The organism is Achromobacter sp. D7-1, from assembly GCF_059760445.1.
Genome location: NZ_JCBAMT010000024.1, coordinates 1 through 57,671 on the forward strand (window position 1 = coordinate 1; position 57,671 = coordinate 57,671).

46 protein-coding genes (1 of these 46 running past the window's edge) are annotated in these 57,671 nt (G+C 66.8%); 24 read left to right on the top strand and 22 right to left on the bottom strand.

Annotated elements, in window-relative coordinates; translation table 11 throughout:
* The 12 genes from AC6LKD_RS12845 to AC6LKD_RS12900 all read left to right on the top strand — a co-directional run.
* Positions 1–1,162, top strand: a 1,162-nt coding sequence (locus AC6LKD_RS12845; protein ID WP_498116453.1) for an AAA family ATPase, incomplete at its 5' end; no start/stop codon positions are given.
* Between the two features lie 14 nt (positions 1,163–1,176).
* Entirely contained in the window at positions 1,177–3,879 is a 2,703-nt protein-coding gene (locus tag AC6LKD_RS12850; RefSeq protein ID WP_498116454.1) for a type VI secretion system Vgr family protein, read from the top strand.
* Positions 3,880–3,896: 17 nt separating this feature from the next.
* Complete coding sequence (locus AC6LKD_RS12855) at positions 3,897–4,742, top strand: DUF4123 domain-containing protein (protein ID WP_492274248.1); 846 nt, start codon at positions 3,897–3,899, stop codon at positions 4,740–4,742.
* Positions 4,732–7,368: a T6SS effector BTH_I2691 family protein gene (locus AC6LKD_RS12860; RefSeq protein ID WP_454696447.1), complete on the top strand. Its 2,637-nt coding sequence runs from the start codon at positions 4,732–4,734 to the stop codon at positions 7,366–7,368. Before AC6LKD_RS12855 ends, AC6LKD_RS12860 begins: the two co-directional genes overlap by 11 nt.
* A 17-nt stretch (positions 7,369–7,385) precedes the next feature.
* Positions 7,386–8,297 carry a DUF6708 domain-containing protein gene (locus AC6LKD_RS12865; RefSeq protein WP_498116455.1) on the top strand — a complete coding sequence of 304 codons (912 nt, stop codon included), beginning with the start codon at positions 7,386–7,388 and terminating at the stop codon, positions 8,295–8,297.
* A 99-nt stretch (positions 8,298–8,396) separates the two neighbouring features.
* Positions 8,397–9,095: a glutathione S-transferase N-terminal domain-containing protein gene (locus tag AC6LKD_RS12870; protein ID WP_498116457.1), complete on the top strand. Its 699-nt coding sequence runs from the start codon at positions 8,397–8,399 to the stop codon at positions 9,093–9,095.
* 184 nt (positions 9,096–9,279) lie between these two features.
* Positions 9,280–10,626: a c-type cytochrome gene (locus tag AC6LKD_RS12875; protein ID WP_498116459.1), complete on the top strand. Its 1,347-nt coding sequence runs from the start codon at positions 9,280–9,282 to the stop codon at positions 10,624–10,626.
* Complete coding sequence (locus AC6LKD_RS12880; RefSeq protein WP_498116461.1) at positions 10,619–11,527, top strand: c-type cytochrome; 909 nt, start codon at positions 10,619–10,621, stop codon at positions 11,525–11,527. Before AC6LKD_RS12875 ends, AC6LKD_RS12880 begins: the two co-directional genes overlap by 8 nt.
* Positions 11,528–11,589: 62 nt before the next feature.
* Positions 11,590–12,516: a LysR family transcriptional regulator gene (locus AC6LKD_RS12885; protein ID WP_013396277.1), complete on the top strand. Its 927-nt coding sequence runs from the start codon at positions 11,590–11,592 to the stop codon at positions 12,514–12,516.
* Between the two features lie 77 nt (positions 12,517–12,593).
* Complete coding sequence (gene tcuA, locus AC6LKD_RS12890) at positions 12,594–14,009, top strand: FAD-dependent tricarballylate dehydrogenase TcuA (protein ID WP_498116463.1); 1,416 nt, start codon at positions 12,594–12,596, stop codon at positions 14,007–14,009.
* Positions 13,996–15,225, top strand: coding sequence for a tricarballylate utilization 4Fe-4S protein TcuB (gene tcuB / locus AC6LKD_RS12895; protein WP_498116465.1), 1,230 nt, complete (start codon positions 13,996–13,998; stop codon positions 15,223–15,225). Before tcuA ends, tcuB begins: the two co-directional genes overlap by 14 nt.
* Before the next feature lie 74 nt (positions 15,226–15,299).
* Positions 15,300–16,277, top strand: a complete 978-nt coding sequence (locus tag AC6LKD_RS12900) for a Bug family tripartite tricarboxylate transporter substrate binding protein (protein WP_498116467.1) — start codon at positions 15,300–15,302, stop codon at positions 16,275–16,277.
* Here the strand turns inward: AC6LKD_RS12900 and AC6LKD_RS12905 are convergent.
* The 10 genes from AC6LKD_RS12905 to AC6LKD_RS12950 all read right to left on the bottom strand — a co-directional run bounded on the left by AC6LKD_RS12905 (position 16,274) and on the right by AC6LKD_RS12950 (position 27,026).
* Positions 16,274–18,718 (bottom strand): TonB-dependent siderophore receptor, encoded by a 2,445-nt coding sequence (locus AC6LKD_RS12905; protein WP_498116469.1) that lies wholly within the window; start codon positions 18,716–18,718, stop codon positions 16,274–16,276. The two genes, AC6LKD_RS12900 and AC6LKD_RS12905, sit on opposite strands and share 4 nt — an antisense overlap.
* Positions 18,719–18,824: 106 nt before the next feature.
* Positions 18,825–19,802 (bottom strand): DUF4880 domain-containing protein, encoded by a 978-nt coding sequence (locus tag AC6LKD_RS12910; protein ID WP_498116470.1) that lies wholly within the window; start codon positions 19,800–19,802, stop codon positions 18,825–18,827.
* A gap of 5 nt (positions 19,803–19,807) precedes the next feature.
* Complete coding sequence (locus AC6LKD_RS12915) at positions 19,808–20,320, bottom strand: sigma-70 family RNA polymerase sigma factor (RefSeq protein ID WP_207472438.1); 513 nt, start codon at positions 20,318–20,320, stop codon at positions 19,808–19,810.
* Positions 20,321–20,399: 79 nt separating this feature from the next.
* On the bottom strand, positions 20,400–21,809 hold the full coding sequence (locus tag AC6LKD_RS12920; protein ID WP_013396270.1) for an aminotransferase-like domain-containing protein: 1,410 nt from the start codon (positions 21,807–21,809) through the stop codon (positions 20,400–20,402).
* 27 nt (positions 21,810–21,836) lie between these two features.
* Positions 21,837–21,980 (bottom strand): DUF2474 domain-containing protein, encoded by a 144-nt coding sequence (locus tag AC6LKD_RS12925; protein WP_013396269.1) that lies wholly within the window; start codon positions 21,978–21,980, stop codon positions 21,837–21,839.
* The gene (cydB, locus tag AC6LKD_RS12930) at positions 21,980–22,987 is read right to left on the bottom strand and encodes a cytochrome d ubiquinol oxidase subunit II (RefSeq protein WP_013396268.1); all 1,008 of its coding nucleotides are present in this window, start codon (positions 22,985–22,987) and stop codon (positions 21,980–21,982) included. Before cydB ends, AC6LKD_RS12925 begins: the two co-directional genes overlap by 1 nt.
* A 4-nt stretch (positions 22,988–22,991) precedes the next feature.
* Positions 22,992–24,428: a cytochrome ubiquinol oxidase subunit I gene (locus tag AC6LKD_RS12935; RefSeq protein ID WP_498116471.1), complete on the bottom strand. Its 1,437-nt coding sequence runs from the start codon at positions 24,426–24,428 to the stop codon at positions 22,992–22,994.
* Between the two features lie 306 nt (positions 24,429–24,734).
* Complete coding sequence (locus AC6LKD_RS12940; protein ID WP_498116472.1) at positions 24,735–25,430, bottom strand: alpha/beta hydrolase; 696 nt, start codon at positions 25,428–25,430, stop codon at positions 24,735–24,737.
* Positions 25,431–25,511: 81 nt separating this feature from the next.
* Entirely contained in the window at positions 25,512–26,390 is an 879-nt protein-coding gene (locus AC6LKD_RS12945; protein WP_498116473.1) for an EamA family transporter, read from the bottom strand.
* Between the two features lie 18 nt (positions 26,391–26,408).
* Complete coding sequence (locus tag AC6LKD_RS12950) at positions 26,409–27,026, bottom strand: nitroreductase family protein (protein ID WP_498116474.1); 618 nt, start codon at positions 27,024–27,026, stop codon at positions 26,409–26,411.
* A gap of 138 nt (positions 27,027–27,164) precedes the next feature.
* Here AC6LKD_RS12950 and AC6LKD_RS12955 point away from each other — a divergent pair, with 138 nt between their 5' ends.
* Positions 27,165–28,061, top strand: coding sequence for a LysR family transcriptional regulator (locus AC6LKD_RS12955; protein ID WP_498116475.1), 897 nt, complete (start codon positions 27,165–27,167; stop codon positions 28,059–28,061).
* Positions 28,062–28,083: 22 nt separating this feature from the next.
* On the opposite strand, the gene phbB is transcribed toward AC6LKD_RS12955, so the two are convergent.
* Genes phbB through AC6LKD_RS12985 form a run of 6 tightly spaced genes read right to left on the bottom strand, consistent with a single transcriptional unit; the run spans position 28,084 to position 35,778 of the window.
* The gene (gene phbB / locus AC6LKD_RS12960) at positions 28,084–28,830 is read right to left on the bottom strand and encodes an acetoacetyl-CoA reductase (protein WP_492274258.1); all 747 of its coding nucleotides are present in this window, start codon (positions 28,828–28,830) and stop codon (positions 28,084–28,086) included.
* Entirely contained in the window at positions 28,820–29,287 is a 468-nt protein-coding gene (locus AC6LKD_RS12965; RefSeq protein WP_498116476.1) for a hypothetical protein, read from the bottom strand. Before AC6LKD_RS12965 ends, phbB begins: the two co-directional genes overlap by 11 nt.
* A gap of 47 nt (positions 29,288–29,334) precedes the next feature.
* A complete protein-coding gene (locus AC6LKD_RS12970) occupies positions 29,335–30,459 on the bottom strand; it encodes an ABC transporter permease (RefSeq protein ID WP_498116477.1) in 1,125 nt (374 codons plus the stop codon).
* Between the two features lies 1 nt (position 30,460).
* On the bottom strand, positions 30,461–33,205 hold the full coding sequence (gene rbbA, locus AC6LKD_RS12975) for a ribosome-associated ATPase/putative transporter RbbA (protein WP_498116478.1): 2,745 nt from the start codon (positions 33,203–33,205) through the stop codon (positions 30,461–30,463).
* Positions 33,205–34,272 (bottom strand): HlyD family secretion protein, encoded by a 1,068-nt coding sequence (locus AC6LKD_RS12980; RefSeq protein ID WP_498116479.1) that lies wholly within the window; start codon positions 34,270–34,272, stop codon positions 33,205–33,207. The genes rbbA and AC6LKD_RS12980 overlap by 1 nt, the downstream gene beginning before the upstream one ends.
* Before the next feature lie 21 nt (positions 34,273–34,293).
* Positions 34,294–35,778, bottom strand: a complete 1,485-nt coding sequence (locus AC6LKD_RS12985; protein WP_498116480.1) for an efflux transporter outer membrane subunit — start codon at positions 35,776–35,778, stop codon at positions 34,294–34,296.
* A gap of 198 nt (positions 35,779–35,976) precedes the next feature.
* Between AC6LKD_RS12985 and AC6LKD_RS12990 the strand changes: the two genes are divergently transcribed.
* A complete protein-coding gene (locus AC6LKD_RS12990) occupies positions 35,977–36,594 on the top strand; it encodes a TetR/AcrR family transcriptional regulator (RefSeq protein WP_498116481.1) in 618 nt (205 codons plus the stop codon).
* Between the two features lie 96 nt (positions 36,595–36,690).
* Positions 36,691–38,274, top strand: a complete 1,584-nt coding sequence (locus AC6LKD_RS12995; RefSeq protein WP_498116482.1) for an EAL domain-containing protein — start codon at positions 36,691–36,693, stop codon at positions 38,272–38,274.
* A gap of 3 nt (positions 38,275–38,277) precedes the next feature.
* Here AC6LKD_RS12995 and kch read toward each other — a convergent pair whose 3' ends face one another.
* Together kch and AC6LKD_RS13005 are read right to left on the bottom strand one after the other, a co-directional pair.
* Complete coding sequence (gene kch / locus AC6LKD_RS13000) at positions 38,278–39,489, bottom strand: voltage-gated potassium channel protein (protein WP_041654366.1); 1,212 nt, start codon at positions 39,487–39,489, stop codon at positions 38,278–38,280.
* A gap of 432 nt (positions 39,490–39,921) precedes the next feature.
* Positions 39,922–40,737 (bottom strand): winged helix-turn-helix domain-containing protein, encoded by an 816-nt coding sequence (locus AC6LKD_RS13005; protein ID WP_498116483.1) that lies wholly within the window; start codon positions 40,735–40,737, stop codon positions 39,922–39,924.
* Positions 40,738–41,387: 650 nt separating this feature from the next.
* Between AC6LKD_RS13005 and AC6LKD_RS13010 the strand changes: the two genes are divergently transcribed.
* The gene (locus AC6LKD_RS13010) at positions 41,388–41,783 is read left to right on the top strand and encodes a helix-turn-helix domain-containing protein (protein ID WP_080551105.1); all 396 of its coding nucleotides are present in this window, start codon (positions 41,388–41,390) and stop codon (positions 41,781–41,783) included.
* On the opposite strand, the gene AC6LKD_RS13015 is transcribed toward AC6LKD_RS13010, so the two are convergent.
* Positions 41,764–42,894 (bottom strand): acyltransferase family protein, encoded by a 1,131-nt coding sequence (locus AC6LKD_RS13015; RefSeq protein ID WP_498116484.1) that lies wholly within the window; start codon positions 42,892–42,894, stop codon positions 41,764–41,766. The two genes, AC6LKD_RS13010 and AC6LKD_RS13015, sit on opposite strands and share 20 nt — an antisense overlap.
* Positions 42,895–43,218: 324 nt before the next feature.
* On the opposite strand from AC6LKD_RS13015, the gene AC6LKD_RS13020 reads away from it, so the two are divergent.
* The 3 genes from AC6LKD_RS13020 (at position 43,219) to AC6LKD_RS13030 (ending at position 45,500) form a co-directional block, all read left to right on the top strand.
* Entirely contained in the window at positions 43,219–43,749 is a 531-nt protein-coding gene (locus tag AC6LKD_RS13020; protein WP_013396251.1) for an META domain-containing protein, read from the top strand.
* A gap of 130 nt (positions 43,750–43,879) precedes the next feature.
* On the top strand, positions 43,880–44,677 hold the full coding sequence (locus AC6LKD_RS13025; RefSeq protein WP_492274265.1) for an META and DUF4377 domain-containing protein: 798 nt from the start codon (positions 43,880–43,882) through the stop codon (positions 44,675–44,677).
* A gap of 85 nt (positions 44,678–44,762) precedes the next feature.
* Positions 44,763–45,500 (top strand): sulfurtransferase, encoded by a 738-nt coding sequence (locus AC6LKD_RS13030; protein ID WP_013396249.1) that lies wholly within the window; start codon positions 44,763–44,765, stop codon positions 45,498–45,500.
* A 67-nt stretch (positions 45,501–45,567) separates the two neighbouring features.
* On the opposite strand, the gene metG is transcribed toward AC6LKD_RS13030, so the two are convergent.
* Together metG and AC6LKD_RS13040 are read right to left on the bottom strand one after the other, a co-directional pair.
* Complete coding sequence (gene metG / locus AC6LKD_RS13035; protein WP_013396248.1) at positions 45,568–47,634, bottom strand: methionine--tRNA ligase; 2,067 nt, start codon at positions 47,632–47,634, stop codon at positions 45,568–45,570.
* A 262-nt stretch (positions 47,635–47,896) separates the two neighbouring features.
* Positions 47,897–48,172 carry a hypothetical protein gene (locus tag AC6LKD_RS13040; protein ID WP_006226181.1) on the bottom strand — a complete coding sequence of 92 codons (276 nt, stop codon included), beginning with the start codon at positions 48,170–48,172 and terminating at the stop codon, positions 47,897–47,899.
* Positions 48,173–48,273: 101 nt separating this feature from the next.
* On the opposite strand from AC6LKD_RS13040, the gene apbC reads away from it, so the two are divergent.
* From apbC to dcd, 4 genes are all read left to right on the top strand, one after another.
* The gene (gene apbC / locus AC6LKD_RS13045) at positions 48,274–49,362 is read left to right on the top strand and encodes an iron-sulfur cluster carrier protein ApbC (RefSeq protein ID WP_013396246.1); all 1,089 of its coding nucleotides are present in this window, start codon (positions 48,274–48,276) and stop codon (positions 49,360–49,362) included.
* Between the two features lie 3 nt (positions 49,363–49,365).
* A complete protein-coding gene (locus AC6LKD_RS13050; protein WP_041654364.1) occupies positions 49,366–51,258 on the top strand; it encodes an autotransporter assembly complex protein TamA in 1,893 nt (630 codons plus the stop codon).
* Positions 51,255–54,983: a translocation/assembly module TamB domain-containing protein gene (locus tag AC6LKD_RS13055; RefSeq protein WP_498116485.1), complete on the top strand. Its 3,729-nt coding sequence runs from the start codon at positions 51,255–51,257 to the stop codon at positions 54,981–54,983. The genes AC6LKD_RS13050 and AC6LKD_RS13055 overlap by 4 nt, the downstream gene beginning before the upstream one ends.
* A 101-nt stretch (positions 54,984–55,084) precedes the next feature.
* Positions 55,085–55,648, top strand: coding sequence for a dCTP deaminase (gene dcd, locus AC6LKD_RS13060; RefSeq protein ID WP_041654363.1), 564 nt, complete (start codon positions 55,085–55,087; stop codon positions 55,646–55,648).
* 4 nt (positions 55,649–55,652) lie between these two features.
* On the opposite strand, the gene AC6LKD_RS13065 is transcribed toward dcd, so the two are convergent.
* Positions 55,653–56,504 (bottom strand): GNAT family N-acetyltransferase, encoded by an 852-nt coding sequence (locus AC6LKD_RS13065; protein WP_498116486.1) that lies wholly within the window; start codon positions 56,502–56,504, stop codon positions 55,653–55,655.
* A gap of 166 nt (positions 56,505–56,670) precedes the next feature.
* On the opposite strand from AC6LKD_RS13065, the gene AC6LKD_RS13070 reads away from it, so the two are divergent.
* Positions 56,671–57,671 carry the 5' portion of a GGDEF domain-containing protein gene (locus tag AC6LKD_RS13070; protein WP_498116487.1) on the top strand. It continues 241 nt past the right edge of the window, so the window shows 1,001 of its 1,242 coding nt (coding positions 1–1,001); the start codon lies at positions 56,671–56,673; the stop codon falls past the right edge of the window.

The window sequence follows — 57,671 nt, forward strand, 5'->3', positions numbered from 1 at the left end:
GGGCGCGGACGCCGCGCCAGAGCCCGCCGGCAAGCGCCGCTCGGGCAAGGCGGCCGAACCCGCCGCCACGCCCGGCCAGGCGCAACTGGCCGAATTGCAGCAGCAGCTGCGCGCCTTGCAGGGCGAGGCGCCGCTGGTGCCCGCCTTCGTGGACGCACAGGTCATCGCCGAGATCGTGTCGGCCTGGACCGGCATCCCGCTGGGGCGCATGGTCAACGACGAAATCCGCACGGTGCTGGAACTGCAGCCCCTGCTGGCCGAGCGCGTCATCGGCCAGGACCATGCACTGCACGCCATCGCCCAGCGCGTGCGCACCGCGCGCGCCGGCCTGGAAGATCCCAACAAGCCCAAGGGCGTGTTCCTCTTCATCGGCCCCTCGGGCGTGGGCAAGACCGAAACCGCGCTGGCCGTGGCGGATGTGCTGTACGGCGGCGAACGCAAGCTGGTCACCATCAACATGAGCGAGTACCAGGAGGCCCATAGCGTATCGGGCCTGAAGGGCTCGCCGCCGGGCTACGTGGGCTACGGCGAGGGTGGCGTGCTGACCGAGGCGGTGCGCCGCCAGCCCTACAGCGTGGTGCTGCTGGACGAGATCGAGAAGGCCCATCCGGACGTGCTGGAGTTGTTCTTCCAGGTGTTCGACAAGGGCGTGATGGATGACGCCGAAGGGCGCGAGATCGATTTCCGCAACACGCTCATCATCCTGACGTCCAACGTCGGCTCGTCGGCCATCATGCAGGCTTGCCTGAACAAGAGCGTCGAAGAGCGGCCCGACCCCGAGGCCTTGCAGGAACTGTTGACGCCGCAGTTGTACAAGGCCTTCAAGCCCGCGTTCCTGGGCCGCATGAAGACCATCGCCTATTACCCGGTGGATGACGACGCGCTGGCCCGCATCATCGGGCTGAAGCTCGGACGTATCGCGCAGCGGGTCCAGGCCAACCACCGCGCCCTGTTCGAATGGGACGAGGCGCTGGTGGAGGCCGTGCTGGCGCGTTGCACCGAGGTGGATACCGGCGCGCGCAATGTCGACCACATCCTGAACGGCACGCTGTTGCCGCAGATCGCCGAGCAGGTGCTGGGCCGCATGGCGCAAGGCGAGGCCATCGCCCGCATCCGCGTGACTGCCGGCAAGAACGGCGATTTCCGCTATCGCCTTGCCTGACGCCGGAGCCTGACATGCCTTTGGACAACACCGGCCTTTCCCGAATGTCGATCGCGTCGGTCGATCAGGCCAATCGCCTGCTCGATTTGCGTACGCCGTTGGGTGCGAACCGGCTCGTGGCGGAAACGCTATCCGCCACGGAAACCCTGTCGGACGGCGCGTTCCGGCTCGAACTGACCGCCCTGTCCGACGATGCCGGCATTCCCTTGTCCGAACTGCTGGGCAAGCCGGCGACCCTGCGCCTGCAGACCGCGTTGGGCCGCGAACAGCCGCGCGTCTGGAACGGCTACATCACGGCGGCGCAGTTCCAGGGCGCCAACGGTGGCATGGCGCGCTACGGGCTGACGCTGGAGCCCTGGATCGCTTTTCTGCGCGCGCGCCGCGACAGCTTTGCCTATCAGGACAAGACGGTCTTTGAGATCGTCGACAGCATCTTTGGCGACTATAAGGACCAAGGAGGCCTCGCGCCGCAGTGGCGCTGGGTGGTGAAGGACCGCGCCGCGTACGCCAAGCGCAGCCTGACTGTGCAGTACCGCGAGACCGACCATGCCTTCGTCGAGCGTCTGCTGGCCGAAGAGGGCCTGTTCTATTGGGTGGAGCACGAGGCCGGCGAAGGTGAGGGCAGCCACACGCTGATCATCGCCGACCATAACGGCGCGTTTCAGCCCGGCCCGCAGGCCAGCGTGCGTTTCGCGCGCGCCGATGTCACGGAGACCGAGGACAGCATCCAGCAGTGGAGCCGGCGCGCGCGCTGGCAGACCAACGCGGTGCGCATGGCCAGCTGGGATTACCGCAGCGCTCAGGCCAGGCCGGTGGCGGCGCAGGTCGATGGCGGCGCCTCGAAGGGCGCGATGGATCTGGTCGTCAACGACTATCCCGGCCAGTACGCCTACGAGGACAGCGCGCAGGGCGAACGCCTGGCGCATATTGCGCTGGCCGCGCTGCGCGTGGGCCAGGACAGCTGCGAGGGTGCGGGCACCGTGCGCACGCTGGCGCCAGGCCAGCGCTTCGAACTGACCGGGCACTACCAGCAGGGCGGGTCCGACTACGTGGCGATCGCCGTGCGGCACGAGGCCCGCAACAATTTCGACGAGGACCTGGGCCGCGCCGTGCGCGAGGCGCTGGGCGAGAGCGGTCCGGAAGCGGCCGAGGCCGACTTCTACCGCAACACCTTTACCTGCATCGGCATCGATACTGAATTCCGCAAGGCCACGCGCGACGGACATGGCGAGCGCCTGCATCCCCGGCCCACCGTGTACGGCGCGCAGACCGCGCTGGTGGTGGGCGCGGAAGCGCCGGTGCATACCGATCGCGATCATCGCGTCAAAGTGCAGTTCCATTGGCAGCGTGGCAAGGCCTCCAGCAGCCGCCTGGAACATCCCTCGGGCGACGAGAACGCGCCCGCCAAGGATGAGCTGGGCACCTGGGTGCGCGTCGCGGAGCCCGTGGCGGGCGGCGACTGGGGCGGCAACTTCGTGCCGCGCGTCGGGCAGGAAGTGCTGGTCGAGTTCCTGCACGGCGACATCGACCGTCCCGTGGTGGTTGGCGCGCTCTACAACGGCGCGGGCGCCGAGGACGCGTCGCACAACCAGGTGCAGGGCGGCGCCGCCAACGCTACCGGCAACGCGCCCGCCTGGTTCGCCGGCGGCGCCGACGGCCATGCGCACAACGTGGTGATGTCCGGCTTCAAGACGCAGGCGCTCGCCAGCAGCGGGCAAGGCACCGGCGGCTACAACCAGCTGGTGCACGACGACACGCCGGGACAGGCGCGCCTGACGGCTTCGACCACGCAGGCCGAGAGCCGCCTGAACCTGGGACACATCAAGCAGCAGCGCGACAACGAAAGACTGCAGGACCTGGGCCACGGCGCGGAACTGTCGACCCGCGAGGCGGTGGCGCTGCGCGGCGGCGCGGGGCTGCTGATCAGCGCGGACGCGCGCAAGAACGCCAAGGGCGCGCTGCTGGATAGCGAGGAGGCGGGCCTGCAGATCGAGAACGCGATGCGCGCGGCCGAGGAACTGGCGCAGGCGGCAACGCGGCAGAAGGCCGTGCTGGAAGGCGATCCGGAAACGCTGCCGGCGCAGGACGCGCTGAAGCACGTGCTGGAGGTGATCGATGCGAAACAGGACGCGCCCGAAGGCGAGCCCGTCGCGGCCTATAGCGAACCGCAGCTCCAGGTGAGCGCGCCCAGCGGCATTGGGCAGTACACGCCGGCCGACGCATTTCTCGTGGCCGGCGCGACCTTGGCGCAGGTGGCGCCGGACGTGAACTGGGTCGGCAGCGCCAACCTTGCGATGGGCGTGGCGGGCGGCGCGGTGCTGTTCACTCTGGGACGCAAGGCTCCTGGCGGCAGCCCGGTGCAGGGCCAGGGACTGCTGCTGCATGCGGCCGGCGGCAAGCTGCGCCTGCACAGCCAGGACGCCAAGATGACGCTGTCCGCCGAAAAGGCAGTGACCTTCGCCTCGGCGCAGGCCGGTGTGACCGTGCAGGCCGCCAAGCGCGTGCTGGCAACGGCGGGCGGCGCCTACATGCGGGTGGAAGGCGGCGGCATTCAGCTGCATGCGCCGGGCAAGGTCGAGTTGAAGGCCGGCGTGCACAACTGGGTCGGCCCGGAAAGCAGCCAGGCGAATCTGGCCTTCAACGAAGCCAGTCCCTTGTGCGAAGCCCGGGTGCGCGGCGCGGCCCAGCGGGGCGGCGCCGTGGTGCCGCTGGGCTGAGGCGGGAGGACGGCGGCATGCTCGATTACCAGGCCTTCAACGCCTATGGCTTTGGCCTCATCCAGGATGAACGGACGCCCGGCGTGCCGGCCTGCGTCCAGGCCGAAGCCCTGGTGCCGCCGGCGCTGCGGAAAATGCCGGGCCTCATGCCCCGCTTGGTGGATCTGTCCGCCATGCCAGCGGCGGACAAGGCGCAGGCGCTGGCCAGCCTGAATCAGGCTCTGCTCGATGGCGCGGATCTCTGGCTCGGGCTGTTGCTTCACTCCGATCAGCCCGCCGATGCCGTTGCCGCGCATCTGCGGTCGCGGATGATCGTCGACATCGCGGGCCAGGGGCCGTGCTTCTTCCGTTTTTTCGACCCGCGCGTGTTGGTCCAGCTGCCATGGATGCTGGACCCGGCGCAGCTGGCCTGGCTTTGCGGGCCGGTGCAGCGCTTCGTGTTTCATCTGGACGGCGCATGGTGCGCCGTGGCGCGCCCCGACGCCGAGGCGGCGGCGCGCCCGAAGTTGGGCGTGGAGCAATCCTTTGCCTTGACCCAGATGCAGGCCCTGAATGAAGTGCTGTCAGATCTGGACACGCTGGAGCCCGACGGGCGCGTCGCCCTGGGCCAGGCAGTGATGGCGCATTTCCGCACGGCCCGGGAGCTGGGCCTGGCGACGGCGCAGGAACGCAAGGCGTTTGCACGGCATGGCCTGGACGTGCACCCCGCCTTCCACCGCCACGAGCGGGTACGCGCCTGCCTGGCAGCAATGCGGCCCGAAGATGATTACCCCTACCTTGCTGCGGTCCAGGATCTGTCTGATGAAGATTGGTCCAGCGTGCGCGCGGATATGGAACGAACTGGAGAGCCCGATGGCCGATGATGCAAAGAACTGCGGGAAGAAGCGCTCGTCGCTGGATTGCGGGGAGGATTGCCCGTTTCACCGGATCGGCCTGCCCATCATGCCGCTGCGCTACGCGGTGCTGAAGAACGACGGCGCCTTTCCGGCGCTGGACGGCGACCTGAACATGCCGCAGCTCGCCGAGAGGCCCCTGGGCGACAGCGCGCGCTATGGCGTGCGCCTGCTGCGCCCGGGCTATCTGTACGTCTATGACGAAGCGCGCTCTGAACTGAAGGGTTACTACGTCAACGAAAACGCCACCCTGTACAACTTCGATCTCGACAAGCCGGTGCAAGACTGCGACCGGACCTTTACTTGCACGATGGACCACGAAGCCAAGGCTTCGCTGCTGACCATTCCGAACGCCAAAAAGGCGACCTATGTCTGGCTGGCATATTCGGACGTGCAGTGGACCAAGGATGTGTGCAAGGCGCACAAGGGCAAGAAGGGCGCCGACATGCGCGAGCGGCACATGTTCAAGTTCGATGTGCAGGCTTGGCTCAGCAGCGGCAAGCATGCGAATGCCAAGAGCATCAAGACTCTGAAGGACACAGCCGCCGACTACCAGGTGCATCGCAAGCGCGATCTGGATCAACATCAGAAGCAGCAGTTCCTGGGTTGGAGCACCGTCGGCTATTACGACGTGAAGGGCTGGATGGGGGAAATGATCGAGAACGCCGCAGAGGCGTTCCTGCCCGGCAAGGGCCTGATGCTGGCGCTGCCGGACAGTACCGGCATCCTGCAGGATATCGCGCGGCTGATGCGGATCCGCTTTGACGATTTCGTCTCGAACAAGGAGGACTTGCGTCCGCTGACCGTGTCGAAGTCGATTGAGTCGCTGAGCGAAATCATCATGCAATCGGCCGAAAGCGACTTCCTGGAGCAGCGAGGCCGGGATGCGATCAACCACTCGGTCTATGGTACGACGACCCCGAGTATGGGAGCCGGCCCGGGAGGCGCGGGCGCGGGCGGGCTGGCGGTAGGCCAGCTACTGGCGGACTGGTTGATGCCCGAAAACAAGCAGCAGCGTATGGCCGAGGCGGAGAACTATCGCCATCCGACCGAGCAGGAGCGCGCAACGGTGCGCTGGGACGCCTGGAAGAAGTACTGCGAAAACTACGATGAGAACGCGCGCAGGGCGTGGCAGAAAGGGTTCGACGAGCGCCTGGCGAAATTTGACGCTGCGACCATCGTGCCCCTGGCAAAGGCGCACGTCGCTTGGATCACATGCCAGAAAACGCTGGATTCGTTCGAGTGCAACTACGACTCCAATAGCGCGGACAGCGGCGAGGTTTACCAGACAGTCTTCGCCTTGTGCATCGACGGAACCCAGGACAAGCGCATCTGCTTCAAGCAGTATACGGACTGGTTGCAGGGAGAGCCGGACGACACGCGCAACCTGCTGCTGCGCGCCATGTTCCACAACCAGGATTTCGTGGTCAAGAAAGTGGTTGAGGCGCATGAGGCTGCCCTCGACTGGAAAGCGATTCCCTGGGGCAATCTGCACGAGGCCTACAAGACCGGACTCAAGGTGCTGAGCGAAGGGCAGATGGACAAGACCGCGCGCCTGCTGGAGCAGCTCATGGGGCCGGTGGTGCAGGTGCTCAAGATGGGCGTGGATAGCGGCGTCGCACGCAAGCTGGCGATGTACGTGGGCCTGCTGGCGCGGCAGAACGTGGCGATCGTGGAGGTCGAAGGCGGGAAGAAGGCATTCCGCGCCGCGTTGATCCGCGAGGTCCTGCGCCAGCATGGCAGCCAAGTGAACATGCGGCAGATGGAGCAGGCGGTGGCCGATGAGCTACGGCGTTTGGAAGTGCGCGGCGAACAGCTGGAGGGCACCGACAAGAAGCGTTGGTTCATGCTGGTGGACAGGGATGCCGCAGCCAATGTGTCGTCGGACTTGCGGGCCGGCGACCGGGCCCGCGCCCTGGCGCAGACGACCATGACGGTCGAGGAATACGAAGCCAGGGAGCTGTCGCGCTGGCGCACTGCGATCAATACGGACGTCCGGGTCGGCGTTGTCGGCTGCCTGTTCCAGACCTTGGCGGTATACAAACTCTGGAGCGACCTGGAGTCGGCCATGCCGCACGAACGCAGCGACGCGAGCTGGAAATTCGTGGTTGGCATCGCATCGGCGGGCGGTTCGGTGGCCGACGTGCTGGGTGTGGCGCTCAAGTCCCGGCAGGCCGCCGGCATGCGGCTGGGCATGGGCGTGGGACTGGAAACCACGGGCTCGCTACTGGTGCGTTGGGGCGGCCGCATCGGGGTCGTCACCGGCGTCATCATGGCAGTGTTCGACCTCAAGTCCGCCAAGGACCAATTCGTGATCGAGAAGAACGGCCTGATGGGCGGCCTGTACATGGCCTCAGGTATCCTCAGCCTGGTCGTGATCGGTGCGTTCGCCCTGTCCGCCACGGTCGTGGGTCTGATCGCGGCGGTGCTCCTGATCATCGTGGCGATACTGATTGAAAAATTCAAGGGCAACAAGATTGATGAATGGCTCAAGCGTTGCCTGTGGGGCAAGCTGCAGGGCCAGTCCGGGACCGATTATTACTATGGAGTACAGCAAGAAATGAACAGCCTGCGCGTGGCGCTGGGAGGGTCGTGATGGACTTCACGGGGCTGATGTCCAGATTCCCCAACGACCGTCCATTGTCGGAATTCGACCGTGAACATCGCTTGCTGCAGAAAAAACGTCTCGACGTCCCGCTGCTGGCGCAGCTCTGCGTCGTGAAGATGAATTCCAACAGCTTGCTGTCGGTGGACCGCTGGTACGGCTGGCGGGGCTTCATCGCCTTGATCGGGGCCGTAGGCGTGGCCTTTGGCGTGGGCGGCATCCTGATGCTGGCCTGGATCCTGGTGGTGGATAACGTGCCCAATGAGAATGGCCTCTGGGAGGCGATCTTCTTCGGCATGGCGATGTTCGCCGCGCTGGGGTTCGCTGGCGCCTGGGTCGCGTGCAAGGAGATGTTCCGCTGGACCTACTATCCGATTGCGCTGGATCGCAAGCACCGTCTGGTGCATGTGTTCCGGTTGGATGGCACCGTTTTGACCGCGCCCTGGGACAAGATCTACTTCACGCTGGGCCGGGGCAAGGGCACGTTCGGCTGGCTCAACTGGGACATACGCGGCCTGATCCTGGCCGAGGACGGCGTCACGGTGCAGGAGACCTTCGCCTTCTGCATCGCCACCAGCCGCGTGGAGAACGCGTATTCGCACTGGGAGTTCCTGCGCCGTTACATGGAGGAAGGCCCGCAGGCGGTGCTGGACGCGGTCCTGTACTGCATGCCGGTGGACGGCAAGCGCGAGAGCTTCGCCTTTTCCAAAGAGCGCGTTTTCGCCAACGACGCGCAAAGTCCGAGCTTCATGTATCTGATGATGATGCCGTTCAACTACTTGCACGCCATCATGCGCTGGGCAGTCATGCAGACCAGCAAGATCCCGGCGTTTCCGCCGGAGATCGAGGCTACGCTGCAGCCTGAGCCGGGCGACAAATACGTGCGCGACGCGTCGATGAATCCCGAGGATCTGCGCTAGGCGCGGCCCCTGCGGCGGCGCGGGCGCCTGTATTTGCGCCAGGCGGATTTGCGCTAGGATTACCCCGACCATTCCGCCCCTCCCCCTGGAGCCCCCCGCATGACCGACCTCAGCGCCTTCCCCATCACCAAGAAGTGGCCCGCCCGGCACCCCGATTGCATCCAGCTGTATTCGCTGCCCACGCCCAATGGCGTGAAGGTGTCGATCCTGCTGGAGGAAACCGGGCTGCCCTACGAGGTCCACCGGGTCAGCTTTGACGCCCGGGACCAGTTTTCCCCCGAGTTCCTGTCGCTCAGCCCGAACAACAAGATTCCGGCCATCCTCGATCCCAATGGCCCCGACGGCAAGCCGTTGGCACTGTTCGAGTCTGGCGCGATCCTGATCTACCTGGCCAGCAAGGCGGGCAAGTTCCTGCCGGCGGACACGGCGGGGCGCTACGAGACGCTGCAGTGGATCATGTTCCAGATGGGCGGCATCGGCCCGATGTTCGGCCAGCTGGGTTTCTTCCACAAATTCGCCGGCAAGGACTACGAGGACAAGCGTCCGCGCGACCGGTATGCGGAGGAGTCCAAGCGCCTGTTGAACGTGCTGGACCAACGGCTGGCGGGGCGCGACTGGGTAATGGGCGATGAATACACCATTGCCGATATCGCCATCCTGCCCTGGGTGCGCAATCTGGTGGGCTTCTATGGCGCGGGCGAGCTGGTGGAGTTCTCGCGCTTCAAGAATGTTGCCCGGGTGCTGGAGGCTTTCGTGGCCCGCCCGGCGGTGGCCCGGGGCCTGACGATACCCGCCTGAGCGGCCGCGTGCTTGCGGTTTCCCGTCGTCCGCTGCGGGCTTGCGGCAAATCAAACAAGCCCGCAAGTTATATGTTTTTCGGTCATTAACTTATTACTGAAAGGCGTAAGCTTCCTCCATAAGCTGGACAGGCCGTACGAACACCCCGACGTGCACGCTGCCCAGCGTGCAACGGAGGGCAGTAATGAAGAGGATCGGGATCAAGGTCGCGGTGGGCCTGCTGGCGGCTGCGGGCCTGGCCATCGGCGGCGCGCAGTTGCTGACCGCGAATCGCAAGGCCGACGCGGTGGCGTCCGTCGACGTCAACGACAGGCGGCTGGTCGAGGCCGGCGCCTACATCGCGCGCACGGGCGACTGCGTGGCCTGTCACAGCGTGCCCAATGGCAAGCCCTTCGCGGGCGGCCTGGCGATGCAGACGCCGGTCGGCACCATTTATTCGTCGAACATCACGCCCGACAAGCAGACGGGCATCGGCGGCTACAGCTACGCGGATTTCAAGAACGCGGTGCAGTACGGCATCCGCAAGGACGGCACACCCCTGTATCCGGCCATGCCGTATCCCTCGTACGCCATCATGCCGGATGCGGACGTCCAGGCGCTGTATGCCTACTTCATGTCGCAGGTGGAGCCCGTCAGTCAGCCCAGCGCGGATTCCACCATTCCGTGGCCGCTGAACATGCGCTGGCCCATGGCCTGGTGGCAACTGCTGTTCGCGGGCAAGCGCGAGTTCGCGGCCCCGGCCGGCGCCGATGAAAAACTGGTGCGCGGCGCCTATCTGGTAGAAGGCCCCGGCCATTGCGGCGCCTGCCACACGCCGCGCGGCCTGGCCTACCAGGAACAGGCGCTGTCCCTGGCGGACGGCGACGCCTTCCTGTCCGGCGCGGTGATCGACGGCTGGCGCGCCAAGAGCCTGCGCGGCGAGGCCCAGGGCCTGCAATCCTGGAGCGCGCAAGACATCGAACTGTTCCTGAAGACGGGCCGCACCGACAAGGTGGCGGCATTCGGCGCGATGGCCGACGTGGTCGAGCACAGCACGCGCTATTTCACCGATGGCGACCTTGCCAGCATCGCGGCCTACCTGAAGCAATTGCCTGCGGCGGGCGGCAAGCTCGCCGCCTTCCCGCCCAAGGCCGACAGCACCACCGCATCCCTGCGCGACGGCCGCTACGACTCGCGCGGCGCGGTCATCTACGTGGAGCAGTGCGTGGTGTGCCACCGTGCCGACGGGCAGGGCATGCCGCGCATTTTCCCGGCGCTGGCGGGCAATTCGGCGGTGTTTGCGCAGAACCCACAGTCCATCATCCAGATCACGCTGGAAGGCGGCAGGATGCCGTCCAACGACACGGATGCCATGACGTTCGCGATGCCGGGCTTCAAGCACCTGAGCGACCGCGATATCACAGACGTGATCAATTTCATCCGCACAGGATGGACCAACCAGGCGCCCGCGATCGGCGAGAAGGACGTCGCGCATATCCGCGAGTTCCTGGCCAGCAAGAAGCCGAACATCGGCGGAGGCAAGCATGAGTAAGCACATCAGGATCGCCGCGCTGCTGGCAGCTGCCATCGCCGTGGGCGGCTGGACGGCTGCCACGGCCGAACCCGAGGCCGCGGCGCCAGGCGCGCGCAGCACTTTCCCGGTGCTGGACAAGGACGGCAAGCGCCTGCCGGACTACACCATTCCAGCGGACACCCAGATCGCCGCGCAGCCCAACGCCGAGCAGATCAACTACGGCAAGCGTCTCCTGACCGAGACGCGCCGCCTGCTGCCGCAGAACACGGGCGCCAGCCTGAACTGCAACAGCTGCCACGTGCAGGGCGGCAAGAAGCCGCTGGGTGCGCCCTACATCAACACGGTCAATTCGTTCCCGCAGTTCAATCCGCGCGCCAACCGGGTGGTGACGCTGGAGGATCGCATCAACGGCTGCTTCATGCGTTCGATGAACGGCAAACCGCTGGAGAAGGACTCGGCGGAAATGCAGGCCATGATCGCCTACATGAAGTGGCTGGCCCAGGACGTGCCGCACGGCGCCAAGGTACAGATCGAGAACGCCTGGCCGATAGACACCAAGCTGGTGCCCGACGCGGTGCGCGGCAAGAGCCTGTATGCGGCCCAATGCGCGTCCTGCCACGGCGCCAATGGCGAGGGCAAGAAGGACCATTCGGGCGATATCGCCTTTCCGCCCTTGTGGGGCGACGAGTCCTTCAACATCGGCGCGGGCCTGGCGCGCACCTACAAGGCGGCAGCCTTCATCCGCAACAGCATGCCGATGGGCGTGAACACGCACGGCAGCTGGGGCGAGGGCGGCGTGCTGTCGGACCAGGACGCGGTGGACGTGGCTGAATACTTCACCCACATGCCGCGCCCGGATTTCGCGGGCAAGGACAAGGACTGGCCGCAGGGCAAGAAGCCGAAGGACGCGCGCTACTGAGGCGCCGCGGCCCAGCCTCTACAATCGGCCCTGTCATCCCTTATGGAAAGCCGGGGCCGCCCATGGAACTGCGCCAACTGCGTTACTTCGTCCGCGTCGTGGAGGCGGGCAGCATCGGCCGCGCCGCGCAGTCCATCGGCATGGTGACCTCGGCGCTCAGCCAGCAGATCAGCCGGCTGGAGGGCGAATTGTCCACCCGGCTGCTGCGGCGCAGCGCCAGCGGCGTGGAGCCCACCGACGCGGGCCTGGCGTTCTTCCGCCAGGCGCAACTGGCGCTGCGCCACGCCGACGATGCGGTGCACGCGGCGCAGCAGGCCAGGCTGGCGGGCCACGTCAGCGTGGGCCTGCCTTCCACCACCGCCGCCATCCTCGGCGCGCCCTTCGTGCAAGCCATGAATGAGCGTTATCCCGACATCCGCCTGCATCTGGTGGAGGCGCTGTCGGGCCATTTGAGCGACATGCTCAACGGCCGCCTGCTGGACCTGGCCATCGTGTTCCAGGCCGAATCCGCGCGGCGCTGGAGCATTACGCCTTTGCTGGACGAGCCGCTGTTCCTGCTGGCCCATCCCGGCATGCCGGGTTTGCCGGCAGGCGACACCACCCGCATCGAAGCTATTGCGCATCTGCCGCTGGTCCTGCCCAGCGGACGCCACGGGCTGCGCGCGCTGGTCAACCACGCGTACCAGCAGTCGGGCCGCGCGCCGCTGGTGGCGGTGGAGGTGGATGGCCTGCCGGTGCTGATGGACGTGGTGCAGCTGGGTCATGTGGCCACCATCCAGCCCAGTTCCGCCATGGCGCGGATCGCGCCAGGCCAGTTGCACATGGCGCGCATCGACGACGCCCACCTGTACCGTCCCAATCTGCTGGCCAGCCTGTCCGAGGACGAGCTGTCGCCCGCGGCCCTGGCCGCCCGCCTGGTGCTGGCGGATGTCTCGCGAACGCTGGCGCGCGCGGGCAAATGGCCGGTGGTGACCCTTCACGATTCATGAAGACCTGTTGACGCCTGGCTGATATCGGCGGGTGCGCTTGCTCGCTACAGTCCGTTCCTTGGAAGAGGAACAATGGCATGGTCGATGTCTTGGTGGTGGGAGGGGGCAACGCGGCGCTGTGCGCGGCCCTGATGGCGCGCGAGGCCGGCGCCAGCGTGCTGCTGCTGGAAGCGGCGCCGCGCGAGTGGCGCGGCGGCAACTCGCAGCACACGCGCAATCTGCGCTGCATGCACGATGCGCCGCAGGACGTGCTGATCGAGGCCTACCCTGAGGAAGAATACTGGCAGGACCTGCTCAAGGTGACGGGCGGGCTGACCAACGAACATCTGGCGCGCCTGGTCATCCGCGAATCCTCCACCTGTAGGGACTGGATGCGCCGCCACGGCGTGAATTTCCAGCCGCCGCTGTCGGGCGCGCTGCACGTAGCGCGCACCAATGCTTTCTTCATGGGCGGCGGCAAGGCCCTGGTCAACGCCTACTACCGCAGTGCCGAGGCGCTGGGCGTGCAGATCCGCTACAACGCCCCGGTAGACTCGCTGGAGCTGGACGGCGGGCGCTTCGTGGCGGCGCGCGTCGGCGATGAACGCATCGAGGCGCGCGCCTGTGTGCTCGCGGCCGGCGGCTTCGAGTCCAACCGCGAGTGGCTGCGCGAGGCCTGGGGCCAGAACGAACGCGGCGAATGGCCGGCCGACAATTTCCTGATCCGCGGCACCCGCTACAACATGGGCGTGCTGCTGAAGTTCATGCTGGATGCGGGCGCGGACCGCATCGGCGATCCGTCGCAGTCGCATTGCGTGGCCATCGACGCGCGCGCACCGCTGTACGACGGCGGCATCTGCACGCGCATCGACTGCGTGTCGTTGGGCGTGGTAGTCAACCGCGAGGCTCGCCGCTTCTATGACGAAGGCGAGGACTTCTGGCCCAAGCGCTACGCCATCTGGGGCCGCCTGACGGCCATGCAGCCGGGGCAGATCGCCTATTCCATCATCGACGCCAAGGCCGTCGGCCGCTTCATGCCGCCGGTATTCCCCGGCGTGCAGGCCGACACCTTGCCGGAACTGGCCGTGAAGCTGGGGCTGGATCCGGCGGTGTTCGAGCAGACGCTGCGCGACTACAACGCGGCCTGCCGCGTCGGCAAGTTCGACCATACCGCGCTGGACGACTGCCATACCGAGGGCCTGGCGCCGGCCAAGACGCACTGGGCGCGGCCCATCGACACTGCGCCGTTCTATGGCTATGCCTTGCGGCCCGGCATCACCTTCACCTACCTGGGCCTGAAGGTGGACGACACCGCCGCGGTCCGGTTCAACGACATGCCCAGCGACAACCTGTTCGTCGCGGGCGAAATGATGGCCGGCAATGTGCTGGGCAAGGGCTATACGGCCGGGGTGGGCATGTCCATCGGCACGGCCTTCGGCCGCATCGCCGGCACCCGGGCCGCCGCCGCCGCGCGCGGCCGGCACCACGCGGAAGCACGATATGAAGCAGCTTGAAGCCCTGGCGCGCGAGGCGCAGTCCTTTTCCACGCCGCATGCCGAGGCGGCGCCCGTCATGGCCGAGCAGCCGGTGCGCTGGCTAGGCAAACAGGCCAAGCCCCGGGCGGAGCTTCTGACCGGCGATGAAACCGAGGTCGCCCGCGTCATGCAGATCTGCAACGCCTGCCGCTATTGCGAAGGATTCTGCGCGGTGTTTCCCGCCATGACCCGCCGCCTGGAATTCGGCAAAGCCGATCTGAACTACCTGGCCAATCTGTGCCACAACTGCGGCGCCTGTTTGCACGCTTGCCAGTACGCGCCGCCGCACGAGTTCGCGGTGAACGTGCCGCAGGCCATGGCCCGGGTCCGGATGCAGACCTACACCGATTACGCCTGGCCCGCGGCGCTGGGCGCGTTGTACAAGCGCAATGGCCTGGTGTTGTCGCTGGCGACCGCCGCCGGCCTGGCGCTGTTCCTGACGCTGGCCGTGCTGATGGCGGGCGGTCTGTTCCACGAGCCGATGGCCGGCAACTTCTATGCCGTGTTTCCGCACAACACGCTGGCGCTGATGTTCGGCGTGGTGTTCGGATTCTCGATGCTGGCCTTGGGCGTGGGCGTGACGCGCTTCTGGCGCAATGTCAGCCCGGGGGCGGCCACGGGCGCTGCGGTGGCGGAGGCGGCGCACGACGCGCTGCGGCTGCGTTATCTGGATGGGGGGCATGGCAAGGGCTGCAACAACGCGGACGACGCCTTCACCTTGTGGCGCCGCCGGTTCCATCACTTCACGTTCTATGGGTTCATGCTGTGCTTCGCCGCCACTTGCGTCGCGACGCTGTACCACTATCTGCTGGACTTGCAGGCGCCGTATCCGTTCTGGAGCGCGCCGGTGCTGCTGGGCACGGCGGGTGGCATCGGCCTGCTGATCGGGCCGGCGGGGCTGCTGTGGTTGAACTTCAAGCGTCATCCGCAGCAGGGCGACGCGGCGCAAAAACCCATGGACCGCGGCTTCATTGCGCTGTTGTTCCTGACCAGCGCCACCGGCCTGGCCTTGTTGGCCGGCCGCGACGGCGGCGCGATGGCGCTGCTGCTGGCCATTCATCTGGGCGTGGTGATGGCGCTGTTCCTGACCTTGCCCTACGGCAAGTTCGCCCATGGCATCTACCGTTCTGCCGCGCTGCTGAAGTGGGCCATCGAGAAACGCCAGCCCAACAAGCTGCAGCTGGGCTCGGACTGAAGGGCCGCGTAGTGGCGGGGATTTGACGGCGCCCGCCGACGGCGCCGCGACCGATAACAAACCAGGAGACTTCAATGTTCCGTACTTCCTTGCTGGCGCGCACCGCGCTGGCCGCCTGTCTGCTGCCGGCCTTGCCGGCGGCGCAAGCCCAGTCCTTCCCCTCGAAGCCGATCACGTTGGTGGTGCCGCACTCGGCCGGCGGCACCTCGGATATTCTTGCGCGCACGGTTGCAGCCGAGGCCGCCAAGACCCTGGGGCAGACCATCGTCATCGACAACAAGGGCGGCGCCAACGGCACCATCGCCGCCAAACAGGTGGCGACATCCGCGCCCGACGGCTACACGCTGTTGCTGGCCACCGCCAGCACGCATGGCATCAATCCGTCGTTGTACTCGCGCATCTCCTATGACGCGGTGAAAGACTTTACGCCGGTGACGCTGCTGGCCACGGTGCCCAACGTGCTGGTGGTGGGCAAGCAGGTGCAGGCCGCGAACGTGCAGGAGCTGGTCGCCTATATCCGGTCGCAGGGCGACAAGATCAATATGGGCTCGGCCGGCGCGGGCACTCCCGGCCACCTGGCTGGCGAGATGTTCAAGAGCGCCGCGAAGCTCCAGTTCACGCACATTCCCTACAAGGGCGGCAGCCCCGCCATCACCGACCTGATCGGCGGCCAGATCGACTTCATGTTCACCACCATCCCTGGCGTGCTGCCGCACGTGAAGGCCGGCACGCTGCGCGCGCTGGCGGTCACGTCGCCGCTGCGCTCGCCCGCCATGCCGGACATTCCGACCATGGCGGAATCGGGCCAGCCGGGCTTTCAGGCCGTGTCGTGGCACGGCGTCGTCGCGCCGGCCGGGACGCCGGATGCTGTTGTCGCCACCTTGAACCAGGCCTTGAGCGGCGCGCTGGCCGCGCCGGCCGTCAAGCAGCGTCTGATGGAGGAGGGCGCGCAGGCCTCCAGCTTGAACACCACTGCGTTCGGCGGCTTCATCCAGAGCGAGATCGCGGCCTGGGCCAAGGCGGTCAAGGACTCGGGCGCGACCGCGAACTAGAACTTGTAGCGCAACTGCGCCAGCACGTTGCGCGGCGCGCCGTAGTAGACGGAGTTGTAGTTGCCGATGCCGGAGTAGTAGGTCTTGTCCAGCACGTTGTTCAGGTTCACGGTCAAGCGCAGGTCCTTGTTGAAGTCATAGGCGGCCATCAGGCCGAGCACGCCATAGCTGTCTTGCGTGAAGCGGCGGCTTGCGCCGTTGACGGTCTGCGCGAAGTAGGTGCCTCCTTGCCAATGCACGTTGCCGCCCACCGTCAGGCGGTGCCAGTCTCCGGGCAGGCGATAGGTGGTGGCCAGCTTGAACAGCTGCTCCGGCTGGGTCGTACTGACGCGCTCGCCGGCGCGGTCGCGCGAGCGGCTGTAGGTATAACCGGCATGCAGCTGCCAGCCGGGCAGCAATTCTCCGGATACCTCCAGCTCTATTCCCCGGGTCGTTACGCCGGGTACGGCGATGTAGGCGGTGCCGCCAGTGGGCGTCATGGCGCCGCTGGGATCCAGTTCGGCGACGTTGTCCTGCTTGAGCTGGAACAACGCGACGCTGGCGTTCAGCCGGCCGTCCAGGTATTCGCCCTTGGCGCCCACTTCCACGCTCTTGCCCGTCATGGGATCCAGCTGGCGATTGGAGGCGTCGAAGTTGAAGGCCTGCGGCTTGAACACGTCGGTGTAGCTGGCGTAGACGGTGTGATAGGCGTCTACATCGAACGTGATACCGGCATACGGGATGAATTTGTTCTTCACCTCGGTGCCGTAGTTGCCGCGGAAGCCGCTGCTGAAGACGGAATTCTGCTCCCAGCGGTAGTCGGTGAGCCGTCCGCCCAGGATGAATGCGAGCCTGTCAGTAGGATGCAGGACGGTGGCGCCATAGAGGATCTTCTGCGACACCTCGATATCATGGTCCAGCAGGCGTTTGTAGACCGTGGGCTTGAAGCTGTTGTTGTTCCAGTTGAAGGCGTCGTTGATGATCGTGTCGCTCAGGCCATCGTCGCGTCGCGACGTCGAATGCGTGCGCGCGGCGTTGTAGCCGAACACCAGGTCGTGGCGGCGGCCCAGCAGCGAGTACATGCCGGAGGCCTGCAGGTCCACGCTGTTCTCGCGCGAATCCGTATCGAACAGGCTGGCCTGGCCGAGGCTGTGGCTGATGGCGTGCGTCTTTGCGTCGATGAATGAGCCGCCCATCCCCGCGATCATCTCGCGGGAGGAATAGTTCCGATGCCCGGCGGCCAGCTTGAGCTGCCAGTCGTTGTCGAAGGTGTGCGTGACGTCGGCGAAGTAGCGCGTAGTCTCGTGATTGCGCCAAGTCCACTTGTCGGCGGGATTGGTCGAGCGCGAGAAGCTCGCCTGCCGGCCGTCCGAGTAGAACGCGGGCAGATGGATGTTGGACGAGGCGTCGTTCTTGTTCTTCTGGTATTCGATACCCAGCGTTGCGGTCGTGCGCGGGGTAATGTCGGCCTCGACGATGCCGTAGAGCACGTCTTCGCGGGTCTTCGTGTAGTCGATGAAGCTGGCGCTGTCGTTCACCGCGGCGACCATCCGGCCGCGTATCCTGCCGTTCTCGGCCAGCGAGCCGCCCAGGTCCAGTTCGCCCCGGTACTGGTCCCAGGACCCGGCGCCGGCGGTGACGCTGCCCTGGAACTCGCGGGTGGGCCGCTTGCGGATCAGGTTGATGACGCCCGAAGGATAGCCGGCGCCATTGACCAGGCCGGTGGCGCCCTTGAGGATCTCGACGCGGTCATAGATGACCGAGCTGCTGATGCTGTAGTTGTCGCGCACGTTGCCGCCGTCGCTGGACAGGCTGGGCAGTCCGTCGAACTGGAAATTCTGCAGCTGGAAACCGCGGGAATAGAAGCTGTAGCCTTCGGAGTTGCTGCGGCTGACGACCACGCCGGGCGCTTGCTCCAGCGCGTCGGCGATGGTGACGATGCCCTGGTCTTCCATCTGCTGGCGCGTGATGACCGTGACGGACTGCGGCGTTTCGCGCAATGACAGGCGCATACGCGTCGCCGAGCTGGATTCCGGCACCGTATACGAACCCGTACCCTCGCTGGGCGGGATGATGCTGCTGGCCGTGACCATGACTGGCTCCAGCGATGTCACCGCGCCGGCATGGGGCTGGAGGCGCACGCTCAGCACCCCAGCGGGGGTGACGACGAGTTCCAGACCCGTGCCTGCCAGGGCCTGCCGCGCCGCGGCTTCGGCGCTCAGCGCGCCGCGCACGGGCGCGGCTTGCCTGCCCGCGACGAGTTCGGCATTGGCCGAGATGGTGCGGCCGCTATGCAGCGAGATCCGGCTCAGCGTGTCCGCCAAGGGGGCAGCGGGCAGGTCGTAGGACTGCGCGGCCTGGTGCGTGGGGGCGGCGTCCTGTGCGGTCGCGGACGGCGTCAACGCGCAGGCGCTGAGAGCGCTGGCGACGAGCGCCGCACTACGGCTCAAGGAGAAATTCATGATTCAAGATGTCCGGCGAAGAAAAGGGATTTCGGTTGCGTCACAGGTAATGACGGATACCCGACCTCAATCCCCTCATCGCCGCGCGAAGGCGTGCGTTTTTTTCTTATGCCGAGTCCACCAGCGTCAACCACGGACCGTAGCGACGGACTTGTATCGGCAAGGTTTCGCCCAGGGCCAGCAGGGTCTGGCGCGGGTCGTCCAGCGGGAACACGCCGAAAACGCGTAGCGCACCAGCCTCTGGCGACAGGCGGATCACGCCGGCCTGATAGGCGCGCAACTGCTCGATGACTTCGGCCAGGCGGGCATCGCGCACGCTGAGGATGCCGCTGCGCCAGCTGGCTTGCGCGACGTCTTCCCGTTGCCAGGCGCGGTCGCGGTCGAAGGCGGCCGTGCCGGCTTGCGGCAGTATCAGAGGACTGCCGCGTTCCGGCCGCAAGGTCAGCGTGCTTTCAAGAGCGCTGGCCACGGCATAGGTATCGAACTGGCTGACCGCCAGATGCGATGCGCCGCCATGCACGGCGCCGTATTGGGTCTGCACCACGAAGGGCCGGCTGTCGGCGCGGGCCTCGGCATAGAGCCCGCCCTGGCGCAGCAGGACAAGGCGCCGCGTATCGTCATAGCGCACATCGGCGGCCGAACGTGCGTTGAGCGTCAGCATGGAGCCGTCCTCCAGCGTGTAGGTCTGGCGTTCCCCGGTATGCGTGGAATAGGTCGCGGACAGTCCGGCAAGCGGAATGTAGCGGTCTGCGATCAGGGCGCCGGCGGATACGCCGGACAGCAGCATGGTCAGTTTCAGCAGGCGACGCCGGTCCAGTCCGCTGTTTTGCAATAGGGCGGCGCGCGCGGCGCGGACGGGTCCGGGGGCGGTGTCCGCCGCGCCTCGCAGCCTGGCCAGCGGCTGCTGCATGATGCCGTCCACCTCGGCCCAGGCGCGCGCATGGTCAGGATGGTTGTTCAGCCATTGGGCGAAGCGCTGGCGGTCGCCGTCGGTAGCCTGGCCTGACGTCAGCAGCACGATCCAGTCGACCGCCTGTTCCAGCTGCGCGTCGCAGGCGGGGCGCGGCAGGGAGGCGCCGCTCATGCCGCTCATGCCGCTTGTGCGGCGCGACGCGCGGCGAGGCAGTGCAGGAAGGCGCGCTTCACGTGGCGCTCCACCGTCGCCAGCGACAGGCCCAGGGTTTGCGCAATGGCGGGATGGGTCATGCCGTCCAGCCGGTTCAGCAGGAAGGCGTGCTTGACCGGCACCGGCAGTCCATCCAGCAGGTGATCTATTTCCATGACCGCCTGCTTCAGCATGATCAGCGTCTCGGGCGATGCCGCTATCGGCTCCTGCTCCAGCGCAAGCGCCTGCAGATAGCGCGCCTCGACATCGCGCGCGCGCCACAGGTCGATGGTGAGCCGGCGGGCCAGCGTCAGGAGATAAGCCCGAGGTTCGGACAAGGCGGTGGCGTTGGCGGAGGTGAGGACGCGGACAAACGTGTCCTGCGTGAGGTCGGCGGCGTCGGCGCGGTTGTTGACGCGCCGGTTCAGCCAGCCGAGCAGCCAGTCATGGTGTTCCGCGTAAAGCCGGTGGACGTTTTTGTACGCGGGGGAATCCATGAAGGGCCGGGCCACAAATCAGTGTCAATAAGAATAACACTCATTTATAACTTGAATCGCCCGTCAGGACAACGTGCTGCTAGCCGGCCAGCAGCTTGCCCAGCGTCGCCATGCCCTGTTCCATCTCCGGATTCCAGGGGTGCCCGCCGTTCAACCGCAGGAAGTTGCCGAAGCCGCCGGACGCCGAAAACAGCGGACCCGGGGCGATGCTGATGCCGTGCCCGAGCGCCGCACGGTGCACCTTGAGCGTGTCGATGTGGGCCGGCAGCTCCACCCACACGAAGTAGCCCCCCAGCGGCCGCGTCGCGCGCGTGCCCTTGGGAAAGTAGCGGGCGATGGCTTGCAGCAGTTCCCCTTGCTGCTGGGCCAGCGCCTGGCGGAATTGGCGCAGGTGGCGGTCGAAGCCGCCTTTTTCCAGATAGGCGGCGATGGCGGCCTGGGTGGGCGCCGCGGTCGCCAGGCTGGTGGTGAGCTTGTTGCGCATGATGCGCCGCGTGTAGCGGCCGGCGGCCACCCAGCCCACGCGGTAGCCCGGCGCCAGGGTCTTGGAGAACGAGGAGCAGTGCATCACGATGCCGTCGCGATCGAAGGCCTTGGCCGGGCGCGGGCGGCTTTCACCGAAGTACAGCTCGCCGTAGACGTCGTCCTCGATCAGCGCCACGTCGTGGCTGGCCAAGAGCCGCACCAGCGCTTCCTTCTTGTCGTCGGGCATCAGGCTGCCCAATGGATTCTGGAAGTTGGTCATGAGCCAGCAGGCCTTGGGGCGATGGCGCAGGATGGCTTGCTCCAGCGCTTGCAGGTCTATGCCTTCGCGCGGATGCGTGGCCACTTCGATGGCGTGCAGGTGATTGCGTTCCAGCGATTGCAGCGCGGCGTAGAAGGTGGGGGACTCGACGATGACCGCATCGCCGGGGCTGGTGACCGCCGCCAGGCTCAGGTTCAACGCGTCCAGCGCGCCGTTGGTAATGATGATGTCGTCCACCGGCACCGACATGCCGTCGGCCAGGTAGCGCAGCGCGATGGCGCGGCGCAGCGCGGCGTCGCCCGGGCTGAGGTCGTCGATCGAGCCCCAGGGATCCAGGCGCTGGACCGTGGACGCCATGAACTTCGCCAGGCGTCCGTAGGGCAGCAGCGACGGGTTGGGAAAGGCCGAGCCGAAAGGCAGCATGTCGCGGCGCAAGGTGGCGTTGAGCACCTGCAGCACGTTGTCGCTGACGTCCACCGGATGGCGTCCGGCGTTGGCGCTGGACAGGCCGTCGAGTTCCGGCAGCGTGGCGTGCGGCGCGCGCAGCACGTAATAGCCGGAGCGGTCGCGGGCGCGGATCAGGCCGCGCGCCTCCAGCAGGTAATAGGCCTTGAACACCGTCGAGGGGCTGACCCCGCGGCTGGCGCTGGTCTGCCGCACCGAGGGCAGGCGGTCGCCCGCCCGCAGCAGGCCCGATCGGATCGAGGCGGTGATTTCTTCTGTCAGCCGTTCATAGCGCTTCATGGGCGGGTCCGTTTGCGTGGGTCGGAATCAGGTCGACATGCCGATGGCTCGCATCACCAGGCGCAGCGCATAGGCGGCCACGCCCAGCGCCGCGACGCTGCATGCCCAGATCATCGCCAGCCAGAGCAGGCGGCTGCGCCACGAGGGCAGGGAGGGTTGGGAGTGGTTCATCAGTGGAACTCCTCGCCGAGACGCACCTTGCCCCGGAACACGTAGTACGACCAGGCGGTGTACATGAGAATAATCGGAATGATCGCCAGCGCTCCCACCAGCGCGAAGCCCTGGCTTTGCGGCGGGGCGGACGCGGTCCAGATGGACACGTCGGGCGGGATGATGGCGGGCCAGATGCTGATGCCCAGGCCGCTGTAGCCCAGGAATAGCAGCGCCAGCGACAGCATGAAGGGGCCGGCGTTGGGCATGCCTTTGACGCGGCGGATGAGGTCAAAGCCGGCCGCCGCGACCAGCAGTGGCACCGGCAGGAACCAGAACATGTTCGGCAGGCTGAACCAGCGCTGCGCGATCTGCGGCTGCGCCAGCGGCGTCCAGACGCTGAGCGCGGCGATCACGGCCAGCAGCGCCAGCGTCAGCGGCCGGGCGATGTCGCACATGTGGCGGTGCAGGCGGCCTTCGGTCTTCATGATGAGCCATGTGCAGCCGAGCAGCGCGTAGGCCACCACCAGTCCCGCGCCGGTGAACAGCGAGAACGGGCTGATCCAGTCCCAGGCGCCGCCCTGGTAGGCGCGGTCCACCACCGGGATACCTTCGATGTAGGCGCCCAGCGTCACACCCTGGAAGAAGGTGGCGCACACGGAGCCGAGCACGAAGGCGCGGTCCCACAGCGGACGGTGGTGTTCGTCCGCCTTGAAGCGGAATTCGAACGCCACGCCGCGGAAGATCAGGCCCAGCAGCATGAACACCAGCGGCAGGTGCAGCGCGCTCAGGATCACCGAGTAGGCCAGCGGGAACGCCGCCATCAGGCCGGCGCCGCCCAGCACCAGCCAGGTTTCGTTGCCGTCCCACACAGGCGCCACGGTGTTGACCATGACGTCGCGTTCCTCGCGGTCATTGATCAGCGGAAAGAGGATGCCGATGCCCAGATCGAAGCCATCCATGATCACGTACATCATCACGCCGAACAGGATGATGACGGCCCATACCAGTGCAAGGTCGATGCCCATGGCCTCAGACTCCCGAATGCTTGCGTTGCGCGGGCTCGATGCCCGCCAGGGTGGAGGCGGCCGACAGCGGCCGCGACGGCTGGCGCGGTTCGCCCGGGCCGCCCGACAGCGGCGCGTGGCCGGGGGCGGGGCTGGGACCCATGCGGATCAGGCGCAGCATGTACGACACGCCGGCGCCGAACACCAGCAGGTACACCACCACGAACAGCGCCAGCGTCAGCGTCAGTTCGCCCAGCCCGTGCGGCGTGGCCGCGTCGGCGGTACGCATGACGCCATACACCACCCAGGGTTGGCGGCCGATCTCCGTGACATACCAGCCCGCCAGGATGGCGATCAGCCCGGACGGCCCCATCCACAGCGCAAAGCGGTGCAGCCAGCGCGATTCGTACAGCTTGCCGCGCCAGCGCGACCACAGCGCCCAGGCTGCCAGGGCGATCATCAACATGCCCAGGCCCGCCATCACGCGGAACGACCAGAACACGGCCGTGGCGTTGGGGCGGTCTTCCGGCGGATACGACTTCAGGCCAGGGAACTGGCCGTCCCAGCTATGCGTGAGGATCAGGCTGCCCAGGCGCGGGATGTTCACCGCGTAGCGCGTTTCCTCGCGCTCCATGTCGGGGATGCCGAACAGCGTCAGCGGCACGCCGGCGCCGGGCTCGTTTTCCCAATGGCCTTCGATGGCGGCGATCTTGGCGGGCTGGTGCTTCAGCGTATTCAGGCCATGGAAGTCGCCGACCACGGCTTGCAGCGGCGCCACCAGCAGCAGTATGCCCATCGCCATCGCGAACATCTTCTTCACGGCCGGGCTGCGGTCGCCGCGCAGCAGGTGCCAGGCGCCGGAAGCGCCCACCATCAGCGCGGTCGCCAGGAACGCGGCGATGCCCATGTGCGCCAGGCGGTAGGGGAAGGACGGGTTGAAGATGACCGCCAGCCAGTCCGTGGGCACCACGCGGCCGTCCAGGATTTCGTAGCCGGCGGGCGTCTGCATCCAGCTGTTGGACGCCAGGATCCAGGTGGCCGACACCAGCGTGCCCAGGGCCACCATCACGGTCGAAAAGAAATGCAGGCCCGGCCCCACGCGCGACCAGCCGAACAGCATCACGCCGAGGAAGCCGGCTTCCAGGAAGAAGGCGGTCAGCACTTCATAGGCCAACAGGGGCCCGGTCACGCTGCCGGCGAAATCGGAGAAGAAACTCCAGTTGGTGCCGAACTGATACGCCATCACCAGGCCGGACACCACGCCCATGCCGAAGTTGACGGCGAAGATCTTGGTCCAGAAATGGTAGAGGTCGCGGTAGACGGTGTTGCGCGTGCGCAGCCACAGTCCTTCCAGCACGGCGAGGTAGCTGGCCAGGCCGATGGTGATGGCGGGGAAGATGATGTGAAACGAGATGGTGAAGCCGAACTGTATTCGGGCAAGCAATAGCGCGTCGCTATCCATGGCGGTATTCCTGACTTCTACGCCAGCGCGCCTCAACCGCCACAAGACGGCGTGCACTGACGGGTGTTTGAACTACACCCTGAAGTTAGAGCCGCGGCCCTTATCAGTACAGATTCAGAGAAAGAAGAAAAAAGCGGATCAGTTTGGGTGAATTCCAGGATCTGCATCCATTGTTCATAGGGAAAATATCTGTGCTGCGGTTGTTTTCCGGTTTGGGAAGTTACAAAAAAAGCAGCACAGAAAAGGCGGGTGCGTCCCCTGATACGCTGGTTTGGAGGCGCAGCCCGCCCGATCGGCGCATGGCCTCTACGAGCCGCAGGCGCGCGCCGCTTCGTCGATCAGGCCGGCCACCTCGCCGGCGCGGGACGCGAGCGACGCGTGGCTCGCGTCCAGGGTGATGGTTTTGCGCGGATTCATGCGCGCGGCCATCCGCGTCTGGTTCTCGGGGGCGATCATCCGGTCCTGGCTGGAGATCTGATACCAGGATGGTTTGCTGCGCCAGGCGGGGACGGAGACTGTTTCGCCGAAGGCGCTGGCCAGTGGCGCCTTTTGCGTGACGGCCATGACCAGCCCTTCGTCGGCGGGCAGGTCCTGGCAGAAGCTCTCGTGGAACTTGTCGGCGCGCAGCCACAGGTAGCCGTCGCTGTCGGGCGCAAGATTGGGCGCGGCCGCCGGCAGGAGTTCCTGCGTGATGCCGCCGGGGCTTTCGCCCGCGTCCGGCGCGAAGGCGGCGATGTACACCAGGCCGGCCACGTTGGGTTGGTTGCCGGCCTCGGTGATGACCGCGCCGCCATACGAATGGCCTACCAGCAACACCGGGCCTTGCTGCTGCGCGATCATCTTGCGGGTGCGTTCGGCGTCGCCGGCCAGGGAGGCCAGCGGCATGTCGACGGCATGCAGGTCTTGGTAGCCCTTGCGCGCCAGTTCCAGGATGACGCGGCTCCAGTGGGCGGCGCCGCCCCAGAAACCGTGGACAAGAATGATGCTGGGTTTGCTGCTCATGGTGCGGCTCCTTCCTCGGGATGGAGCAACGATCATGCGCGTGCCACGCCGGCGTCGCTACTGCTTTTGCGTGCCGGCGTGTTACAGCGGGCGAGGTGCGGGCGCGATGGCGGCCGGGCGCTGTGCGCGCTGGCTCAGCCACACGCTGGCGACCACGATCGCCATGCCGGCGATCTGCGCGGCGCTCAGTTGCTGGCCCAGGAGGCCCCAGCCCAGCAGCACCGCCGTGATCGGGCTGAGAAAGCCCAGCGAGGACACCACCGCGGGCTCCAGCCGCGCCACGCCGCGGAACCAGAGCACATAGGTCAGCGCCGCGCCGATCAGGCCCAGGTAGGCGATGCCGGCCACGTTCAGCGCAGTGAGCGGCGGCAGAGCGGGTTCCGCGGCGAAAGCCAGCGGCACCAGCAGGATGCCGCCCGCCGTCAGTTGCCAGGATGTGAAGGTGAGCGCCGACACCGGCGGCTGCCACCGGCGGCTGAGCACCGTGCCCAGGGCCATCGAGGCCGCGCTGATCAGCCCGGCCGCGATGCCCACGGGGTCCAACGCGGCCTTGGGCGTCAGCACCAGCAGCGCCACGCCGCCCAGGCCGCCCAGCGCCGCCAGCACCGACAGGCCGCGCACGGGCGTGCCCAGCAGGCTGCGCGCCAGCAGGATCACCACCAGCGGCTGGATCGCGCCCAGCGTGGCGGCCACGCCGCCCGGCAGGCGGTAGGCCGCCACGAACAGCAGGGCCCAGAAGACGGAGAAGTTCAGCGCGCCCAGGATGAACGTGCGTAGCCACCAAATGCCGTGGGGCAGTTGGCGCACGGCCAGCAGCAGCAGGAGGCCGGCCGGCAGGGCGCGCAGCATGGCGACCGTCAGCGGGTAGTCCTGCGGCAGCATCAGGGTGGTGACAACATAGGTGCTGCCCCAGATGGCGGGCGCCAGGGCAGTCAACAGCAGATCGGAACCGCGGTTCATGGTCATGCTCCGAAGGGCTCAGGCGAGTTCGAGTACGTCGTTCACGGGGCGGCGCGGCTTCTGCGGCCAATTGCCTTCCTGCGCGTAGCCCATGGCGACCAGCATGACCGGCACCTCTTCCTGGCGCAAGCCGAAGGCTTCGGTCACGCCGGCGGCGTCGAAGCCCGTCATCGGGCTGGCCGCCAGGCCCTGGGCCTGTCCCGCCAGCATCAGGGTGGAAGCGCCGAAGGTGGCGCTGCGCACCGCCTCGTCGCGGCGGGTCTGCGGCGAGTCGGTATAGAGGCGGCTGGCGGCGGCTTCCCACGACGGCACCATGGCTGCCGGCATGAAGCCCGCGTCCACCGAGCCTTGCAGGCGCTCGGCCATCCAGGCGGCCTGGGGCAGCACGCCCAGCACGATGAAGGTCACCGCCGCTTCGCTCACCTTGGGCTGGTTCCAGGCCAGCTCGCGCAAGCGGCGCTTGCCGTCCTGGCTGCGCACGGCGATGAAGCGCCAGTTCTGCAGATTGAAGGCGGTGGGGGCGCGGGTGGCCCAGGAGATCAGGGTGTGGATGTCGTCGTCGTCCACGCCGCGGGCGGGATCGAAGAAGTTGGCGGAATTGCGTTGTGCGATTGCGTCGGTCAGGGCGTGGTTCATGGCTGCCATCCTTGGGATTTGCTGAGATTGCCGGCGCATCACATGCACGCCGATTCCATGAGCACAGACTAATTGAATCGTAGATTGGCGATAATATCCAAATCGATGGCAATATCATTCACTGATGGTGAATAATCAATGGATCATCTGACGGCGTTGAAGGTCTTCAGACAAGTGGTGGAGCGGGGCGGTTTCGCGGCTGCGTCGCGGCAGATGGGCTTGTCGCCGGCCGCGGTCAGCAAGAACATCGCCGAACTGGAATCCCACCTGGCGGCGCGGCTGCTCAACCGCACCACCCGCCGCATGAGCCTGACCGAAGCCGGCGCGCGCTACTACGAGCAGGTGGCCCGCATCCTGGACGACCTGGGCGAAGCCGAGCAATCGCTGGGGCCGCTGCAGCAGGCGCCGTCGGGCACCTTACGGGTCAGCGCGCCCATGTCGCTGAGCCTGGTCCGGTTGTCCGCCGCCATGCCGCGCTTCCTGGAACGCTATCCGCAGGTATCGCTGGACCTCAATCTGGAGGACCGCCGCATCGACATCGTCAAGGAAGGCTACGACGTGGCGATCCGCGGCACCGACAGGCTGGAGGATTCCAGCCTGGTGGCGCGCAAGCTGATGACGCTGGACCACGTGCTTTGCGGCGCGCCGGCCTACTTCGAGCGGCACGGCGTGCCGGCCTCGCCCCTGGCGCTGCGCGGCATGGAGCGCGTGCAGTTCACCTTGTCGGGACATGCGGACGAGTGGACCTTCAAGCGGGCGGGCGAGACCGAACGCGTGCCGGTGCGGGGGCGCTATCGGGTGAGTTCCAGCCTGGCGGTGCGCGACGCGTTGCGCGCGGGCTTCGGGGTCAGCCTGGTACCGCGCATATACGTGCAGCAGGACCTGGACAGCGGCGCGCTGCAGGCGGTGCTGCAGGACTGGCAGCCGGACGAGACCTACGTTTATGCGGTGTATCCATCGCGCCGTCACATGGTGGCCAAGGTGCGCGCCTTCGTCGATTTCCTGCTGGAAGAACTGGGCGCGCCGCGGGAATGAGCCGCGGCGGCCCGGCGCCGCATCAATACATGTGCTGGCCGCCGTTCATGGCGACATTGCTGCCTGTCATGAATCCAGCGGCGTCGCTGCAGATGAAAGCGACCAGCGCACCGATCTCTTCCGGACGGCCCAACCGGCCCAGCGGGATCTGCGGCAGGATCTTTTCCTTCAATACCTCTTCGGGCACCGCCTCGACCATGCGCGTCGCCAGGTAGCCGGGCGAAACGGTGTTCACGGTCACGCCCTTCCTGGCCAGTTCCAGCGCCAGGGATTTGGTGAAACCGTGAATGCCGGCCTTGGAGGCCGCATAGTTGGTCTGGCCGAACGAACCCTTGCTGCCGTTGACGGAAGAGATGTTGACGATGCGGCCCCAGCCGCGGTCAGCCATGGCGCCGCACAGCGGCTGCGTCATGTTGAACATCGAATCCAGGTTGCCGCGCAGGACCTCCGTCCAGTTGTCGTAACTCATCTTGCGTAGGCTGGCATCGCGGGTGAGGCCGGCGTTGTTGATCAGGATGTCGATCTGGTGGCCGTCTTCCTCCAGGCGCCGCGCCAGCGCCTGGCATGAGTCATGGTCGGCCACGTCCACCTTGTACATGGCGTAGCGGCGACCCTGGGCCGCTTCCGCGTCGATCCAGGCCCGCGCCGCGCTTTCGCTGGAGTGATAGGTGATGATGACCTTGTGGCCGGCTGCATGCAGGGCCTGCGCGATGGCCTGCCCCAGGCAGCCGGCCCCGCCGGTGACGAGCGCTGTGCGTTCAGCCGTCATGGTGGGCTCCCGGCTTGCTCGCGTCGCGCATGGCCGAGCATGCGGACGCCATCTGGTTGGACAGGGTCGTCCAGATCTGGGCCATGGGCGTGGCATCCAGGCCCATGGTGCCGCCGCTGGCCTGCTTCAGCCAACCCGTCATGGCTTCGCTGATGCCCGAGGCCAGGGTGGCCTGTTCTTCCAGCAGCGCGTGGGTGATGGCCTGACTGGCTTCAAGCTGGCTTTGCCATTGCTTGCGGGTGATCTCGCCCAGCGCGGGAGCGATCTCCTGCCAGTTGCCGGACTGCTGCAGCGGCGCCAGCGTGGCGAGGTATTGTTCGGCATTGCCGCCGGCCAGGCGGCGGCCCAGTTCCAGCCAGCGCTGCTGGCTTTCCTGCGCAAGTTGGGCCATGCGCTGGCAGTAGGCGGCATTGGCGCTGGCGAGGCCCTGAGGCATGGAGGCAGTTGTCTTCTTCATCATCCGTCCTTTTAAGAGAGTGGTAAGGGGTAACGAATACACAGGCCTCACGCCATCTGGCTGAGGGTCTTGCGAAAGCGTGTCAGCGAGAACGCGAACAGCACCGAGCCGATCAGCGCCAACGCCAGGAAGGGTTGCCACACGACGCTCAAGCCCGCGCCGCGGTAGAGAATGGCCTGGCCGAGTTCCACGAAGTGGGTGGTGGGGGCGGCCAGCATGATGTCTTGCACGAACTGCGGCATGCTTTCGCGCGGCGTGGTGCCACCCGACAGCATTTGCAGGGGCAGCAGCACTAGTACCAGAAGCATGCCGAACTGCGGCATGCTGCGCGCAAGCGTGGCCATGAATATGCCCATTGAGGTCGTCGCGAACAGGTGCAGCGCCGCCCCGACCAGGAACAGCGCCACCGATCCTTCGATCGGCACTTGCAGCAAGCCGCGTACCACGAACGTCAACGATAGCCCAGCGGACGCCAAAACCACCAGCCCCATCGACCAGACCTTGGCGACCATGATTTCGGTCGGCGTCACCGGCATGACCAGCAGATGCTCGATGGTGCCGTGCTCGCGCTCGCGGATCAGCGCCGCGCCGGTCAGGATGATGGACAGCATGGTGACGTTGTTGATGATTTCCATCAGCGCGCCGAACCAGGCCTGGGTCAAATTGGGGTTGAAGCGCATGCGCACGGCCAGCTCCACCGGCAGTTCGGCGGGTGCGCGGTAGCGTTTGACGAATTCATTGATCTCGTCGTTGATGATCTGCTGGATGTAGCTGCTGCCCGTGAACGCCTGGCTCATGCGGGTCGCGTCCACGTTCAACTGGATTTCCGCGGGCCTGCCGGCCAGCACGTCGCGCTGGAAGTTCGGCGGGATGTTGACCGAGAAGGTGTAGCGTCCCGCGTCCATGCCGGCATCGGCCTCGGCCGAGGTCGTCACTTCAGGCGGCGTGAAGTGGGGCGGATAGAAGGCTGAGGTGATGCGCGCGGAGAGAGGCGAGACGTCCTCGTCCACCACGGCGATGGGGGCGTTGTGCAGGGTTTCCGGCACGGCCGTGGCCGCCGTGTAGATCATCAGCGTGAACGACACGAGGATCAGGATCAGCATCATCGGGTCGCGCGCCAGGCTCCACAGTTCCTTCACGCCCAGGCGGTAGATATTGGCCAGGTGCCGCATCTCAGGTCTCCTGTTTCTTCAGCAGCAGCGCCGAGGCGCCCAGGATGACGGGAATGGCGATCAGCAGCGGCCAGAACGAGCCTTGCAGGTTGGAAAAATCCAGGGCCTTGCTGAAGACGCCGCGGCTGATGGTCAGCATGTGCGTGGCGGGGTAGATCTGCCCGATCAGGCGGCCCGCGCCTTCCAGCGACGACACCGGGTTGAGCAGGCCGGCGAACTGCACCGCGGGCACCAGCGTGCCTATCATGGTGAAGAACAGCGCCGCGATCTGGCTGCGCGTGAAGGTGGAGGCCAAGAGGCCGATGGCAGTGGCCACCACGTTGTAGATCAGGGCGGCCACCAGCAGCGTCAGGAAGCTGCCGGTGATCGGCACCCCGAACAGCGTCACCGCCAGCAGCGTCATCAAGAGGAAATTCAGCATGGCCAGCGCCACGTAGGGCGCCTGCTTGCCCAGCAGGAATTCCAGCCGCGTGACGGGCGTGACGTACAGATTGATGATGGAGCCCAGTTCCTTTTCACGCACCACCGCCAGCGCGGTCAGCATCGCCGGCATCATCAGGAGCAGCAGCGGGATCACCGCGGGCACCATGGCGGGCAGGCTGCGCACGTCCGGGTTGTAGCGGAAGCGCGTTTCCACGCTGACCGGTAGGGTTGCGTCCGCGCCCAGGCGTTCGCGCGCCTGCTGCATCAGCCAGCCCTGGTGCATGCCCAGCACGTAGCCGCGTATGGTCTCGGCGCGCTGCGGCATGGCGCCGTCGATCCAGACGCCGATCTGCGCGCCGTTGCCGCGTTCCGCGTCGCGGGCGAAGCCTTGCGGTATCTCGATGGCCAGCGACAATTCGCCGCTGCGCATGCGTGCGTCCATCTCCTCGTAGCTGGTGATGGGCGGGTGCTCGATGAAGTAGCGCGAGCCCGCAAGATTCAGGCTGTAGTTGTGGCTCAGGCCGGTCTGGTCGCGGTCCATGACCGCGTAGCGCAGGTCCTCCACGTCCATGCTGATGCCGAAGCCCATCACGAACATCAGCAGCAGCGACCCGGCCAGGGCCAGCGTGGCGCGCACCGGGTCGCGGCGCAGCTCCAGCGATTCGCGCCACATGTAGCTCAGCATGCGCTGCAGGCTGAAGCCGCGGTGTTCCGGCGCCTCGGCGGGCGCGGGTTCCATGGCTGGCGCGGCTGCGTCGGGCGAGTCTTCCGGTTGGGTGCCGGCGCCCGCATCGATCAAGTAGGCGATGAACGCTTTTTCCAGCGTCTTGGCGCCGCGCATCCGCGTGATCTCATCCGGCGATGCGCTCACCAGCACCTTGCCCGCATGCATCAGCGACATGCGGTCGCAGCGCTGCGCCTCGTTCATGAAGTGGGTGGAAATGAAGATGGTGACCTGGTCGTGGCGCGCCAGCGCGATCAGCAGCCGCCAGAAATTGTCGCGCGCGACCGGGTCCACGCCCGAGGTCGGCTCGTCCAGGATCAGCAACTCGGGCTTGTGCACCATGGCCACGGCCAGCGACAACCGCTGGCGCACGCCCATGGGCAGGTTCTCGGGCAGGGTGTCCAGCGCCTCGCCCAGGTCGAAACGCTGCGCCATCTCGTCCACGCGCGCCGGGATTTCGGACTCCGGCACGTGGAACAGGCGCGCATGCAGCACCAGGTTTTGCTTTACGGTCAGTTCCCCATACAGCGAGAACGCCTGCGACATATAGCCCACGCGGCGGCGCGTATCGATGTTGCGGGGATCGACCTCGGCGCCGAACAGCCAGGCCTGGCCCTCGCTGGCGGGCAGCAGGCCCGTCAGCATTTTCATGGTGGTGGACTTGCCGCAGCCGTTGGACCCCAGGAAGCCGAAGATCTCGCCCTTGCGGATGCGGAAGTTGACGTGATCCACCGCGACGAAGTCGCCAAAGCGCATGGTCAGGTCGCGCGCCTCGATGGCGATCTCGGCGTCGTCGTCGATGGCCAGCGGCATGATCTCCACCGGCTTGTGGCCGCGGCGCTTTTCTTCCGGCAGCAGCGCGATGAAAGCGGCTTCCAGCGAATCCGCACCGGTGCGTTGTTGCAGTTCGGCGGGCGTGCCCGTGGCCAGCACCCGGCCTTCGTCCATGGCGATCAGCCAGTCGAAGCGTTGCGCCTCGTCCATGTAGGCCGTGGCCACGATCACGCTCATGCCGCTGCGTTCGCGGCGGATCTGGTTGATCAGGTCCCAGAACTGCGCGCGCGCCAGCGGGTCCACGCCGGTGGTGGGTTCGTCCAGGATCAGCAGGTCGGGATCATGGATAAGGGCGCAGCACAGGCCCAGCTTCTGCTTCATGCCGCCGGAAAGCTTGCCGGCGGGACGCGACAGGAAGGCCGACATGCCGGTGCTGCGGGTCAGGCTGTCGATGCGCCGGCGGCGCTCGGCCTCGTCATGGCCGAACAGGCGGCCGAAGAACTGCAGGTTCTCTTCGACCGACAGCGTGGGGTAGAGGTTCTTGCCCAGGCCCTGCGGCATGTAGGCGATGCGAGGGCAGACGGCGTCGCGGTGGCGGCGGCTGGCCATGTCGCCGTCCAGCACGTCCACGCGGCCTTCCTGCACGGCGCGCGAACCGGCGATCAAGGCCAGCAGGCTGGACTTGCCCACGCCGTCCGGACCGATCAGGCCCACCATGCGGCCAGCGGGGATGTCCAGCGTGATGCCATCCAGCGCCACCGTCTTGCCGTAGCGCAGGCTGACGCCGGACAGCGTCACCACGGGGGCGGTGTCCGGGGAGTCCATCAGGGCACCTTGACTTCAAGGTTGGCGGGCCATTGCGCATCGGCGTCGAGCTTCAGCCAGGCCACGCCCGGCAGGCCGGTCTTGACCTGCTTCAGGTGGCGCTGCAGCAGCTCGGGGCTGATCTGGGCCTTGACGCGGAACATCAGCTTCTGCCGTTCGCTGGCGGTCTCCACCGTCTTGGGCGTGAACTGCGCGGTGCTGGCCACGAAGGACACCTGGGCGGGAATGACGTACTGCGGCGCGGCGTCGAGGGTGATGCGCACGTCCTGGCCCAACGCCACGCGGCCGGCCGCCTGCTCGGGCAGGAAGAACGTCATGTAGACGTCGGACAGGTCCACCATGTTCAGCACCTTGCCGCCCGCGCCCAGCACTTCGCCGGGCTGTGCCACGCGGTATTGCACGCGGCCGTCGCGCGGCGCGCGCAGCTCGCTGTCGGCGATGTCGGCCTCGATGCGGGCGATGGTGGCCAGCGCGGCGGTGACGGCCGATTGCGCGCCGATCTCGGCGGCGCGCGCGGCGTCGATGGCGGCTTGCGCGGCCTTGACCTGCGCGCGGGCGGCATGCACCGAGGCTTGCGCGCTGCGCACGCGGGCGCGGTCATCGTCCAGTTCCTGGATGGACGAGGCGCCTTCCTTGGACAGCGTCTCGGAGCGCGCCAGGCGGCGGCGCGCGGCGTCCAGCTCGCTTTCGCGCTGCACCACCACGGCCTCGGCGGCCAGCTTGTCGCTTTCGCGCTGCGCCACTTGCGCGCTGGCGCTGGCTGCGCCGTTGACGGCCTGCTGGTGTTGGGCGCGGGCTTCCTCGCGCTGCGCCTGCAAGGTGTCGATCTGCATGCGCGCCAGCGGCTGTCCAGCGGTGACGAAGTCGCCTTCGACCGCCAGCACCTCCTGCACGCGGCCGGCCAGCTTGGCGGCCACGTCGATTTCGGTGGCTTCGATGCGGCCATTGCCGCTGATGAAGCCCTCGCCCGGGCCGCTGTCGGACAACAGCCGCCAGCCGTAGTAGCCGCCAGCGGCGACCGCCAGCGCGATCAGGACAGGGACCAGTTTTTTTGTAGGCAGGCGCATTTGGGATCCTTGGTTCTTGGTTTATCGGGGGCTGGCGTCTTGCGCGGCGGCGGCTGCGGTCTGGGGCGCGGCGGGCGCTTGTGTGCCTCCGCCCAGCGCCGCATATAGCCGGACCCGGCTGGACAGCAGCGCACGGCGTGTCTGCGCGAGCTTCTGCTGGGCCGCCAACAGGTCGCGCTGCGCGTCCAGCACCTCCAAATAGGGCGAGGCGCCATGGTCGTAGCGCAGCTGCGCCAAGCGGGCGCGCTCGCTCTGCGCCGCCACGGTGGCGCGCAGCACGTCGACCTGCTCGGCCAGCCAGTAACGGGCGGACAGTGCGTCGGACACGTCCTTGAAGGCGGTCTGTATGGTTTGTTCGTAGGCGGCCACGGCCTGGTCGCGGCGCGCTTCGGTCAGGTCCAGGTTGGAGGAACGGCGGCCGGCGTCGAAGATCGGCAGGCTGATGCTGGGCGCGAAATTCCAGGCGCGGCTGCCGCCCGAGAACAGGCCGTCCAGCTCGCTGCTGGCGGTGCCGAAGGCGCCGGTCAGGGTGATGGTGGGCAGGAAGGCAGCGCGGGCCGCGCCGATGTTGGCGTTGGCGGCCTTGAGCTGGTGCTCGGCGGCGACGATGTCGGGGCGGTTGACCAGCAGGTCCGAGGGCAGGCCGGCCGGCAGTGCGCGCATGACGGAATCATCGTCCAGGTGTGTAGGCAACCTGGGCAGGTTCAGGGGCGCGCCCACCAGCAATTCCAGCGCATTGACTTGAGCAGCGCGGGTCTGTTCCAGGTCCGCGCCCAGCGCCTTGGCCTGCTGCCATAGCGTCTCGACCTGGGTCAGGTCCAGCTTGGAGATCGCGCCTTCTTCGAAACGGCGGCGGAAGATGCGCAGCGACTCTTCGCGCGAAGCGATGGTCTCGCGCGTCAGCGCCAGGCGTTCGTCCAGTTCGCGCAGGGACAGGTAGCTGTCCGCCACTTCCGCGATCAGGCTCAGCGTGGCGGCCCGCGCGGCGGCGTCGGAGGCCAGGTAGTTCTGTAATGCGGCGTCCTTCAGGCTGCGCACGCGGCCCCAGAAGTCCAGTTCCCAGCTGGCCATGCCCAGGCCCACCTGATATTGGCTGGAAAGCAGCGGCTGCCCCGTCAGGTTCAGGTCGCCCGGCACGCGGGCGCGGGACCCGTCCGCCTGCACGCCTATGGTGGGGAACTGGTCGGCGCGCTGTATGCCATACAGCGCGCGCGCTTCTTCCACGCGCAGCAGGGCGCGGCGCAGATCGCGGTTGTTGGCCAGGGCGCTGGATATCAGCGTTTGCAGCGCCGGGTCCGGGAAGTAAGTGCGCCAGCCGATCTCGGCCGCCGCGGCGGCGCTGGCTGCGGTCGTTTCGGAACCCGGGGCCGTATAGGCGGCGGGCACGGGCAGGGCGGGGCGGTTGTAATCGGGCGCCATGGAAACGCAGCCGCTGGCCAGCAGCGTCAGCAAGGCTGCGGGAACGAAGCGCGCGGCGATCGTGGCCGGAAACGGGCGGCGTGTCATGCGGGGTCTCTCCAGCGCGTGGGCCGGGCGCGTCCCTGGGCAGGCAGGCTTGTGGCGCCGCCTTCGGGGCGGACCCGGCACCGGGTTCATGCTTGCAGCTATTGTGCAGTGCGGCGGCTGCGCATTCCTTGATCAGGATCAAAGTAACGACTGACTGGTCGGTTTTTAATGAACCGCACATGCACAGGGAGTAGAGAGATGGTCATGCAGCGCCGTCGTCTTCCTCCGGCGGTGCGGGTCGGGCAGATCCTCGACGCCGCGCTCCAGGAGTTTTCACAGGCGGGCTATGCCGGCGCCAGGATGGACGACATCGCGCTGCGGGCGGGCCTGTCCAAGGGCGGGCTTTATGCGCATTTCGACAGCAAGGAAGCCGTCTTCGAGGCCTTGCTGGCGCGTCACCTCAGCCCCTCGCGGCTCGACGTGGCCGCGGTGGTGGACGGCGCCGAGTCGCCGCGCCATCTGGCCGAACGCATCGTCAATCATCTCTACGTCAGCCTGGGCAATCCGGCCATGATCAGCACCATGCGGCTGCTGTTGGCCGAAAGCGGCCGCGTGCCGCACCTGGCCGCGCGTTGGCGGCAGGAGACCGCGGAGGCTCACCAGACCGACATCGCGCGGCTGCTGGAGCGCGCGCGGGCCCGCGGCCTGTGCGCGGATTGCGTGGCGCTCGAGCATCCCTGGCTGCTGTTGTCGCCCATCGTGCACACCCTGGTCATGTCCGTGCTGATGGGGCCAGGCGAGCGCGTCGACCTGCCCGAGCGGCGCCAGGCGCATGTGGCGCTGATCTGTGAACTTCTGCGGCAGGGATCGGCATGATGGACGGGCGCGGAGTTTCTTGACGCTGCGCCCCGCTTGGTGTCCTATCCAGACTGGTCGCGCGGCGGCCATGCACGACCTATCCGGCGAGGTGACATGGCGACATCGGGAGTGAAAAGCGACACCCCATCCTGGCGTTATCTGCCTGTGGCCCTGGCATTGATTCTGCCCATCCTGGCCTGCGTCGGCTGGACCTGGCTGCTGGCCCACAGCGCACAGCGGCTCGAAGGCGAGACTGCGGCGCGCATCGTGCGCGCCCAGGCCGAGAGCATCCTCGCGCAGTCCCAGGACATGCTGGGGCGGGTGACGGAGCTTGCGGGCAAGCCCTGCGCCGAGGTGTTGCCGGTGCTGCAGCGCTGGGGCACCTTGAACCCGTACTTCCGTTCCCTGGTCCTGGTCCGGGACAAGCGCGTGTATTGCTCATCGGCCGTGGGAGCGGTGGACGCATCGCTCGACGATTTCAGCAAATGGAAGGTCGACGTGTCGGCGCCGCAATGGCAGACGTCCGTGGCCGGCACGCCGCTGGCGCCCGACCGTCCGGCCATTCTGTTGGGCAAGTCCGGCGCGGACGGCGCCAGCAGCGGCATCGTGGTGGTGGACGGCCGCTACGCGCAGGATCTGGTGAATGCGGTCGCAACCATGGACGACCTGCAATTGGAACTGGTCGTCGGCAAACATGGCGCGCCGATCCGCAGCGACTCCTGGGGCGGCGCGGCGGCGCGCGCGGTGCCGTTGCGCGAGGAGGACGCGCGCGAGGACAGCGCGGCCGGCCTGAGGGTCAGCGTGCTGGCTCCGCCCGAAACCCTGGTGCGCGCATGGTCGCGCTCGATGGCGACGTACCTGCCGGTGGCGCTGCTGCTCGGGCTGGGACTGGCGGTGGGCACGCACCGCCTGCAAGCCAGCAGGCGGTCGTTCAAGGAGCAGTTGCGCCGCGCCATGCGGGCCAACGAGTTCCAGGTGCATTACCAGCCGGTCTATGGCCAGGCCACGGGCCGCTGCGAGGGCGTGGAGGCGCTGATGCGCTGGGAACGGCCAGGCATCGGGCCGGTGCGTCCGGACGTCTTCATCGCCGAGGCCGAGGCCGAGGGCATGATCATCCCCCTGACCCAGCACCTGCTCAAGTTGATCGAACGCGACATGGGCTCGTGGCCCACGCCGCCGGACTTCCACATCGGCGTGAACATCGCGGCCGAGCATCTGTCGAGCGCGGAACTGTTGCCTGACGTCCAGGCTTTCGTGGACCAGGTCGCGGCGCGGCATCCGCTGGTGGTGCTGGAGATCACCGAACGCAGCCTGATCGCTGACAACGGCCAGGCCCGGCGCAATATCGACGCCCTGCGCGCGCAGGGCGTGCGTGTGGCGATCGACGACTTCGGCACTGGCCACTGTTCGCTGTCTTATCTGCAGAAGTTTCCGGTCGATTACCTGAAAGTCGACCAGGGCTTCGTGCAGGCCATCGGACCCGCGGGCGAAGAGGCGCCGGTGTTGGACGCCATCATCACGCTGGCGCATCGCCTGGGGCTTTCGGTGGTGGCGGAGGGCGTGGAAACGCCGTATCAGTTCGACTACCTGAAGGCGCGCGGCGTGGCGTTCATCCAGGGCTATCTGTTTGCGCGGCCCATGCCGTCGGCCGAGTTGGTGCGCTGGTACGCCGGGCACGAACAGCCCGCCGCCGCCTAGTCCTCAGGCGGTCTTGCCGTTCGGGGCGGCCTTGGCGAAGAACAGGTCGGTGATGCTCTGGCTGTCCATGGGCTCGCCGTTGATGGCGCGGGTCAGCAGCTCGGCGCCCAGCAGTTGCACTGAGAACACCAGGTCGGGATTGACCCGCCGGATCTTCTCCAGGTGCTTGCTGGTGTTGACGAGCGCCACTGTCTTGGCGCCGCTCTCGCCGCATGCTTCTTTTGCGGCCAGCACGATGAACGCGTTCTCGGCATCGTCGTCGCGCAGCGCCAGCACGTAGCGCGCGCGCGTCACGCCCGCATTGTGCAGCACGTCCACGCTGGAAGGATCGCCTTCGATCAGGTCCGTGGCCGCCGGGTATTCCTGCGGCACGCCGGGAGGCACGATGACGGTGACTTCGTCGCCGCGGCGCCGCAGGCCGTCGTAGACGCTCATGGCGATGGGCGTCGCGCCGGCGATGATGATGTGATTTTTGCGCATGGCGGTGGAGAACCTGCCTTTGACCAGCCGTTTCAGATTGCCGCCGATCACCGGCCCGGCGATCGCGCTGATGGAGGTGGCGAAGATGGTGATGCCCAGGATGATAATCGACGCGGTGAACAGCCGCGCGGTGCCGCTGTGCGGGGTGATGTCGCCGTAGCCCACGGTGGACATGGACACGATGGAAAAATAGAGCGCGGTGGTGGCGTCCGTGATGGGCGGGTTGAATTCGTTGCCCAGGTAGAGCGTGCCGAAGACCGCGTAGATCAGCAGCGACAGCATGCTGACCAGGGCGAACAGCGAACCCGCCGTGACGCTGGCCCGGTCGAAGCGGCGCCAGTAGGCCACCAGTGCGATGACGAGCACCAGCGTATAGATCCCCAGGCCGGCGCGGCCGCCGTCGCCCATGATGGCGAAGGTGCCGACGCCAATCAGCAGCACCAGCGAAAACGCCCAGGCGATGCGGGCCTTGAGGATCAGCCCCAACGCAATGATCTGCAGCCCCACCCCCAGCACCAAACGCGGTATCTCCAGCAGGCCGACCACGCGCATGACCTCATGCCAGTTGTCGATGGCGAGCCAGAAACCGTATTCGCGTGCACGCACCTCGCGCAGCACGGGATGCATGAAGGCATAGCCGTCCAGCGCCACCAGGATGGCCAGGCACCAATTGGGCGGAAACAGCGCCAACAGTTTGCGCAGGCGGTGCTTGAGGGGAACGGGCAGTGTGGGCATGGGGTTTGGCGGGAACGGGTCCAGGTCCTTTGCCGGCATTGTAGGGGGCATGCCACCCTATATCAGATATGTATGGAAGGCTATCAACAAAGAATTACTGGAAACCTGTCCGAGGTCCTAAACTTCGTGCATCAAACGGCTATCCGCGAGGAACGCCGCTGATAAGGGCGGGACGCCCGCTGTTTTACGCAGCGGAAGAATCGCCTGGCGTTGATCACGTTGCAGCTTGTGCCGGGACTAGAGACCCGGCCCAGGTTCACGGTCTGACCGTACGTGAGCAGTATGAGGCACGAATGTTGGAATCGCGTGATCCAGGTAGTAGGCATCAGTGCCGGCTGATGACTCCAGGTTCACGTGTTGTTTTAGCGCGGCGTCTTAACCTTTCGAGGCAGCGCCGCGTTTTTTTCGCCCAGGCCCCTTGCGGGTCAGGCTTCAAGTCGACGCGTTCGCGTCAGCCGTTTCGCGGCGCCAGTCATCCTGGGCCTCCAGCCGGCTCTCTTCCCCCACCACCCGAAAATCCAGGTCCAGCGTGATATCCGCTGCGAACATGTAGCCCCAGCCATGCACGGCGCGGATCGGCAGCGTCATCTGGTTGGTCGTCGCCTTGCGCCGCAAGCGGCTGATCATGACGTCGACGAAGCGGCGCCGCGTGATGCCGTTGTCCGCCTCGTCCGCGCCGTCCGCGTAGAAAGCGTCGCGGCTGACCTTGCGGTCAGGGGCGTTCACCAGCCGTGACAGGAAGTCGCGCTCGCCGGTGGTCAGCCCCAGGGTCCGGCCCGTGGGGCTGATCAGGGTCCAGCCCTTGTTCGCCAGGCGCCAGGTCTCGTGCATGGGCTCGTCCGGCCCGTGTCCATCGGACGCCGTATCGGCGCCGTCCAGGCCGACCGCGCGGCGCACCAGCGCCTGCAGCGCCGCGGCCAGTTCCAGGCCCGACACGTCCGGCGGCAGGCAGGCGTCCGCGCCGCAGAGCAGCGTGCGGATGCGGCTTTCGGCGTCGGCGAAAGTGGCGATGGCGACGATGCCCAGGCCGCGGTCGATCGCGCGCAGCCGCACCGCGGCATTGTGGATGTCGGGCAGCGGCGCTTTCAGCACCACCAGCGGGCAGGGGCGGCGGGAGTATCTGTCGTAGACGTCGGCCAGGTCGTGGCAGCGACGGACGTTGAAACCCAGGTGGGCAAGGGCTTCGATGAGTCCGGCATGCCTGGCATCGTCGTGGCCCAGAAAGATGACATCCAGCGTGTTGTTCATTGATGCTTCCAATGAGGAAACGGGGCATGGCGGCTGTGCCTGATGCCTAGGCCTGGCGCTGCGAGTCATGCCCGTCTCCCTGTGCTGCGCGCCGGGGCGCGAGAGCGCCGGGCGGTGTTGTTCGGATGGGCGCGAGGCCGGGGGGATTGCCCCTGGTTTCGTGCTTTCGCCGATGGCCGCCCATGCTTCGATGCTGCTTGGAAGTCACGCCCGTGTTTCATTTAAACACGGGCGTGTTTTTTTGTGAAGATACGTATCTGTAGTTTCTGACAGTAACAGAAAGCGCGGGCGCAGCGCTATGGAAACGCTGGAAATTGTGGTCGGGTTCGGGAATTCGGTGTTAACGCATTATGTATCGCCGATACATTATTTTCCATTTTGAATACTCTAACCGCCATAAACTCGCGCAAGTTTTTGTTGGCGAGGCGCCGCCGTGCAGATCGCAGCCGCTGCGCGGAGATACCGGTGCGGCGGGGCAAGCCGATGATAGATATGATTTTTTTAGGGCGCATGGGCCCTTTGCAAAGCGTCTGGCGCGTGCGCCGGCAGATGGTTGGCGCGATTTACGGATTAGCCCCGCAATTGGGGTTTAATCCGTTTGTTTGGCGCCAGTGCCGGGATGTTTTAATCAAATAAATAAATTCTTATTAATGTCTCGGGTTGATCGAGTGGACACGTTTAGCCATCGTCTGCGCAACGCAAGAATGCTTCAGGGATGGACTCAAAAGGACTTGGCGGCCGCGAGCAACCTGTCGCAAAGCGCTATCGGCAACTACGAGAGCGGGCAGCGCCGGCGGCCGTCGAGCGATGCCCTGATCAAGCTGACCCGCGCGCTGTGCGTCCATCCCATGTGGCTCAGCACCGGCGAAGGGCCGATGTCGAATCCCGATGCCGGCGCCAGCCAGGCAGACGCGGAGCGCGTGGCGCTGCCCGCCGCCTGGCCGTTCGAAACCATCTCCTATGCCACCTATGCGCGCCTGAGTTCGCAGGAAAAGCGGCAGATCGAACAGGTGCTGGCCGCCTACATCAAGGCACGCGGCGAATAGACCCGAGGGGCTGCGCGGGCGCGCTGGCAGGACGCCGCCGGGAGCCGGCCGCGGGCGCCAAGGCATCGTCGTCGGTGCGCAGGCGGCTACGCAGGCGTTCCACGGGATCCGCAATCACGCTGTTGAGCAGGGCCGAGAATGCAATGGTGCTTGTGATCACCAGGGCCGAGAACAGCAGCGGCTGATCCAGGTGCGCTTCTTCAAGCATCCACTTGAAGAACATGATCACCAGCGAATGGCAGATGTAGATCGGGTAGCTCAGCTCGCCTATCGCCTTGTCCAGCCTGTGGCGCGACTGGAACAGGAAGGCCAGCGGCAACAGCGCCACGAACAGCAGCACGGCCAGGCCATCGCGCACGTTGTGGTTCATGGCGATCGAGAAGTGCAGCACACAGTAGGCCGCCAGCACGGCCGTGCCGATCTCGGGCAGGCGCTTGACGCGCTGCGTCCAAGCCTTGTAGCGCGGCAACAGCACCTGGTGCGACAGCGAACCGAGCAGGAACAGCGCCAGTTCCGTCGGAAAGAAGCGGTAGGTCCAGGGGTCGCTCAAGCCTATGCCGGTGGCGATAAGCACGCCGCGCAGCGCCAATGATGCAGCCAGCAAGGCCAGCAGCCGCCGCGGCGAATGCAGGATGAAGGGAGCGACCAGATAGAAGCTCATCTCCACGCCCAGCGTCCAGGCCTGCGGCACCAGCAAGCCTTCATAGAGCGGCACTTCGCTATGCGCGAAGCTGCCGGTGAACGCCAGCGCGGAATGCTCGATGCCGAAGAACATGAGCCAGTCCTGGCCCATGATGAAAATGTTGGAGAGCACCAGGAATAGCTCGGCACTGAAAGGCAGGGCATCGTAGATGCGGAAGAATGCGCCGCCGCTCATCACGTGCGCCGTAAGCGTCAACGCGGCGACCGCAAGATAGATCGGGAACAGGCGCAGAAAGCGGTTTGCATAGAACTTGCCCACCGCGCCTTGATAGTGATCGGTGGCGGTGAGCACATAGGAAATCAGAAAGCCCGAAATGACGTAGAACAGCTGTACCGCGAGGCGGCCGCCTACCAGGTGATCGGTGGCGCCTGCGCCCAAATGGTCCAGCACCACTGACAATGCCAACAAGGTTCTCAAAAAGCCCATCGCCGTGTCTCCCCGGATTGATCTTATTTTTGGCTCCCTTGAGGAGCCGGACACCTGCGCCTGCGGTCGTTGCGATCGGCGTCCGTACCCTTGCGTGCCGGCCTGGCCCGGATGGCGATCTGTACTGATTCTGCGCGTCGACATGCGCCGCCGCCATGGGGCGTTCGATGCAGCAAGGCCATGCAATTGGAGCGTGGCGCCAGCTCGCCGTGCTGCTTTTGGATACCGCTTATGGGCTGAGGACGCGCGTGCTAGGCCACAAGGCCGGTTACAGTCGGGGTATGTGAAATTGATGGAGTTCCGTACATGCCTAAGCTCTTGTCCACGCGCTGCCGCTTGCTTGGCCCGGCCCTGCTGGCCGCGGCCCTGGCCGGCTGCGCAGGAACGACCGGAGGCGCGCGCCCGCAAGGCGCCGCCGCGGCCAATGCCGCCAGCAGCGCGGATTCGCTGGCCCAGACCAGTTGGGAACTGGTGCGCTGGACGCAGGCGGGTGGCGCGCTGCGCGACATTCCGCACGGCGACAACGGCGAACCCGTGCGCCTGACGTTCCTGGCGCAGGGCAAGCAATACCGCGTCAACGGTTTTGCCGGCTGCAACCGCTACATGGGCACGTACAAGCTCGAAGGCGGCAAGCTCTACATCGATGCCCCGGCCGCCACGCGCATGGCCTGCCCCGCGCCTGAACGCGCCCGCCTGGAGGCGGACTATCTGCGCGGCCTGAGCGCCATTGACACGTTCACGTTGGACAACGGCGGGGCGCCGCGGCATCTGACCTTCAACCTGCGCGGCGGCGACGTGCTGGAATTCGTGCGCCGGCAAGATCCGCCCACGCCCTGACGTGGCCGGCGCAGCGCGTATCAAAGAGTGTTAAGCCGTGAAAAGCGGTGCCGGAGCCAGCCTACAATGGCGTGGTCCGGCCCGCCGCCACGCGCGGGCCTGGCATTCCTCGTTTTTCCGGGAGACTCTCATGCCCTTTGCCGCGTCCCTGCGCTGGCTTGCGCCTTGCCTGTTGTCCATTGGACTGGCCGCCTGCTCTTCACCGCCCCAGCGCGCCGCGGATGGACAGGATCCCCGCTTCCAGCCGGCCTCCGCCTTCGACATGCTGGCGCAGACCAGTTGGGACCTGGCGCGCTGGACCTTGCCGGGCGGCGGCTTGCGGCAGATCCCGCATCCGTCTTCCAATTCGCGTCCGCTCACGGCCAGCTTCATCCATGACCAGGGCTCGCCGCGTATCTCCGGTTTTTCCGGCTGCAACCAGTACAACGGTTCCTATACCGTCGCCAACGGTCTTCTGATCGTGCAGGGACGTCCGGTGTCGACCATGATGGCCTGCGCGCCGCAGAACATGAAACTGGAGCAGGACTTCCTGGCCGCGCTGACCAGCATCACCGCCACGTCGGTGGACAACGCCAATAATCCGCAGCGCATGACCTGGGTGCTCAGTTCGGGCGACAGGCTGGACTTCGGGCGTCGCACCGATCCCATCGCGGGCGGTCAGCAGGGGCCGACCAAACTGGTCTACGTGAACTCGGAACGGGTGCCCTGCACCGCTGGCGCGGGCCGCGCCATGTGCTACCAGGTGCGCGACGGCGCGGGCCAGCCCTGGCAGCTCTGGTACGGTGAAATCACGGGTTTCAACTTCCAGCCTGGCGTGCGCTACCGCTTGCGCGTGGTCGAGGTCCGCAACCCGAATCCGCCGGCCGACGCGTCGACGCTGAACTGGGTGCTGGACGCCGTGGTCGAGCAGGAAATCGTCAATCGTTGAGCGGGATCAAGTGGGGCGGCGGGCGGGGAAAACCGCCCAGCGTTTACTATTACGCCTTTCGCCGCCCGCTTTTTTCCGCTTTTCCATGACTGCCGTCGTCAATATCGCCGCTTACAAATTCGTTTCGCTGGATGCCCTGCCGGCGTTGCGCGCCCGCCTTCTGGATGAGGCCGGCGTGGCCGGGCTCAAGGGCACCATCCTGTTGGCCGAAGAGGGCATCAATCTGTTCCTGGCGGGGGCGGCGGACGGCATCGACGCCTTCCTGCGCACGCTGCGCGCCGATCCGCGCTTTGCCGATCTGGAAGTGAAGTTCAGCCACAGCGACACCGTGCCGTTCCGCAAGCTGCTGGTGAAGATCAAACGCGAGATCATTCGCATGGACCACCCGGCGATTCGCCCCGAGGCAGGCCGCGCGCCCGGCGTGGACGCGCGCACGCTGGCGCGCTGGCTGGAAGCCGGCGTGGACGACGCCGGACGGCCCGTGGTCATGCTGGACACGCGCAACGCCTTCGAGGTCGATGAAGGCACCTTCAAGAATGCCATCGACTGGCGCATCGAGCGCTTTACGCAGTTTCCCGCGGCGGTGCAGGCGCACCGGGCGGAATTCGAGGGCAAGACGGTGGTCAGCTTCTGCACCGGCGGAATCCGCTGCGAGAAGGCCGCCATCTACATGAACGAAGTCGGCATTCAGAACGTCTATCAGCTTGACGGCGGCATCCTCAAGTACTTCGAGGAAACCGGCGGCCCGGGCTATGACGGCAAGTGCTTCGTCTTCGACGAGCGCATTTCGCTGGATCCGGCGCTGGCGCCCAGCAAGGCGTAAACGCAGAACTCCAATGACAAAGAGCCCGCATCAGCGGGCTCTTTGCATTCAGCGCGGCGTTGCGGGTTCAGCGCACGCGCATGCCGGGCTTGGCGCCGGGGAACGGCTCCAGCACGTAGATGCCGGCGTCCACCGATTCATCCGCGTGGCTGGCGGCCAGCACCATGCCTTCGGACACGCCGAACTTCATCTTGCGCGGGGCCAGGTTGGCGACCAGCACGGTCAGCTTGCCGATCAGGTCTTCCGGCTTGTAGGCCGACTTGATGCCAGAGAACACGTTGCGGTGGCGGCCTTCGCCGGCATCCAGGGTCAGGCGCAGCAGCTTGGTCGAGCCTTCCACGTGTTCGCAGTTGACGATCTGCGCGATGCGCAGGTCGACGCGGGCGAAGTCGTCGATCGAGATGGTCTCGGCGATGGGCTCGCCGCCGGGCACCACCACGGGGGCGGCGGGCGGTTCGAACAGGTCTTCCAGCATTTGCGGTTCGACGCGCTGCATCAGGTGCTTGAACGGGGCGACGCGCTGCGGCAGCACGGCGGCGTCGGCCCAGGTGAACGGCGCCTGCGCGCCGAACAGTTCCAGGGCCACGCGTTCAGCCAGCTCGGGCAGCACCGGCGCCAGCATCACGGACAGCGCCTTGAAGCCCGCCAGCGAGCGCGAGCAGATGTCCTGCAGGGCGGCCTTCTGCGCGTCATCGGCCGTGGCGATGCCCTTGGCCAGGACCCAGGGCTGAGCCGTATCGAACGCCTGGTTGAGACGATCGGCGTAGGCCATGATTTCGCGGATGGCGCGGTTGTATTCGCGGGCTTCGAACGCGGCGCGGATGGACTCCGCCTGTTCGGCGTACTCCGCGGCCAGCGCCGAGGTGTCGCCCGAATAGCCGAGGACTCCATCGAAATGCTTGGTGATGAAGCTGGCGGCGCGGCTGGCGATGTTGACGTACTTGCCGATCAGGTCGCTGTTGACGCGGGCGATGAAGTCCTCGGGGTTGAAGTCCATGTCTTCGACCCGTGCGTTCAGCTTGGCGGCGATGTAGTAGCGCATCCATTCGGCGTTCATGCCGAGTTCCAGGTAGCGCAGCGGCGAAATGCCGGTGCCGCGGCTCTTGGACATCTTCTCGCCGCTGACGGTGATGAAGCCGTGTACGTTCACGGCATCCGGCGTCTTGCGGCCGGCGAACTTCAGCATCGCGGGCCAGAACAGCGCGTGGAAATACACGATGTCCTTGCCGATGAAATGGACCTGCTCGGTGGGGCCGGCCGGATCGAGCAGCTTGTCGAAGTCCAGGCCCTTGACCGCGCAATATGACTTCAGCGAGGCCAGGTAGCCCACGGGCGCGTCCAGCCAGACGTAGAAGTACTTGCCCGGCGCGTCCGGGATCTCGATGCCGAAATAGGGCGCGTCGCGGGAAATGTCCCAGTCGCCCAGTTTGGCCTCGCCATCGTCCGAGCCCAGCCACTCGCGCGTCTTGGCCAGCATTTCAGGCTGCAGGTGCTTGCCGCCGGCGGCGTTGGAGCCGGTGGTCCACTGCTGCAGGAATTCCACGCAGCGCGGATCGGACAGTTTGAAGAAGAAGTGGTCCGAGGACTTCAGCACCGGCGTGGCGCCGGTCAGCGCCGAATACGGGTTGATCAGTTCGGTGGGCGCGTAGACCGCGCCGCAGACCTCGCAGGAATCGCCATACTGGTCCTTGGCGTGGCACTTGGGGCATTCGCCCTTGATGTAACGGTCGGCCAGGAACATGCCCTTGACCGGATCGTAGAACTGCTCGATGGAGCGGGTTTCAATCAGGTCCTGGGCCTTCAACGCGCGATAGATGTCTTGCGACAGGGCGACGTTTTCGGCCGAATCGGTGGAATGCCAGTGGTCGAAGCGGATGTGAAAGCCGTTCAGGTACTGCGGGCGCTCGGCGGCGTAGCGTGCCACCAGGGCCTGCGGCGTGATGCCTTCCTTTTCCGCCTTCAGCATGATGGGCGCGCCGTGCGCGTCATCCGCACCCACGAAGTGCACCGTGTGGCCCGCCATTCGCATCGAACGAACCCAGATATCGGCCTGGATGTACTCCATGATGTGGCCGATGTGGAAAGATCCGTTGGCGTAGGGCAGCGCAGTGGTGACAAAAAGGGTGCGAGACATGGTTGTCTTTGGAGGTTGAGGGAAAAAGGGGGGTAGGCCGGCCATTTTAGGGCAAGCGCGGGGACTTGCCCGGCAACGCCCCATCAATGGCTCAACCCGCCCTTCGCGGCAGGCGAATCAGGCGGGTTGCGTAAGAATGCGGGAACCGGCGCGGATGCGGGGGGCGGCCATCCGCAGGCCGTCCGGCAAGTCAGCTGTGTGGGCGCATAGGCCCACGGCCCGCTTGCGCCGCGGGCGGCGCAAGCATGCTGAAAAGCCGCCGTCAGCGGATTTCGCGGGCTTCGACGTCGATCACGTCGCCGCGCGGCTGCGTGGCGAAGGGGGCGGTGGCGGACTGGAACGGTCCCGGGCGGGCGCCCTGGCGCTGGCTCCAATAGGCGCGTACGCCGAAAGGTTTGCCGCGCACCTTGGCGACCACGTACAGGATCGCCACGGCGATTGCCGTGGAAAGCATGAACACCAGCGCCATCGCCATGCCGATCAAGGCCAGGGCGGCGAATAGGACGGCACGAAAGAAGCGGATAAGTGTGTTGGTCATGAAGATCGGATGCAAAACGCAGCGAAAGGTTCCCGGGTATCCGCTATCCTTTAGGGGATGGCGGGCCGCAGAAGCCGCGCTGCCTACGGAACCATAGTGACATGAGTATAACGATAGAACAAATTCGCGCCGCGCTGCGCGCCGCGCAGGACCCGAATACTGGTATGGATTTGGGTGTTTCTGTAAAAGATCGTGACATCAAGCTGGAAGGCGGACGCGTTTCGCTGGCGCTGGAGCTGGGCTATCCCGCCGACGCCGCGCGCGCACAGGTCCGGGACATCGCCGTGGCGGCGCTGGCCGCCGCCGGCGTGGCCGATGCCCAGGTCGAGGTAACCTGGAAGGTCGCCGCCCACGCGGTGCAGAAGGGCCTGAAGCCGCTGTCCAATGTGCGCAACATTATTGCGGTGGCCTCCGGCAAGGGCGGCGTGGGCAAGAGCACCACGGCCGTCAACCTGGCCCTGGCCCTGGCGGCCGAAGGCGCCAAGGTGGGCGTGCTGGACGCGGACATCTACGGGCCCAGCGTGCCGACCATGCTGGGCATCTCGGGCCGCCCCGAAAGCCTGGACAACAAAAGCATGGAGCCGCTCACGGGGCACGGCCTGCAGGCCAACTCCATCGGCTTTCTGATCGACGCCGACTCACCCGCCATCTGGCGCGGCCCCATGGTGACGCAGGCGCTGGAACAGCTGCTGCGCCAGACCAACTGGCGCGACCTCGACTACCTGATCGTCGACATGCCCCCGGGCACGGGCGACGTGGCCTTGACGCTGGCACAGAAGGTGCCGGTGGTAGGCGCCGTCATCGTCACCACGCCGCAGGACGTGGCGCTGCTGGACGCGCGCAAGGGCTTGCGCATGTTCCAGAAGGTCGACGTGCCGATCCTGGGCGTGGTCGAGAACATGGCCATCCATATCTGCTCGCAATGCGGGCACGCCGAACATATCTTCGGCGAGGGCGGCGGCCAGCGCATGGCCGAGCAGTACCAGACCCCCTGGCTGGGCAGCCTGCCGCTGACCCTGGCGATCCGCGTGCAGACCGACGCCGGCTCGCCGACCGTGGTGTCGGATCCGGGCAGCGAAGCCGCGGCCCTGTACCGCGGCATTGCCCGCAAGCTGGCGGCTGGCGTGGCAGCGCTGCCACGCGACATGGCCGGGAAATTCCCGTCCATCGTCGTGCAGCAACCGACCTGACGCATGCGGTGGGCAGCACGCGCCTTCTTGGCGGGACTGGTGGTGATGACGGGCGAGGCATGGGCCAAGCGCCCGGAAATCATCGTGGACCCGGGCGGCGTGCCGCCGGCCGCCCTGCAGGCGATCACCGAGGCGGTCGATGCGATCGCGCGGCTGGCGGAAGATCAGGACGGCGGTGAAATCAACCGCTTGCGCCGGCGCGCGCGCGACGCGACGCTGGCGGCCCTGGCCACCCAGGGTTATTTCTCGCCCACGGTGAAGCTCGAGGCCGGCACCGACATCGGCGGAGAAACCTGGGACATCAGCATCGTCTCGGGCAAGCGCACCACGGTCACGTCCGTGGATCTTGATTTCACCGGCCGCATTACCCGGCCCGAGTTCGCCTCGCGGGTACAGAAGCTGCGCGACGATTGGCAGCTCAAGACGGGCCAGCCTTTCATCAATAGCGACTGGAACAAGGCGAAGTCGAGCCTGCTAGACGAAATATCTTCGCGCGACTTCATGCTGGCGCGCATGACCGCGTCGCAGGCGGAAATCGAGGCCGATACGGCCTCGGCCGCCTTGCGCGTCACGATAGACAGCGGCCCTCAGGTGCGCATGGGCGAACTCACCACCGAGGGCCTGAAACGGGTGCCCGAGAAGCTGGTCGAGCGCTATGTACGCTATTCGCCGGGCGCCGCCTATGACCAGAACAAGCTGGACACCTGGCAGCAGGATCTGCAATCCACCGCGTTCTTCCGCGGCGCGTTCGTGTCGCTCGAGCAGCCCGGCACGGCGCAACCGACGCCCGCGCCGAACGCGGACCGCGCGCGCGCGCCTGGTTCGACCGACCTGGCTGCCTCGACGCCTGCGGGCGATCCCGCCGTGTCCGGCGCCATGCCGCCGCCGCCGCCCGCCTATGACTCGAACGGCGAGGTGACTTTGCCGGTGCAGGTGCGGGTGGTGGAAGCGCCGCCCAAGCGCTTCACCGGGTCGATCGGCCTGGACGACGAGGCCGGCGTGCGGGTGGAGTCGCTGTACCGGCAGAACGTGGTCTTCGGCCAGCCGCTCACCATGGAGACGGGCTTCAGCGTGGACCGTCTGCAGCAGCGCGCCTACGCGGACTTCCTGTTGCCGCCGAACGAACGCGGCTACAAGGATTCCTTCGGTGTGCTGTACGACCACTCCGACATCCAGGGGCTGGACGTGACCCGCTACGCCCTGGGCGCGACGCGCCTGCAAGAGCGCAAGGGCGCGGGCAACAGCCGGGTGGAATACGAGACTCGCTGGGGCCTGCTGCTGGCGCAGGATCACGTGAAGATCGACGGCGGCGACCAATACACGCTGCCGACCTTGACCGCCACGGCCGAGTGGCTGCGCCGCGACGTGGACAACAAGTACGACCCGCGCGAAGGCAACCTGATCGCGGTCGGCGGCGGCGTGGGCGTGACGCTGGACACCGGCGAACCCTATACCCGCGCCCGGCTGCGGGCCCAGAAATGGTGGCCGATCGGCAAGCTGGACGTGCTGACCGTACGCGGCGAAGTCGGCCGGGTGTGGTCCAACAGCAAGGTGCGCGTACCGGACGATTTCGGTTTCCGCACGGGCGGCGCGCGTTCGATCCGCGGCTACAAGTATCAGAGCATCGGCGTGAAGCAAGATGATGCCGTGGTGGGCGCGCCCACGCTGCTGGTCGGCAGCATCGAGTACGACCACTATTTCAATGAGCGCTGGGGCATGGGCGTGTTCGTGGACGCCGGCGACGCCGCGGAATCGTTTGGCGATATGTCGATGGCGGTGGGCTACGGCGTCGGCGCGCGGGTGCGCACCCCGGCCGGCCCGCTATTCCTCGACTTGGCCTACGGCCAGCGCGACCGCGACCTGCGCCTGCATTTTTCCTTGGGGATCGCGTTTTGAAGGGCCTGCGCAAATTCCTGCGCCATGTGCTGGTGTGGTGGTTGCCTGGCCTGGCCATGCTGGCGGTGCTGGCGGGCGGCTTTCTGTTCTGGCTGGTCGGGTCGCAGAACGGCACGCGGCTGCTCCTGACCACGGCCGCCCAGCAATTGAACGGCCAGGCGCTGGACGTGAACGGTTCGCTGCTGCGCGGCGTGTCGGTGGGCAAGCTGGACCTCGACGCGGGCGGTACCCGCGTCGACATCACCGACCTGCATCTGGACGTGAACTGGCGCGCCCTGGGCGATCGCCTATTGCATGTGCGCGAGGTCTCGGCGGGTTCGGTGTACATCGGCCTGGCCTCGTCGGCAGAGACGGCGCCTGCGGAGGATGATGGCGAGCCGTTCTCGTTGCCTGAACTGCCGGTGGATATTGCCGTGGACCGGGTGGCGCTGGGCGACTTCCAGCTGGAGCAGGACGGCCAGCCGCTGCCCGTGACGCTGGGCAATCTGGACGCCACCTTCGCCGCAGGCAAGCAGGGCGCGCAACTGCGCATCGCCAGCCTGCACGTGGGCCATGAGGCCGCGCAGGCGGACATCTCCGGCCAGGCCGAACTGCAAGGCATGGCCGATCCCTGGCCGTTCGCCGCACGGCTGGACGTGACCGCGCGCGGAACCGGCCCCGATTCGCCGCTGTGCGAGGCCGATAAGCTGAGCAGCGTGTATGAACGTCAGGCGGGCGTCGCCAAAAAACCTGATCCCAAGGCCGGCGCCAAGGTCGATCCTAAAGCCGAGGGCAAGGCCGATCCCAAGCACGAAACCAAGGTCGCGCCCGCCGCGCCGTCCGAGCCGCCCCGGCCCGCCTGCCAGGTCGTGCTGCGCGCCGATGCCGCTGGTTCGCTGGATGGTATCCAGGCCAAGCTGGACGGCGAAGGGTCTGGCCTGCTGCTGGAGCTGACCGCCGACCTGGCGCCGCGCACGGCGCTGGTGCTGCGCAGCGCCAGGGCGCACGCGCAACTGCCCGACAAATCGACCCTGGCCGCGCAGCTCGATCTGCAATCCGATACCGCGCAGGGCGCGGGCCGCGAGCGCATCGCGGGCACGATCAGCGCCCAGCGCCTGGATCTGTCGCCCTGGCTGGGCAAGGACATTCCGCCTGCGTTGCTGACCGTGCGCGGCGAGGTGCGGGCCGACATCGAGAACCTGAGCCAGCTGCGCCATGCCGCGGTGGACCTGCGCTTCGAAGAGGGTACGCGCTGGAACAAGCAACCCTTGACCGGCGCGCTCAAGGCCCAGGTAGATATCGCGGCGGCCGATGCCGCGGCGGCCGGTGCCGCGGCAGCCCCGTCGACCGATACCGCCGCGGCCGGCGCAGCGCCTGTCGCTGCCGACGCCGATCCGCTCGCCGGGCTGCGCATCCATGGCCTGGACGTGGACCTGAAGCTGGGCCGCAACCGGATCCAGGCCAAGGGCGAGCTGGACGCCAAGGACGGCGCGTTGACCCTGGACGCCCAGGCGCCCCAGCTCGACGCGTTCTGGCCCGGCATCCCCGGCGGCGCGGAAGTGAAGGGCAAGCTGGCGGGTACGCTGGCCTCGCACCGCGGCGAGCTTGCCGCCGGCTACACGCCGCCCAAGCCGCGCCCGGGCGTTCTGGGCGAGGCTCCCGCCAAGGCCAACATCGCCTTTGCCGGTTCCTGGGGCAAGGGGCCGGCGGGCACGCCAGACGCGGCGCTGGCGGGTTGGCGCGGCACGTTCTCGCGGCTGACGGCCGAGACCGCCGGTTTCACCGTGTCCGCGGACCGGCCGGTTACGCTGGCCTTCCTGCCGTCTGCCGTGGAGCCGCAATGGCAATGGCAGGTGGGGCAGACGGCGTTGAGTCTGACCCTGCCCGGCAAGGAGCGCGTGGTGCTGGCGCACCGGGGTTCGCGGGGCGGCGGCAAGCGCTGGGAAACCGCGGGCCAGGCCGACAACCTGGTGATCACGGCCGCCATGGCGCGCCAGGTGATCGGCGCGGTCGATCCCGAAGCCGCGGCCAAGCTGGGCAAGCGGCCCGGCCGCGTCAACGCGATGGTGCCGGAGGGCCAGCGCCGCATCGCGCTGGACGTGCTGTGGGACCTGAAGTTCGACGGCCGGCTGGGTGGCAAGGCGCGCATCGCGCGCCGCGAGGGCGACCTGCTCATACCGGGCGATCCTCCGATCCCGCTGGGCTTGAAGGCGCTGGTGCTGGACCTGACTGCTACGCCGACGTCCGCCAATGCCAGCCGCCTGGACGCCAAGATCAACCTGGCGACCGACAAGATGGGCGTCATCAACGGCACCGGCACCGCCGTGCTGGCGGTGGATGCCAAGGGCGGCATGGCGCTGGACTCGCGCCAGCCGCTGCGTGCCAAGCTGGACGCCGACATCGCCGACCTGGCCTGGGTCAGCCTGTTCGTGGGCGACTCGATGGAGGTCGGCGGCTCGGTCAAGGCCAATCTGGAAGCCCAGGGCACCCTGGCTGGAAAATGGTCGGCCAACGGCAACATCCGCGGCGACAAGCTGCGCGTGGTGCGCATCGACGACGGTGTGCGGCTGATCGACGGCACCTTGTCCGCGCGCCTGGACGGCGACCGGGTGGTGCTGGACAGCCTGCGTTTCCCGGCCTCGCTGCGGGTGATGCCGGCCGAATGGCGCACCAAGGAATGGATCACCACCAACCCCGAGGCCAAGGGCGGCTACGCCGAGGCCAAGGGACAGTGGAATTTCATCGACGGCGGCGGCGACATCCGGCTGACCCTGTACCGCTTCCCGGCGCTGCAGCGCTCGGACCGCTACGCCATGGTGTCCGGCGTCATCGACCTGAAGGCGGCCATGCCGCGCATTGACATCGTGGGCGACCTGAAGGCGGACGCGGGCTGGTTCAGCCTGGAAATCCTGCAGGGCGTGCCTTCGCTGGACGACGACGTCAAGGTGCGCCGGCCGGGCGACGACCCCGGAACGGTCTCCACGCCGCTGCAGACCAGCATGAACCTGAAGTTCGACATGGGGCCGCGCTTCTACATCACCGGCATGGGATTGGACGCCGGCCTGCTGGGCTCCATCCAGATCCTGCTGCAGGACGGGCGCCTGACCGGCGTGGGCGCGCTGCGCACCCGTGGCGGCGGCATCGAGGCCTACGGCCAGAAGCTGCGCCTGAGCCGCGGCACGCTGACCTTCCAGGGGCGCCTGGACAACCCCTTGCTGGACATCGAGGCGCTGCGCACGGGCGAACAGGTCGAGGCGGGCGTCAAGGTGGTCGGCACCGCCCAGCGGCCGCGCATCGACCTGGTGTCCTATCCGGACGTCAGCGACGTGGAAAAACTGTCCTGGCTGCTGCTGGGCCGGGGCCCCGACGAAAGCGGCGGCGACGCCGCGCTGCTGATGTCGGTGGGTACGGCGCTGCTGGGCGGCGGACAGCCGTTCTACAAGCAGTTCGGCCTGGACGACGTCAGCATCAAGACGGGCAACATCGGTAGCTCGGGCAGCATCCTGCCGGACCGCACGGTGGCCGGCGACGTCAACCGGGACAGCGACAGCCAGCTGGCCACGCAATTCCTGGTGGCCAGCAAGACTTTCGCCAATGGCATCACGCTGAGCGTGGAGCAGGCGCTGGCGGGCAGCGACACCGTCGGCCGGGCCAGCTACCGGCTGGCGCGCGGCCTGTCGGTGGACCTGAAGGGCGGGGCGGTCAACGGCATCGCGCTGGTCTACCGGACCTTCTGGGGGAACTGAGGCAAAGCCGGGCGGGATCGCGCCGCCCGGCCCCTGCCGGCGGGGGGATCCGCACTCGGGATAAAATGGCGTCCATTCCATTCCCTAGCACCATTCCCACCATGAGCATCAAAAGCGACCGCTGGATCCGCCGCCAGGCCGAAGCCGGCATGATCGAACCCTTCGAAGCAGGGCAGGTCCGCACGGCCAATGGCGGGCGCATCGTCAGCTACGGCACCAGCAGCTACGGCTACGACGTGCGCTGCGCCGACGAATTCAAGATCTTCACGAACATCAATTCCACCATCGTCGATCCCAAGAACTTCGACGAAGGCTCGTTCGTGGATTTCAAGGGTGACGTCTGCATCATCCCTCCCAATTCGTTTGCGCTGGCCCGCACGGTCGAGTATTTCCGCATCCCGCGCAGCGTCCTGACGGTCTGCCTGGGCAAGAGCACGTACGCGCGCTGCGGCATCATCGTCAACGTCACGCCGCTGGAACCCGAATGGGAAGGCCACGTCACGCTGGAATTTTCGAACACCACGCCGCTGCCGGCCAAGATCTACGCGGGCGAAGGCTGCGCGCAGATGCTGTTCCTGGAAAGCGACGAGGTTTGCGAGACCTCCTACCGTGACCGCGGCGGCAAGTACCAGGGCCAGCGTGGCGTGACCCTGCCGCGCACCTGAAGCTTCAGTCCGCGCGCCGGGGCGCCGCGCGCAGGTAGTCGATATCCCATTCGCTTTCGCCGGTCTGCACGAACCCGTGCCGGCGGTAGAAGCGGTTCGAATCGCTGTCGCGCAGCGCGCCCAGGCGCACTGGCAGACCCTGGCGGTCCGCCTCCTGCAGAATCATCCGCATGACCTGGCCGCCCAGCCCCCCGCCCTGAAGAGCGGGACGGATGTACAGGTGATCCAGGCGCAAGCCGTCGCCCTCCGGGCGCAACGCGTAAAACCCTATCCGTTGGCCGTCCAGTTCGATGGACCAGGTATGTTCCGGCTGGAACGTGCTGCGCAGGCGCGAACGCGCGCGCTGGGGATCAAAGCGCCCCAGACGCTCAAGGCTTTCACGCATGGCTTCGATGCGCAACGCCAGCAGGTCCTCGAAATCGGCTTCCGAAACCGGCGCGTATTGCAGCTGCGGCGTGGCTATCTCGTCGTAGCCGCGGCCCAGGAACTGCAGGATGCAGATGCCGTGCCCGTAGGGATCGCTCAGGTGGGCGATGCGGCCCCAGTTATGCGAGACGGCCGGGTCTTCCAGGCGCGCGCCGGCGGCCACCGCCTGCTCGACCGCGCGGTCCGCGTCCTCCACCACGACGTCCAGGTGTACCGGCGTCCAGTGGCGCGCGTAGTCGCGCGGCTGGCGCGTGGCGCCGGCTGCGGGCGTGCCGGCGGCCTTTTCCAGCAGATAGATGGGCGCGTCCGCCCCTGCCATCTCGGCTGCTTTCGGCCCCAGCCGGCGTCGCAGCGTCAGGCCGAAAGCGCGGTGATAGAAGTCGATGGCGTGTTCGAGATCGGGCACGTCGATGTTGACCAGGATGCGCATGGGGATTTCGTCTGCTGGATAAGGGCGAAAAACATATCATGGCCGCCGCGCCCGGTGTTACTTGCCAATGCGCTAAAGAACATCGCCGCCGCGTCCGTAAAAGACAGTACATGTGTTTGCCGATTTGGCGACGTCATTTCCGCAAGCGTTAGAAAAGCCCCGATCCGTGCGTTACCCCCATATCCCCTGGCTGCCTCTGTTGTTCTATCCTGCGCTGCCGGTGGCCGCCGCGGTGGGGTTGCTGCTGTGGCGCGAATGGCCGCCGGCCCTGACGCAGATCGTGCCGTTCGTGCCCTGGGTGATGGCGCTGATCGGCGTCGCCGTGTGCCTGATGTACCAGCGCGCGCAACCCATGGTGCTGATGCTCAGCGTGCTGGCCGCCACCGCAGGCTGGCCCGCGCTGGCCAGCGAGGCGCCCTGGGCCGTCGGGCCGGCGCTGGCGTGGTGGTCGCTGGCCTACACCATCAACGCCCTGTGGTCCGAACGTTCCAGCATGCTGTTGGACCTGGCCGCCCGCATCGGCCTGATCGCCGCCGGCGCGGCCGCGATTGCGCTGACCGGCAAGGAAGGCGTGAGCGATCTGCTCGGCATGTTGTCCGTGCAGGGCAGGCTGGCGCACTTGAGCGTGCCGATCGAAGGAATGATTGCCTTGCTGGCCACCGGTCTGACGCTGACGCTGCTGCTCTTGCGCTATGGCCGTCCGCAGCAGGCGGGGCAGTGGCTGGGCTTCGTGTGCATGGCCTGGGCCTTGCCGCGCGGGGCGGAGCACCCTATCGAACTGGCGCTGATGTCCACCGCGGCGCTGACGGCGCTGTGCATTTCGCTGGCGCATGAAGGCTTCCACATGGCCTTTCGCGACGAGCTGACCGGCCTGCCGGGCCGGCGCGCGCTGAACGAGAGGCTGCAGCGCATGGGCCGCGTCTACACGCTGGCGATGGCCGATGTGGACAATTTCAAGGCCTTCAACGACACCCACGGCCACGACGTGGGCGATCAGGTGCTGCGCATGGTGGCGGCCCAGCTGCGGCGCGTGCCCGGCGGCGGCCAAGCCTACCGCTACGGCGGCGAGGAATTCACCCTGGTGTTTCCCGGCAAGACCGCGGCGGAAAGCATGCCGCATCTGGAAAGCGTCAGGCGCTCCATCGAGGCCTACCAGATGCGGCTGCG

Excerpts from the sequence above, each read along its gene's own strand:
- AC6LKD_RS12945 (WP_498116473.1), bottom strand. The coding sequence starts at position 26,390 with ATGAACCGCGGTTCCGATCTGCTGTTGACTGCCCTGGCGCCCGCCATC.
- AC6LKD_RS12935 (WP_498116471.1), bottom strand. The coding sequence starts at position 24,428 with ATGGATAGCGACGCGCTATTGCTTGCCCGAATACAGTTCGGCTTCACC.
- AC6LKD_RS13040 (WP_006226181.1), bottom strand. The coding sequence starts at position 48,172 with ATGACCAACACACTTATCCGCTTCTTTCGTGCCGTCCTATTCGCCGCC.
- AC6LKD_RS12870 (WP_498116457.1), top strand. The coding sequence starts at position 8,397 with ATGACCGACCTCAGCGCCTTCCCCATCACCAAGAAGTGGCCCGCCCGG.
- kch (WP_041654366.1), bottom strand. The coding sequence starts at position 39,489 with ATGCCCACACTGCCCGTTCCCCTCAAGCACCGCCTGCGCAAACTGTTG.
- apbC (WP_013396246.1), top strand. The coding sequence starts at position 48,274 with ATGAGTATAACGATAGAACAAATTCGCGCCGCGCTGCGCGCCGCGCAG.
- AC6LKD_RS12905 (WP_498116469.1), bottom strand. The coding sequence starts at position 18,718 with ATGAATTTCTCCTTGAGCCGTAGTGCGGCGCTCGTCGCCAGCGCTCTC.
- AC6LKD_RS12965 (WP_498116476.1), bottom strand. The coding sequence starts at position 29,287 with ATGAAGAAGACAACTGCCTCCATGCCTCAGGGCCTCGCCAGCGCCAAT.
- tcuB (WP_498116465.1), top strand. The coding sequence starts at position 13,996 with ATGAAGCAGCTTGAAGCCCTGGCGCGCGAGGCGCAGTCCTTTTCCACG.
- AC6LKD_RS12955 (WP_498116475.1), top strand. The coding sequence starts at position 27,165 with ATGGATCATCTGACGGCGTTGAAGGTCTTCAGACAAGTGGTGGAGCGG.
- AC6LKD_RS13065 (WP_498116486.1), bottom strand. The coding sequence starts at position 56,504 with ATGCGCATCCTGGTCAACATCGACGTGCCCGATCTCGAACACGCCATC.
- AC6LKD_RS12940 (WP_498116472.1), bottom strand. The coding sequence starts at position 25,430 with ATGAGCAGCAAACCCAGCATCATTCTTGTCCACGGTTTCTGGGGCGGC.
- AC6LKD_RS12875 (WP_498116459.1), top strand. The coding sequence starts at position 9,280 with ATGAAGAGGATCGGGATCAAGGTCGCGGTGGGCCTGCTGGCGGCTGCG.
- tcuA (WP_498116463.1), top strand. The coding sequence starts at position 12,594 with ATGGTCGATGTCTTGGTGGTGGGAGGGGGCAACGCGGCGCTGTGCGCG.
- rbbA (WP_498116478.1), bottom strand. The coding sequence starts at position 33,205 with ATGGACTCCCCGGACACCGCCCCCGTGGTGACGCTGTCCGGCGTCAGC.
- AC6LKD_RS12915 (WP_207472438.1), bottom strand. The coding sequence starts at position 20,320 with ATGGATTCCCCCGCGTACAAAAACGTCCACCGGCTTTACGCGGAACAC.
- AC6LKD_RS13030 (WP_013396249.1), top strand. The coding sequence starts at position 44,763 with ATGACTGCCGTCGTCAATATCGCCGCTTACAAATTCGTTTCGCTGGAT.
- AC6LKD_RS12910 (WP_498116470.1), bottom strand. The coding sequence starts at position 19,802 with ATGAGCGGCGCCTCCCTGCCGCGCCCCGCCTGCGACGCGCAGCTGGAA.
- phbB (WP_492274258.1), bottom strand. The coding sequence starts at position 28,830 with ATGACGGCTGAACGCACAGCGCTCGTCACCGGCGGGGCCGGCTGCCTG.
- AC6LKD_RS12985 (WP_498116480.1), bottom strand. The coding sequence starts at position 35,778 with ATGACACGCCGCCCGTTTCCGGCCACGATCGCCGCGCGCTTCGTTCCC.
- AC6LKD_RS13010 (WP_080551105.1), top strand. The coding sequence starts at position 41,388 with ATGTCTCGGGTTGATCGAGTGGACACGTTTAGCCATCGTCTGCGCAAC.
- AC6LKD_RS12970 (WP_498116477.1), bottom strand. The coding sequence starts at position 30,459 with ATGCGGCACCTGGCCAATATCTACCGCCTGGGCGTGAAGGAACTGTGG.
- AC6LKD_RS12900 (WP_498116467.1), top strand. The coding sequence starts at position 15,300 with ATGTTCCGTACTTCCTTGCTGGCGCGCACCGCGCTGGCCGCCTGTCTG.
- AC6LKD_RS12950 (WP_498116474.1), bottom strand. The coding sequence starts at position 27,026 with ATGAACCACGCCCTGACCGACGCAATCGCACAACGCAATTCCGCCAAC.
- AC6LKD_RS13050 (WP_041654364.1), top strand. The coding sequence starts at position 49,366 with ATGCGGTGGGCAGCACGCGCCTTCTTGGCGGGACTGGTGGTGATGACG.
- AC6LKD_RS12885 (WP_013396277.1), top strand. The coding sequence starts at position 11,590 with ATGGAACTGCGCCAACTGCGTTACTTCGTCCGCGTCGTGGAGGCGGGC.
- AC6LKD_RS12920 (WP_013396270.1), bottom strand. The coding sequence starts at position 21,809 with ATGAAGCGCTATGAACGGCTGACAGAAGAAATCACCGCCTCGATCCGA.
- AC6LKD_RS13025 (WP_492274265.1), top strand. The coding sequence starts at position 43,880 with ATGCCCTTTGCCGCGTCCCTGCGCTGGCTTGCGCCTTGCCTGTTGTCC.
- AC6LKD_RS12990 (WP_498116481.1), top strand. The coding sequence starts at position 35,977 with ATGGTCATGCAGCGCCGTCGTCTTCCTCCGGCGGTGCGGGTCGGGCAG.
- AC6LKD_RS12880 (WP_498116461.1), top strand. The coding sequence starts at position 10,619 with ATGAGTAAGCACATCAGGATCGCCGCGCTGCTGGCAGCTGCCATCGCC.
- AC6LKD_RS12860 (WP_454696447.1), top strand. The coding sequence starts at position 4,732 with ATGGCCGATGATGCAAAGAACTGCGGGAAGAAGCGCTCGTCGCTGGAT.
- AC6LKD_RS13020 (WP_013396251.1), top strand. The coding sequence starts at position 43,219 with ATGCCTAAGCTCTTGTCCACGCGCTGCCGCTTGCTTGGCCCGGCCCTG.
- AC6LKD_RS12925 (WP_013396269.1), bottom strand. The coding sequence starts at position 21,980 with ATGAACCACTCCCAACCCTCCCTGCCCTCGTGGCGCAGCCGCCTGCTC.
- AC6LKD_RS13005 (WP_498116483.1), bottom strand. The coding sequence starts at position 40,737 with ATGAACAACACGCTGGATGTCATCTTTCTGGGCCACGACGATGCCAGG.
- AC6LKD_RS12855 (WP_492274248.1), top strand. The coding sequence starts at position 3,897 with ATGCTCGATTACCAGGCCTTCAACGCCTATGGCTTTGGCCTCATCCAG.
- metG (WP_013396248.1), bottom strand. The coding sequence starts at position 47,634 with ATGTCTCGCACCCTTTTTGTCACCACTGCGCTGCCCTACGCCAACGGA.
- cydB (WP_013396268.1), bottom strand. The coding sequence starts at position 22,987 with ATGGGCATCGACCTTGCACTGGTATGGGCCGTCATCATCCTGTTCGGC.
- AC6LKD_RS12865 (WP_498116455.1), top strand. The coding sequence starts at position 7,386 with ATGTCCAGATTCCCCAACGACCGTCCATTGTCGGAATTCGACCGTGAA.
- AC6LKD_RS12850 (WP_498116454.1), top strand. The coding sequence starts at position 1,177 with ATGCCTTTGGACAACACCGGCCTTTCCCGAATGTCGATCGCGTCGGTC.
- AC6LKD_RS12980 (WP_498116479.1), bottom strand. The coding sequence starts at position 34,272 with ATGCGCCTGCCTACAAAAAAACTGGTCCCTGTCCTGATCGCGCTGGCG.
- dcd (WP_041654363.1), top strand. The coding sequence starts at position 55,085 with ATGAGCATCAAAAGCGACCGCTGGATCCGCCGCCAGGCCGAAGCCGGC.
- AC6LKD_RS12995 (WP_498116482.1), top strand. The coding sequence starts at position 36,691 with ATGGCGACATCGGGAGTGAAAAGCGACACCCCATCCTGGCGTTATCTG.